The organism is Polycyclovorans algicola TG408 (assembly GCF_000711245.1).
In the GTDB taxonomy this organism is placed as follows: Bacteria; Pseudomonadota; Gammaproteobacteria; order Nevskiales; family Nevskiaceae; genus Polycyclovorans; species Polycyclovorans algicola.
This window is the reverse complement of the sequence record NZ_JOMH01000001.1, coordinates 1,823,088-1,880,758: the sequence shown is the minus strand read 5'-3', so window position 1 is coordinate 1,880,758 and position 57,671 is coordinate 1,823,088. Positions and strand designations below refer to the sequence as shown.

51 protein-coding genes, 1 tRNA gene and 4 riboswitches (2 of these 56 cut by a window edge) are annotated in these 57,671 nt (G+C 64.9%); of the genes, 13 read left to right on the top strand and 39 right to left on the bottom strand.

The genetic code is table 11. From position 1 onward, the window contains the following. The 18 genes from U741_RS0108990 to U741_RS18355 all read right to left on the bottom strand — a co-directional run. Positions 1-2,009 carry the 5' portion of a DUF2339 domain-containing protein gene (locus U741_RS0108990; protein ID WP_052378654.1) on the bottom strand. Its footprint begins 736 nt before the window's first position, so only the first 2,009 of its 2,745 coding nucleotides appear in the window; its start codon is at positions 2,007-2,009; the stop codon falls past the left edge of the window. Between the two features lie 21 nt (positions 2,010-2,030). Further along, positions 2,031-3,164, bottom strand: a complete 1,134-nt coding sequence (locus tag U741_RS0108985; protein ID WP_043110516.1) for a zinc-dependent alcohol dehydrogenase family protein — start codon at positions 3,162-3,164, stop codon at positions 2,031-2,033. After that, positions 3,164-3,604 carry an acyl-CoA thioesterase gene (locus U741_RS0108980; RefSeq protein ID WP_084154762.1) on the bottom strand — a complete coding sequence of 147 codons (441 nt, stop codon included), beginning with the start codon at positions 3,602-3,604 and terminating at the stop codon, positions 3,164-3,166. Before U741_RS0108980 ends, U741_RS0108985 begins: the two co-directional genes overlap by 1 nt. A 2-nt stretch (positions 3,605-3,606) precedes the next feature. After that, a complete protein-coding gene (locus U741_RS0108975) occupies positions 3,607-3,873 on the bottom strand; it encodes an acyl-CoA-binding protein (protein ID WP_029890142.1) in 267 nt (88 codons plus the stop codon). 64 nt (positions 3,874-3,937) lie between these two features. Then, positions 3,938-4,441, bottom strand: a complete 504-nt coding sequence (locus U741_RS0108970; protein ID WP_029890141.1) for a dihydrofolate reductase — start codon at positions 4,439-4,441, stop codon at positions 3,938-3,940. Between the two features lie 682 nt (positions 4,442-5,123). After that, on the bottom strand, positions 5,124-5,918 hold the full coding sequence (locus tag U741_RS0108965) for a thymidylate synthase (protein ID WP_029890140.1): 795 nt from the start codon (positions 5,916-5,918) through the stop codon (positions 5,124-5,126). A 1-nt stretch (position 5,919) separates the two neighbouring features. Further along, positions 5,920-6,726, bottom strand: a complete 807-nt coding sequence (lgt, locus tag U741_RS0108960; RefSeq protein WP_029890139.1) for a prolipoprotein diacylglyceryl transferase — start codon at positions 6,724-6,726, stop codon at positions 5,920-5,922. Positions 6,727-6,769: 43 nt separating this feature from the next. Then, positions 6,770-7,939: a class I SAM-dependent rRNA methyltransferase gene (locus U741_RS0108955; protein WP_029890138.1), complete on the bottom strand. Its 1,170-nt coding sequence runs from the start codon at positions 7,937-7,939 to the stop codon at positions 6,770-6,772. A gap of 125 nt (positions 7,940-8,064) precedes the next feature. Continuing rightward, on the bottom strand, positions 8,065-9,003 hold the full coding sequence (locus tag U741_RS0108950; RefSeq protein ID WP_029890137.1) for a carbohydrate kinase family protein: 939 nt from the start codon (positions 9,001-9,003) through the stop codon (positions 8,065-8,067). A 54-nt stretch (positions 9,004-9,057) separates the two neighbouring features. Further along, positions 9,058-10,515: an aminomethyl-transferring glycine dehydrogenase subunit GcvPB gene (gene gcvPB, locus U741_RS0108945; RefSeq protein ID WP_029890136.1), complete on the bottom strand. Its 1,458-nt coding sequence runs from the start codon at positions 10,513-10,515 to the stop codon at positions 9,058-9,060. A 149-nt stretch (positions 10,516-10,664) separates the two neighbouring features. Next, entirely contained in the window at positions 10,665-11,165 is a 501-nt protein-coding gene (gene tpx / locus U741_RS0108940) for a thiol peroxidase (protein ID WP_029890135.1), read from the bottom strand. An 11-nt stretch (positions 11,166-11,176) separates the two neighbouring features. Next, positions 11,177-12,544: an aminomethyl-transferring glycine dehydrogenase subunit GcvPA gene (gcvPA, locus tag U741_RS0108935; RefSeq protein WP_029890134.1), complete on the bottom strand. Its 1,368-nt coding sequence runs from the start codon at positions 12,542-12,544 to the stop codon at positions 11,177-11,179. 45 nt (positions 12,545-12,589) lie between these two features. Then, entirely contained in the window at positions 12,590-12,979 is a 390-nt protein-coding gene (gene gcvH / locus U741_RS0108930; RefSeq protein ID WP_029890133.1) for a glycine cleavage system protein GcvH, read from the bottom strand. An 82-nt stretch (positions 12,980-13,061) separates the two neighbouring features. Then, a complete protein-coding gene (gcvT, locus tag U741_RS0108925) occupies positions 13,062-14,144 on the bottom strand; it encodes a glycine cleavage system aminomethyltransferase GcvT (protein ID WP_029890132.1) in 1,083 nt (360 codons plus the stop codon). 26 nt (positions 14,145-14,170) lie between these two features. Then, a riboswitch (glycine riboswitch) is annotated at positions 14,171-14,254 on the bottom strand. Between the two features lie 2 nt (positions 14,255-14,256). Continuing rightward, positions 14,257-14,342, bottom strand: a riboswitch (glycine riboswitch). Between the two features lie 112 nt (positions 14,343-14,454). Further along, a riboswitch (glycine riboswitch) is annotated at positions 14,455-14,539 on the bottom strand. 114 nt (positions 14,540-14,653) lie between these two features. After that, positions 14,654-14,738: riboswitch (glycine riboswitch) on the bottom strand. Between the two features lie 23 nt (positions 14,739-14,761). Then, the gene (locus U741_RS0108920; protein WP_200872703.1) at positions 14,762-16,228 is read right to left on the bottom strand and encodes a flavin-containing monooxygenase; all 1,467 of its coding nucleotides are present in this window, start codon (positions 16,226-16,228) and stop codon (positions 14,762-14,764) included. Between the two features lie 107 nt (positions 16,229-16,335). Beyond that, positions 16,336-17,361, bottom strand: a complete 1,026-nt coding sequence (gene plsX, locus U741_RS0108915; protein ID WP_052378652.1) for a phosphate acyltransferase PlsX — start codon at positions 17,359-17,361, stop codon at positions 16,336-16,338. Positions 17,362-17,406: 45 nt separating this feature from the next. After that, complete coding sequence (gene rpmF / locus U741_RS0108910) at positions 17,407-17,604, bottom strand: 50S ribosomal protein L32 (protein WP_029890129.1); 198 nt, start codon at positions 17,602-17,604, stop codon at positions 17,407-17,409. A 51-nt stretch (positions 17,605-17,655) separates the two neighbouring features. Continuing rightward, positions 17,656-18,150: a YceD family protein gene (locus U741_RS18355; protein WP_029890128.1), complete on the bottom strand. Its 495-nt coding sequence runs from the start codon at positions 18,148-18,150 to the stop codon at positions 17,656-17,658. Positions 18,151-18,225: 75 nt separating this feature from the next. Between U741_RS18355 and U741_RS0108900 the strand changes: the two genes are divergently transcribed. After that, entirely contained in the window at positions 18,226-18,807 is a 582-nt protein-coding gene (locus tag U741_RS0108900) for a Maf family protein (protein WP_029890127.1), read from the top strand. On the opposite strand, the gene U741_RS0108895 is transcribed toward U741_RS0108900, so the two are convergent. Then, positions 18,794-19,462 (bottom strand): HAD family hydrolase, encoded by a 669-nt coding sequence (locus tag U741_RS0108895; RefSeq protein WP_029890126.1) that lies wholly within the window; start codon positions 19,460-19,462, stop codon positions 18,794-18,796. The genes U741_RS0108900 and U741_RS0108895 overlap by 14 nt on opposite strands. Positions 19,463-19,613: 151 nt before the next feature. Next, positions 19,614-20,567, bottom strand: coding sequence for an RluA family pseudouridine synthase (locus tag U741_RS0108890; RefSeq protein WP_043110244.1), 954 nt, complete (start codon positions 20,565-20,567; stop codon positions 19,614-19,616). A gap of 320 nt (positions 20,568-20,887) precedes the next feature. Here U741_RS0108890 and U741_RS0108885 point away from each other — a divergent pair, with 320 nt between their 5' ends. From U741_RS0108885 to U741_RS0108865, 5 genes are all read left to right on the top strand, one after another. Next, a complete protein-coding gene (locus U741_RS0108885) occupies positions 20,888-23,998 on the top strand; it encodes an Rne/Rng family ribonuclease (RefSeq protein WP_029890124.1) in 3,111 nt (1,036 codons plus the stop codon). 129 nt (positions 23,999-24,127) lie between these two features. Then, positions 24,128-25,312, top strand: coding sequence for an efflux RND transporter periplasmic adaptor subunit (locus U741_RS0108880; RefSeq protein ID WP_043110243.1), 1,185 nt, complete (start codon positions 24,128-24,130; stop codon positions 25,310-25,312). Continuing rightward, positions 25,312-26,016 carry an ABC transporter ATP-binding protein gene (locus tag U741_RS0108875; protein WP_029890122.1) on the top strand — a complete coding sequence of 235 codons (705 nt, stop codon included), beginning with the start codon at positions 25,312-25,314 and terminating at the stop codon, positions 26,014-26,016. Before U741_RS0108880 ends, U741_RS0108875 begins: the two co-directional genes overlap by 1 nt. After that, complete coding sequence (locus U741_RS0108870) at positions 26,013-27,239, top strand: ABC transporter permease (protein WP_029890121.1); 1,227 nt, start codon at positions 26,013-26,015, stop codon at positions 27,237-27,239. Before U741_RS0108875 ends, U741_RS0108870 begins: the two co-directional genes overlap by 4 nt. A 151-nt stretch (positions 27,240-27,390) precedes the next feature. After that, positions 27,391-28,944: a TerC family protein gene (locus tag U741_RS0108865; RefSeq protein WP_029890120.1), complete on the top strand. Its 1,554-nt coding sequence runs from the start codon at positions 27,391-27,393 to the stop codon at positions 28,942-28,944. Here U741_RS0108865 and kdsB read toward each other — a convergent pair. The 4 genes from kdsB to msbA are packed head-to-tail and all read right to left on the bottom strand — an operon-like array spanning position 28,939 to position 32,629. Then, positions 28,939-29,688 (bottom strand): 3-deoxy-manno-octulosonate cytidylyltransferase, encoded by a 750-nt coding sequence (gene kdsB, locus U741_RS0108860; RefSeq protein ID WP_029890119.1) that lies wholly within the window; start codon positions 29,686-29,688, stop codon positions 28,939-28,941. The two genes, U741_RS0108865 and kdsB, sit on opposite strands and share 6 nt — an antisense overlap. After that, positions 29,685-29,882 (bottom strand): Trm112 family protein, encoded by a 198-nt coding sequence (locus U741_RS0108855; RefSeq protein WP_029890118.1) that lies wholly within the window; start codon positions 29,880-29,882, stop codon positions 29,685-29,687. The genes kdsB and U741_RS0108855 overlap by 4 nt, the downstream gene beginning before the upstream one ends. Next, a complete protein-coding gene (lpxK, locus tag U741_RS0108850; protein WP_043110242.1) occupies positions 29,869-30,861 on the bottom strand; it encodes a tetraacyldisaccharide 4'-kinase in 993 nt (330 codons plus the stop codon). Before lpxK ends, U741_RS0108855 begins: the two co-directional genes overlap by 14 nt. Then, entirely contained in the window at positions 30,845-32,629 is a 1,785-nt protein-coding gene (gene msbA, locus U741_RS0108845) for a lipid A export permease/ATP-binding protein MsbA (RefSeq protein ID WP_052379001.1), read from the bottom strand. The genes lpxK and msbA overlap by 17 nt, the downstream gene beginning before the upstream one ends. Positions 32,630-32,707: 78 nt before the next feature. Between msbA and U741_RS0108840 the strand changes: the two genes are divergently transcribed. The 3 genes from U741_RS0108840 to U741_RS0108830 all read left to right on the top strand — a co-directional run bounded on the left by U741_RS0108840 (position 32,708) and on the right by U741_RS0108830 (position 34,372). Then, on the top strand, positions 32,708-33,049 hold the full coding sequence (locus U741_RS0108840; protein WP_029890115.1) for a histidine triad nucleotide-binding protein: 342 nt from the start codon (positions 32,708-32,710) through the stop codon (positions 33,047-33,049). Positions 33,050-33,057: 8 nt separating this feature from the next. Then, positions 33,058-33,522, top strand: a complete 465-nt coding sequence (locus tag U741_RS0108835) for a C40 family peptidase (RefSeq protein WP_029890114.1) — start codon at positions 33,058-33,060, stop codon at positions 33,520-33,522. 73 nt (positions 33,523-33,595) lie between these two features. Further along, positions 33,596-34,372 carry a glucose 1-dehydrogenase gene (locus U741_RS0108830; RefSeq protein WP_029890113.1) on the top strand — a complete coding sequence of 259 codons (777 nt, stop codon included), beginning with the start codon at positions 33,596-33,598 and terminating at the stop codon, positions 34,370-34,372. Positions 34,373-34,379: 7 nt separating this feature from the next. On the opposite strand, the gene nhaD is transcribed toward U741_RS0108830, so the two are convergent. The 13 genes from nhaD to U741_RS0108765 all read right to left on the bottom strand — a co-directional run bounded on the left by nhaD (position 34,380) and on the right by U741_RS0108765 (position 51,602). After that, a complete protein-coding gene (gene nhaD, locus U741_RS0108825; RefSeq protein ID WP_200872702.1) occupies positions 34,380-35,843 on the bottom strand; it encodes a sodium:proton antiporter NhaD in 1,464 nt (487 codons plus the stop codon). A 737-nt stretch (positions 35,844-36,580) separates the two neighbouring features. Then, complete coding sequence (gene msrA, locus U741_RS0108820) at positions 36,581-37,207, bottom strand: peptide-methionine (S)-S-oxide reductase MsrA (RefSeq protein WP_043110514.1); 627 nt, start codon at positions 37,205-37,207, stop codon at positions 36,581-36,583. Continuing rightward, on the bottom strand, positions 37,204-37,737 hold the full coding sequence (msrB, locus tag U741_RS0108815; protein ID WP_029890110.1) for a peptide-methionine (R)-S-oxide reductase MsrB: 534 nt from the start codon (positions 37,735-37,737) through the stop codon (positions 37,204-37,206). Before msrB ends, msrA begins: the two co-directional genes overlap by 4 nt. A gap of 164 nt (positions 37,738-37,901) precedes the next feature. Continuing rightward, on the bottom strand, positions 37,902-38,198 hold the full coding sequence (locus U741_RS17750; protein WP_152551557.1) for a CsbD family protein: 297 nt from the start codon (positions 38,196-38,198) through the stop codon (positions 37,902-37,904). Positions 38,199-38,323: 125 nt separating this feature from the next. Further along, a complete protein-coding gene (gene uvrB / locus U741_RS0108805; RefSeq protein WP_052378649.1) occupies positions 38,324-40,369 on the bottom strand; it encodes an excinuclease ABC subunit UvrB in 2,046 nt (681 codons plus the stop codon). A 56-nt stretch (positions 40,370-40,425) separates the two neighbouring features. Continuing rightward, entirely contained in the window at positions 40,426-40,842 is a 417-nt protein-coding gene (locus U741_RS0108800; protein ID WP_029890108.1) for a hypothetical protein, read from the bottom strand. 109 nt (positions 40,843-40,951) lie between these two features. Next, positions 40,952-43,141 carry a TonB-dependent receptor family protein gene (locus U741_RS0108795; protein WP_052378648.1) on the bottom strand — a complete coding sequence of 730 codons (2,190 nt, stop codon included), beginning with the start codon at positions 43,139-43,141 and terminating at the stop codon, positions 40,952-40,954. Positions 43,142-43,143: 2 nt separating this feature from the next. Then, on the bottom strand, positions 43,144-43,572 hold the full coding sequence (locus tag U741_RS0108790; protein ID WP_029890106.1) for a thiol-disulfide oxidoreductase DCC family protein: 429 nt from the start codon (positions 43,570-43,572) through the stop codon (positions 43,144-43,146). Beyond that, positions 43,569-44,966 carry an HTTM domain-containing protein gene (locus U741_RS0108785; protein ID WP_029890105.1) on the bottom strand — a complete coding sequence of 466 codons (1,398 nt, stop codon included), beginning with the start codon at positions 44,964-44,966 and terminating at the stop codon, positions 43,569-43,571. The genes U741_RS0108790 and U741_RS0108785 overlap by 4 nt, the downstream gene beginning before the upstream one ends. 17 nt (positions 44,967-44,983) lie before the next feature. Then, complete coding sequence (locus U741_RS0108780; protein WP_029890104.1) at positions 44,984-46,294, bottom strand: imelysin family protein; 1,311 nt, start codon at positions 46,292-46,294, stop codon at positions 44,984-44,986. 166 nt (positions 46,295-46,460) lie between these two features. Continuing rightward, positions 46,461-47,996, bottom strand: a complete 1,536-nt coding sequence (locus U741_RS0108775) for an NHL repeat-containing protein (RefSeq protein ID WP_084154760.1) — start codon at positions 47,994-47,996, stop codon at positions 46,461-46,463. 215 nt (positions 47,997-48,211) lie between these two features. Next, a complete protein-coding gene (locus U741_RS0108770; protein ID WP_029890102.1) occupies positions 48,212-50,431 on the bottom strand; it encodes an LTA synthase family protein in 2,220 nt (739 codons plus the stop codon). A 58-nt stretch (positions 50,432-50,489) separates the two neighbouring features. Further along, positions 50,490-51,602: a glycosyltransferase gene (locus U741_RS0108765; RefSeq protein ID WP_152551556.1), complete on the bottom strand. Its 1,113-nt coding sequence runs from the start codon at positions 51,600-51,602 to the stop codon at positions 50,490-50,492. 45 nt (positions 51,603-51,647) lie between these two features. On the opposite strand from U741_RS0108765, the gene U741_RS0108760 reads away from it, so the two are divergent. Continuing rightward, on the top strand, positions 51,648-52,592 hold the full coding sequence (locus U741_RS0108760) for a sulfotransferase family protein (protein WP_200872701.1): 945 nt from the start codon (positions 51,648-51,650) through the stop codon (positions 52,590-52,592). Here U741_RS0108760 and U741_RS0108755 read toward each other — a convergent pair. Beyond that, positions 52,523-53,830, bottom strand: coding sequence for a hypothetical protein (locus U741_RS0108755; RefSeq protein WP_152551555.1), 1,308 nt, complete (start codon positions 53,828-53,830; stop codon positions 52,523-52,525). The genes U741_RS0108760 and U741_RS0108755 overlap by 70 nt on opposite strands. Positions 53,831-53,950: 120 nt before the next feature. Here U741_RS0108755 and U741_RS0108750 point away from each other — a divergent pair, with 120 nt between their 5' ends. The 3 genes from U741_RS0108750 to U741_RS0108740 all read left to right on the top strand — a co-directional run bounded on the left by U741_RS0108750 (position 53,951) and on the right by U741_RS0108740 (position 56,679). Continuing rightward, positions 53,951-55,288, top strand: coding sequence for a flippase (locus U741_RS0108750; RefSeq protein ID WP_052378646.1), 1,338 nt, complete (start codon positions 53,951-53,953; stop codon positions 55,286-55,288). 73 nt (positions 55,289-55,361) lie between these two features. Continuing rightward, on the top strand, positions 55,362-56,546 hold the full coding sequence (locus tag U741_RS0108745) for a pyridoxal phosphate-dependent aminotransferase (protein ID WP_029890097.1): 1,185 nt from the start codon (positions 55,362-55,364) through the stop codon (positions 56,544-56,546). A 57-nt stretch (positions 56,547-56,603) separates the two neighbouring features. Continuing rightward, positions 56,604-56,679: transfer RNA gene (locus U741_RS0108740), tRNA-Asn, on the top strand. Positions 56,680-57,501: 822 nt separating this feature from the next. Here U741_RS0108740 and U741_RS0108735 read toward each other — a convergent pair. Further along, positions 57,502-57,671, bottom strand: partial view of an REP-associated tyrosine transposase gene (locus U741_RS0108735; protein ID WP_029890096.1) — the end only. Its footprint extends 361 nt past the window's final position; only the last 170 of its 531 coding nucleotides appear in the window; the start codon falls outside the window, past its right edge — the gene reads right to left on this strand; it ends in the stop codon at positions 57,502-57,504.

The following is a 57,671-nucleotide window of genomic DNA, read 5'->3' as shown; positions in this document are numbered from 1 at the left end:
TCAGACGCGGCGACCAGTGCCAGCGACCACAAGCCGACGGCATGCAGCCCGGTGTCCGCACCCGGCAATGGGCGCGCGTGGTCACCATCGCGCCGGTACAGCAGCCAGTAGCTGCCCAGCCACAGCAGCGGCCACCCGAACCACGCGCCGTTCACCAGCGGATGCGTCGCGTTGAGCACGCCGAGGCTGCCGAGCAGCAGCAGCGCCGTGGCCACGAACGGTGCACTGCCAACGGCTTCGGGCCAGCGTGCCCTGCGGCCAAGCAGGTCCAGCAACAGCGCGCTGCCGGCAACAAAGGTCAGGACGACACCGGGATTCAGGTGGAACGGCACCAGACGGTCGATCTCGTTGACGCCGGCGGCGAGCCACCAGAACAAAGCCCAGAACAGGAAGGCCCAGAAAGCGCCTCTCTCATACTTCTGCAAGCGGTCGCGCGCACGCTGCAACCACAGACCGCTGAGGAAGCCGGCCACGGCCAGTCCGGCGCCGCCCAGCCAGGCGCTGTTGAGCAGCGGCATCGCTGTGCCGGTGACGTGCATCGCGGCCAGTGCGTAGTGCGCGGCGGCAGCGAGTTGCAGCAGCGCGCCGAAGGCACGCGCCAGGCGTCGATCCTGACGGATACCCAGCCACAGCAGCCCGGCGCCTTCCACCGCCCACACGGCGGCGGTGGTGCCCGGGTCGAAGGCCAGCGGAATGGCCAGACTGCCGAAAATCACGCCCAGTGCCGCGAAAGCCTCCGCCAGCAGGCGCAGGCCGGGCCGACGGGTGACCATCAGCGCCCACGCCAGCAGCAGGTAAAACAACGCAAAGCCGAAGGCACTCCACGCCAGCGCGTACGCGATGTGCGCCACCAGCGAGCCGTGCAGGGCAAAGACCACCACCGGCAGGCCAAACACCAGCGTGCCGGAGACGTAGCCCCTGAGGTTGGGCGGCTGGCGCAGGGCAAACAGCACCGAAACCGCCACGTACAGCACGAAAAACAGCAACAGGAAGGCGTCGGTGCTGACCCATTGCGCCGTCGTGTAGCCGGTGCCGCGCCACAACGCACTGACGCCGAAGGTGAACACGAAGCCCACCAGGTTGAGCGCGCGCCAGGCGCGGGCCCAGGCCACCGCGAACACGCCCAGGTTGAGCACCGTGTAGTAGGCGAACAGCGCGATGTGATCGCCGGCATCGCTGGCGGCGAGCAGCGGCGCGGCGAAACCGCCGGCAAAGCCGATCACGGCCAGTGCCTGCGCCTTTTGCGTCACGGCCAGGACCGCCGCCGCCAGCGACACCGCCGCCATCAGCGTCAGCGCGATGCCGGGCGGGATCAACTGGTACAGCCGCAGCGTGGCGTACACGGTGAGGTACAACGCCGCCACGCCGCCGCCCTGCAGGGTCAGCGCATACACCCGCTGGCGATCGCGCAGGCGCCAGCCCAGACCCAGCAGCAGCATCGCGCCGGTCGCCACCGCCGCCAGCCGCAGCTCCAGCGGCAGCAGCGCGTGATCGGCGGCGTACTTCACCAGAAAGGCGCCGCCGATGAACAGGATGACGATGCCGACGCGGGCGATGGGGTTGCCGCGCTGGAACCAGGCGCGGACATGGCGCAGCCCGCGCGTGGCGAAATGGTCCGGGCGCGGCGCCGGTGCCGGTGCCGGTGCGGACAGGGGTTGGGGAACGCCGGGGGATGGTGGCGGCTCGGGCGCCTGTTCGGGTGCAGCGGTGGAGGGCGGGTCGGCGGGGGTTGCGACGGCGGCTGCGGGGACATCCGGCCGAGTGCTGCGGCCCAAGAGGGCCAGCATGCGCCGCTCACTCTGGGCCAGGGCGCGGTTAACGGCGCTGAGCAGCGACCAGGCAAAGGCCCCCAGCGCGCCAATCAGCGCGAACGTGCTGACGCCCCCGTGGCCGAGTAACACCCCGACCAAGCCCAGCAGCAGCGCGCCGACGCCTGCACTGAGCAGCGCACCGAAGACCGCTGGTCCAACATTCACGGCCGACGGCGATGCCGGGCTCGGGTTTTCCATGGCGCCCCTTTACCCATCCCTTCAGTTGAACAGCACCACCTGCCGCACCGCCGCACCGCGTGCCAGCCGGTCGAAGCCTTCGTTGAGCTCATCCAGTGCCAGCGTATGGGTCAGCAGTCGGTCGACCGGCAGCCGTCCGGCGCGATACAAGGTCACGTAGCGCGGCAGGTCACGCGAGGGCACGCAGGAGCCCATGTACGACCCTTTCAGCGTGCGCTCTTCGGCGACCAGACTCACCGCCGACAGGCTGAGCATGCGGCTGGGGTGTGGCAGGCCAACGGTAATGGTGGTGCCGCCGCGTCGGGTGGCGTGATAGGCATCGGCCAACACCTGTTCGTGGCCGACGGTTTCGATGGCGATGTCGACCCCACCTGTCACCGCCGATTTGATCTGATCAACAACTTTTGCATCCGGCCCGGCCTGAAAGGTATGGCTGGCACCAAGTTCACGCGCCAGCGCCAGCTTGTCGGGATTGACGTCGATGGCCACCACCGGTTGCGCGCCCGCCGCCACGGTACCGAGCAAGGCCGCCAAGCCGACGCCGCCCAATCCGAAGATGGCGACGCTCTGTCCGGCGCGCAGTCGCGCCGTGTTGACGACGGCGCCGACGCCGGTCATCACCGCGCAGCCGAACAGCGCGGCAATCTCGAAGGGCAGCGCCGGGTCGATCTTCACCGCCGAGTGTTGCGACACCACGGTGCGTTCGGCAAAACCCGACACGCCCAGATGATGGTTGAGCGCATCGCCCTGCCCGGTCGAAAACGGTTGCGTACCGCCCAGCAGTTTCCCCGCAACATTGGCGGCGGCGCCCGGCTCGCAGAGCGCTGCGCGGCCGCTGGCGCAGGGCTCACAGTGTCCGCACACCGGTACGAAGGAAAACACCACGTGATCACCCGGCGCAAAGCGCGTCACGCCCGGCCCGCAGGCTTCGACGATGCCGGCGGCCTCGTGGCCGAGCACCATGGGCATGACGCGCGGCCGCGAGCCGTCGATCACCGACAGGTCGCTGTGGCACAACCCGGCGGCGCGCACGCGAATCAACAGCTCGCCCTCGGCGGGCGGGGCCAGATTCAGCGTCTCGATGACCAACGGCTTGGACTGCGCATAAGGGGCCGGCAAGCCCATCTCGCGCAGCACGGCGGCACGGGTGGTGATCATGGCCGCGGTGGACACAGGGCTTCGAGCACCTGCCGGAGGGCATCGTGCGGCGGACACGGGCGACGGCCCTCACGGTCTACGAACACGTGGATGAAGTGCCCCTCGGCAGCCGGCACATCGCATCCCACCTTGAACAGCCCCAGTTCGTAGCGGGCACTGGTGCGGCCCAGATGACCGACACGCAGCCCGGCCTCGATAGTTTCGGGAAACGAAAACGAGTCGTGGAAGCGGCACTGCGATTCCACGCACAGACCGATGATCTCGCCGCCGTGCAGGTCCAGTCCGCCCGCTGCGATCAGGTGCTGATTGATCACCGTGTCGAAGGCGCTGTAGTACTCGACATTATTAAGATGACCGTAGATGTCGTTGTCCTTCCAGCGGGTTTCGAAGCGCGCGAAATGCACGTAATCGAGGCGCCGCGTCTGGATGCGCGACATCGTTATTTGTGGCTCTTGAGCAAGGCGCCGACCTTGTCGATGTAAGCCTGCTGCGCCTTGTCGGATGAGGTCCCGGACAGCTTGGCCCACGCGTCGTGCTTGGCACGGCCCACCATGTCGAGCATGCCGGGGCGCTTGCCCTGCACATCCCCCTCGGAGGCCTGCTTGAAGTGCGCGTAGAGGAACAACATGTCGTCATTGCCGGGGCGTTTTGTCAGGGTCTTGACGTCGATCTGGGCTTGCACGAAAGCGGGTTTGATGTCGGCCATTTGCGGCTCCTTTCCAATCATTGAAAAAATCGTGATGGCCGGTTTATAGCACGGCCCATCCGCCTCACTGCTCGCCCGGCAACCGACGCACATAGTCCACAAAGTCAAAGGCAAGCGAGTGTTTTTCATCCGCCGCGTGATGGCTGCGCGACACCTCTCGCCACTGCGCCGCGTCCAGCTCGGGGAACCAGGTGTCGCCCTCTGGCGCGCCATCAACCTCGGTGAGATACAACCGCGTCGCATGGGGCAGCAGCGTCGCGTAAAGCGCGCCACCGCCAATCACCCAGACCGCATCACCTTGCGGATTTGCGAGCGCTGCGTCGAGTTGGCCAAAGACATTTGCGCCGTCCGGCTTGAACGCCTCGTCGCGGCTCAGCACCCGGTTGTCACGGCCCGGCAGCGGACGGCCCAGTGACGTCCAGGTTTTGCGGCCCATCAGAATGGTTTGCCCCAGGGTCAGGGCCTTGAAGCGCTTGAGGTCGTCCGGCAGGCGCCACGGCAGATCGCCGGCCACGCCGATGACGCGGTTGCGGCCGAGCGCGGCGATCAAGTGAATCGGGGTTGGCACAGGGGGGCCTCTGGCGGGTATTCGTGGCGGCATTTTAGGGCAGCACGTTGGGGGCTCGGTGTGAAAGGCTGGCGTTATTGGGTTTCACCGACAGCACCGCCGGTTTTGAGGGCTCAGTGGCCGGGACTGCCCCCGGCGGGGCAGTTCCTTTCTTTGAACAGACAAAGAAAGGAACCAAAGAAATCTGCCCACCTGCCGTGCCCCGCTAACGCGGGGTTCCCTGTGCTTCTCGCAACGGAGGGGATTCGCGGAACTCGCTGCGCTCAGACAACCGCGAATCTGATCCCTCCGCTGCTGCGATGCTCGGCACGGCAGAAGGGGAAGGAAAAGCGAAAAGCGCTTACCGCTTTTGACGTTCTCCCCCTTTGTTCCGGCCGAGCATCGCAGCAAGCGGCGAAAAGGCGGGCGCTTGTCTGAGCGCAGCGAGTTTGCGCCCGCCCGCCGATTGCGAGTAGCGCAGGGGACTTTTGGGCAACGCCCAAAAGCCGGAACGTTGGGCGCCCTTTTTTGCTTACTTTTCTGGGCGACAGAAAAGTAAGTGCCCCGCCGGGGGCAGTCCCGGCCTCTGAGCCCTCAAAACCGGCGGTGCCGGTCATGAAACCCAGCCCACCAGCAGGCCCATCAAAACCGGCGGTGCAGGTTTTGAAACCAACACCGGCCCACCAACCTCAGTCCAGCAAGCTCAAACCGCCACCGGCGCCTTGATATGCGGATGCGCCTCGTAGCCCTCGAGCTGAAAGTCTTCCAACCGAAACCCAAACAGGTCGGTGACATCCGGATTGAGGCGCATCGTCGGCAGCCGGAACGGCACGCGCGACACTTGCTCACGCGCCTGGTCCAGATGGTTGGCGTAAAGGTGACAGTCGCCGCCGGTCCAGACAAAGTCTCCGGGTTGCAGCCCGCAGACCTGCGCGATCATCAGGGTCAGCAGCGCGTAGCTGGCGATGTTGAACGGCACGCCGAGAAAGATATCGGCGCTGCGCTGGTAGAGCTGGCAGGACAATTTCCCGTCCGCGACATAGAACTGGAACAGCGCGTGGCAGGGCATCAGCGCCATCTGGTCCAACTCGCCGACGTTCCACGCCGAAACGATCAGGCGGCGCGAATCGGGGGTGTTGCGAATCTGCTCGACCAGTTGCGTGATCTGGTCAATCTGCCGTCCGTCCGGCGTCGGCCAGTTGCGCCACTGCTTGCCGTAGACCGGGCCGAGATTGCCATCCGCATCGGCCCACTCGTCCCAGATTCGCACGCCATGCTCTTTCAGGTAGGCGATGTTGGTGTCGCCGCGCAAGAACCACAGCAACTCGACGATGATCGACTTCAGGTGCAGCTTCTTGGTGGTGACCAGCGGGAAGCCGCAGGCCAGATCAAAGCGCATCTGGTGGCCGAAGATCGAGCGCGTACCGGTGCCGGTGCGGTCGGTCTTGGGCGTGCCCTCATTGAGCACCTTGCGCATCAGCTCAAGGTAGGGCTGCACGTCAGGCGCCTTTTTGACCGAAGACGGCCGGGCGTTGGTAAGCGATCAGCATGATCACCGCGCCGGCCACCACCATCGGCAGGCTTAACTGCATGCCCATCGTGAACCAGTCGCTGCCGTAAAGGTAACCGATGTGGTCGTCGGGCAAGCGCACGGTTTCCACCAGCGAACGGAACACACCGTAGAGCACCAGGAACAGTCCCGAGACCGCCATGCGGGGGCGCGGGTTCTTGGCAAACCACCACAGCACGACGAGCATCACCACGCCTTCCAGCAGAGCTTCGTAGAGCATCGACGGGTGGCGTGGCTCGGGGCCCGCACCCGGAAACACCATGCCCCACGGCAGGGTGGTGGGCGCACCGTAGAGTTCACCGTTGATGAAGTTGCCGATGCGACCGGTGAGCAACCCCACCGGGATCAACGGCGCGGCAAAGTCGGCGATGTCGAACACGTTCAGATGCTTGGCTTTGGCAAACCAGAAATAAGCGACGACAACCCCGATGAGGCCACCGTGGAAGCTCATGCCACCTTCCCAGATGCGCAGCAGCATCAGAGGGTCCGACAGCAGTTGCTCGAACCCGTAGAACAGCGAGTAGCCCAGCCGCCCGCCGATGATCACGCCCATGACGATGTAGAACAGCAGGTCGGTAACCTGGTCGCGCGTCCAGCCGATGTGCGGCTGCTTGGCGCGCTGCGTGCCCAGCCACCAGCCCACATAAAAGCCGACGAGGTACATCAGCCCGTACCAATGCACGCTGATCGGGCCCAGCTGCAGGGCGACGGGATCGAAACCGGGGTGGGTCAACATGGCGTGATGATAGCCGCTGAATCAGGCAGTTTGATGACCATCCTCAGAAGACGCGAACCACCAGCGCCTTCAGGTATCGGGTTTCGGGAATGGCCGGGTGGACCGGATGATCCGGTCCCTGGGCGCCGCTTTCGAGAATCTGCAGGCGCCGGTCAAGCTTGCGCGCCTCACGCAACAACACCCGTTGCAGCTCGGCCGGCTCAAGGTGATGCGAGCAGGAACAGGCGATCAGAATGCCGTCGGCACCCAGCACCTGCATCGCGGCGCGGTTCAGCGCGGCGTAGTGCTCCAGCCCCTTTTCATGATCGCGCTTGCGCTTGATCAGTGCGGGCGGGTCGACCACCACGGTGTCGAAACGCTGGCCATCGGCCTTGAGCGTGCGCAGCAGATCCATGGCCTCGCCCTGGCGGGTTTCGACCGTCAGGTTGTTGGCCTTGCCACTGGCCTGCGCGGCCGCGAGGGCCGCAGCGGAGCTGTCCAGGCACACCGCTTCGGTGGCACCCGCCTCCAAGCCACGCAGCGCCCAACCGCCGGCGTAACTGAACACGTCGAGCAAGCGACCGCCGCGCGCGTAGCCGGCGAAGCGGTCGCGGTTGCTGCGCTGGTCATAGAACCAACCGGTCTTCTGACCACCGGCCAGCGGCACGCTGAAACGCAGGCCGCTTTCGATCACGTCGATCTCGTCCGGCACGTCGCCGATCACCTCATCGACTTGCGGCAGACCTTCGGTCTCGCGCATTGGCAGGTCATTGCTGATGAGGATGCCGCGCGGTTTGAGCACCGTTTTCAGGGCGTCCAGCAGCGCCGGCTTGAGCAATTCCATGCCGGCGGTGGTGATCTGCACAGCCAGGATGTCGTCGAAGCGATCAATCACCAGCCCCGGAAGACCGTCAGCCTCGCCAAACACCAATCGGTAATGCGGCGTCGGATAAAGCCGTGCCCGCAAGGCAAGCGCTGCACTCAGGCGCCGGGCAAACCAGTCGGCGTCGATCTCGGCGTTGATGTCGCCGGTGAGCAGACGCAGACAGATCAGCGTGTGCGGATTGATGTACCCGGTGCCCAACGGTTTGGCACGCGCATCCAGCACCCGGCACAGCGTGCCCGGCACCAGCTTGGCGAAGTTGGGCGGCGTGACGATCTCGTTGGAGTAGACCCAGAGATGGCCAGCCCGCAGGCGTCGGTCTTCACGCGGTTTGAGTTGAACGTTGAGCATGGCGCGGGCTCCGCAAAAACAGGGGTGATCAATCGATCAGGATGGGCCCGGAAGGGCCGCAAGGGGCGCGGAGTATAGGGCTTCGTCGCGCTGCGGCCGCGCCCCTGTTGCGAGGCCCGAGATTCTCAGCCCAGTTTTACGTCGTAGCGGAACTCCTGCTTGAAGCGCGCACGAAAGTTTTCCAGCGTGAAGCGGTGATTCTGCGTGCCGGGACGTTCGATCTTGATGGCGCCCATCAGGCTGGCAATACGACCGGTGGTTTCCCAGTCCAGACCCTTGCTGATGCCGTACAGCAAGCCGCCGCGGTAGGCGTCGCCGCAGCCGGTGGGGTCGGCCAGACTCTCGGCCTTGGCCACCGGAATGCTGTACGTCTTGCCCTTGGCAATGATGTTGGAGCCCTTGCCACCACGGGTGACGATCAGCGCGTCCACCCGTTCAGCGATCTGCTTGAGCGACCAGCCGGTGCGCTTCACCAGCAACTCGGCCTCGTAGTCGTTGACCGCGACGTAACTGGCCTGGGTGATGAAGGTCTTTAACTCGTCGCCGTTAAACATCGGCAGACCCTGGCCGGGGTCGAACAGGAACGGAACGCCCGCCTCGGTGAACTCGCGCGCATGCAGCAGCATGCCGTCGCGGCCGTCCGGTGACACCGACCCAAGCTTGACGCCTTTCGGGGTCAGCTTCTGGGTGTGCGCCAGGTTCATCGCGCCCGGGTGAAAGGCGGTGATCTGGTTGTCGTCGAGGTCGGTGGTGATGTAAGCCTGCGCGGTGTAAGCGCTGTCAATCACCTTGACCAGACTCTGATCAATGCCGTTTTCAGACATCCACGCTGCGTAGGTCTCGAAGTCCTTGCCGACCGTGCCCATCGGCTTGGCGTCGCCGCCCAGCAGATGCAGGTTAAAGGCAATGTTGCCAGCGCAGCCGCCAAACTCGCGGCGCAATTCGGGCACCAGGAACGACACATTGAGAATGTGTACCTTGTCCGGAAGGATGGCATCTTTGAATTGACCTGAGTACACCATGATCGTGTCGTAGGCCAACGAACCGCAGATAACAACTGACATGAGAATCCTGTGAGACGTGATGGGGTGGTGGATGAAACGTGATCGATCAAAAGCTTACGCGGGCTGCCAACGCAGATCGAGTTGTCGCGCGGCGCGCACGTCGTCGAGACGCCGCACCGGCTGGGTGTAGGGCGCTCCCTTGAGCTTGTCGATGTCGGCAATGGCTTCTTCACCAATGGCGGCCATGGCCTCGACAAAGGCGTCCAGCGTGGTCTTGTCTTCGGTCTCGGTGGGCTCGATCAGCAGACACTCGGGCACCAGCAGGGGGAAGTAGATCGTCGGCGCGTGCATCCCGTAGTCGAGCAACCGCTTGGCCACGTCGGTGGCGGTCAGGTTGACCGCCGTCTTCTGGCGCTTGAGCGTGATGATGAATTCATGCGTCGCACGGCGATTGGGGAACGCCAGGTCAAAGCCACGGTTCTTCAGGGCCACCATCAGGTAGTTGGCGTTAAGCGTGGCGAACTCGGCGACCCGGTGCATGCCGTCGCGTCCCAGCAGCCGCGCATAAATGTAGGCGCGCAGCAAGACGCCCGCGTTGCCCATCCACGCCGACAGACGGCCAATGGACTGAGGCAGGTCGCGCTCGTCCAGCCAGCGAAAGCGCTCATCGACCTTGCCCACCACCGGCACCGGCATGAACGGCAGCAGCCGCTTCGAGACGCCGACCGCCCCCGCGCCCGGCCCACCGCCACCATGCGGCGTCGAGAACGTCTTGTGAAGGTTCATGTGGATGACGTCAAAGCCCATGTCACCCGGACGAACCTTGCCCAGAATGGCGTTGAGGTTGGCGCCGTCGTAGTACAGCAGCCCGCCGGCCTGGTGAACGATGTCGGCAATCTCCTTGATGCGCCGCTCGAACACGCCAAAGGTGCTGGGGTTGGTGAGCATGATGCCGGCGGTCTGCGGTCCGACGGCGGCTTTCAGCGCCTCGACATCGACATCCCCGTCATCGTTGGTGGGAATTTCGCGGGCCACATAGCCCAGCATCGTCGCCGTGGCCGGGTTGGTGCCGTGGGCCGCGTCGGGCACCAGAATCTCGGTACGGCCGGTGTCACCGCGGGCCGCGTGATACGCACGAATCATCGCCACACCGGCAAATTCACCTTGCGCGCCCGCCATCGGCGTCAGGCTGACGCCGGCCATGCCGGTGACATCCTTAAGAATCTCCTGCAGGTCATGCATGCATGCCAGGAAACCCTGCGAGTGGGATTCCGGCGCCAGGGGATGCCGCCCGGCAAAGCCCGGCAACAACGCCAGGGTGTTGCAGGCGCGCGGGTTGTACTTCATCGTGCAGCTACCCAAGGGGTAGAAGTGCGTGTCGATCGAGAAGTTAAGCCGTGACAGCCGGGTGTAATGGCGCACCACCTGCAACTCGGACACCTCCGGCAGCAGCGGCTTGTCCTGCCGCAGCAGGGCGGCCGGAATCTCAAGACCCGACACCGCTTCACGCGGCATCTGCGCCGCCGCGGAACGGCCGGGGGAAGACTGCTCGAAAATCAGCGATTGAGACATGCGGACTCTAAAGTTTGGCGAAAAATTTGGGTCAGACCCCACGCGGAAAAACACAGAAAAATCGAACGTCAGGCGCCGGGAGAAACCCCGGGCTTTGCTGAACGCCAATCTTTGCGCCTTCCGCGTGATGCGCTGCCAAGAGGGTCAGCTCAGCCCAACGCCGCCAGTGCAGCGTCGTAGTTGGGCTCGTCGGCGATTTCGGTCACCAGTTCGGTGTGAAGCACTTTGTTGTCGGCATCGAGCACCACCACCGCGCGGGCGGTCAGGCCGGCAAACGGGCTGTTTTCAATCAGCACGCCATAGTCCTTGGCAAAGCCACGACCGCGCATCAGCGAGGCGTTGACCACATTCTTGAGGCCTTCGGCGCCGCAGAAGCGGCCCTGGGCAAACGGCAGGTCGGCCGAGATGCACAGCACCACGGTGTCGGCCAGCGCGCCCACCTTTTCGTTGAACTTGCGCACGCTGGTGGCGCAGGTCGGGGTGTCGACGCTGGGGAAGATGTTCAGCACTTTGCGCTTGCCCGCAAAGTCGTGAAGCGTGACGTCTTTCAGGTCACCGCCGACCAGCCGGAAGCCGGGGGCGTCGCTGCCAACGGCAGGGAGTTCGCCGTGGATCTGGATGGGGTTACCTTTGAGGGTGACAGTTGCCATGAATGATTCTCCTATCGGGTGGAAGCCATGGCCGCGCGCAACGCGTCGGCGTACTGGCCAATGTGTGAAGCGGATTTCGTTTCGGTGACACACAGCAGCAGAGCGTGCCCCAATTCAGGGTAATCGTCTGCCAGATCGAAGCCGCCGAGAATGCCCTGCGCGGCGAGTTGCGTCAGCAGCGGGGCGACCGGGCGGTCGAAAACCAGCACGGCCTCGTGGAAACGGGCGCCGTCGAAGGCAACCCGCACGCCCGGAATCGCCGACAGCTGCTCAACCAGGGCACGCGTGTTGCGATGGCTGGCGGCGGCGACGCGGGCAAGCCCTTCCGGGCCGACCAGGCTCATGAAAATGGTCGCGGCGGTGACCAGCAAACCCTGATTGGTGCAGATATTGGACTTGGCCTTGGCACGGCGGATGTGCTGCTCGCGGGCCTGCAGGGTGAGGGTGAAGCCGGGCTTGCCCTCGAGGTCAACGGTTCGGCCAACGATGCGGCCGGGCATTTCGCGCACCAGGGCCTGTCGAGACGTCAGGAATCCGAAGTACGGCCCGCCAGACGACAGCGGCGCGCCCAGCGGCTGACCTTCGCCGCAAACGATGTCTGCACCCGTTTCACCCCACTGGCCCGGCGGTTTGAGCAACGCCAGTGACGTCGGGTTGACCACCGCCACCACCAAGGCACCGCGCGCATGTGCCCAGTCGGTGAGCGCGTCGACGTCTTCGAGTTGGCCGAAAAAATTGGGCTGCTGAATCACCACGGCGGTGGGCGCGGCGTCAGCGTGCGCGTCCAGCCCCGAAAGGTCGGTGATACCGGTGCGCGAATCAAACGCCAGCGGCACCTGAACGATGGCCTGGGCGCCGGTGGTGGCGAGCACCACGTCGCGGTAACGTGGGTGCACGGTGGTCGGCATCAGCACCTGACCGCTGGCGTTCTTGCGGTTGGCGCGCAAGGCCATCAGCAGCGCTTCGCCCAGCCCACTGGCACCGTCGTACAGCGAGGCGTTACTGACCTCCATGCCGGTCAGCCCGCAAATCATCGTCTGGTATTCGTAAAGCAGTTGCAGCGTGCCTTGACTGGCTTCGGCCTGGTAGGGCGTGTAGGCCGAGTAGAACTCGCCGCGGGTGGTGATCTCCCAGACGGCGGCCGGGATGTGGTGCTCGTAAGCGCCGGCACCGATGAAATTAAGCGCCCCGGCGTCCTGCGCCGCGCGGGCGTGCATGAGCTGGGCGACACCCATCTCGGGCAGCGCCTCGGGCACCAGCGTCAATCCGTGGACGCGCAGGGCGGCGGGAATCTCATCGAAGAGCGCTTCGACAGACGGCGCGCCGATCACGGCAAGCATGTCGCGGACGTCAGTTTCAGTGTGGGGAATGAAGGGCATTGAGCTCGGGCGTCGGGTGTCGGGTGAAAGGGGGTGTCAGTCGACCTACTGGTCGGCCAATACCTTGGCGTAGCCGGCGGCATCGAGCAGGCCCGCCACTTCGTCGACGTTCGCCGGCTGCATTTTCCACAGCCAAGCCTCGCCATAAGGGTCGCTGTTGAGCATTTCCGGCGCATCGGTGAGCGCTGGATTGGCAGCGGTCACGGTGCCGGCCACCGGGGCGTAAACGTCGCTGGCCGCCTTCACGGATTCGACCACGGCGCAACTGTCACCGGCCTTGAGCACTCGCCCGGCTTCTGGCGCTTCAACAAACACCAGATCGCCCAGTGCCGCCTGGGCGTGGTCGGTGATGCCGATGGTCAGGCTGCCGTCGGACTCAACGCGGACCCACTCGTGCGATGCGACATATTTCAAATTTTCGGGGATCTGGCTCATGGTGACGCTCCGGGAATCGGGGAATTTGGGGCTTGCTGTCGGGTTGAAGCCCGACCTACAGGCCGAACACGAAAAATATTCATCACACCAGCGCTTTGCCGTTGCGAACAAATGGCGGCTTGACCACCCGAGCGGGTAACCACTGGCCGCGGATTTCGACCTCGCAGGCGCCTTCGCTGCCGGCGGCCACACGGGCCAGCGCGATTGACTGTTTCAGGCTGGGTGCAAACCCGCCGCTGGTGGTCTCGCCGCGTACACCGTTGGCAAAGCGCACCGGCATGTGGGCGCGCAACACGCCGCGGCCTTCCAGCAGCAGACCGATGAATTGGTCATGCGCAGTGCCTTTGACGCGTTGCAGCGCGGCGCGGCCGATAAAATCGCGGTCGTCCGGCTGCCAGCCAATGGTCCAGCCCAGCCCCGATTCAAGCGGGTGGCGGGTTTCATCCATGTCCTGGCCGTAGAGGTTCATCCCGGCTTCGAGCCGCAGCGTGTCGCGGGCACCCAGACCGCAGGGCGCAACCCCGGCCGCTTCCAGTCCGCGCCACAGGGCCACCAGGTCATCGTGCGGCAGGATCAACTCAAAGCCATCCTCGCCGGTGTAGCCGGTGGCGCCCACGAACACGCGGTCGTCCCACGCGGCATGAAACGGCTTGAGTGCAGCGGCGGGCTCGCGCAAGGCCTGCGGCAGCAGCGGCAATGTCTTGGCACGGGCATTCGGGCCCTGTACGGCAAGGATGCCCAGATCATCACGATGACGAACCGTCACAGCGTGGCCTTCGGCCTGCGCGCGCAGCCAGGCAAGATCCTTGTCGGTGGTGCCGGCGTTGACCACCAGGCGATAAGCCTGATCGCTGGTGCGGTAGACGATCAGGTCGTCAAGGATGCCGGCGTCCTCACGCAGCATCGTCGAATACAGTGCCCGTCCAACGGTGGCCAGCTTGGCGACGTCGTTGGCGAGCAGCTTACGTAGGAGGCCGGTGGCGCCCGGCCCTTCGACGTCGACCGCGCTCATGTGGGCGACATCGAACATGCCCGCGTCGCGACGCACGGCGTGGTGCTCGTCGAGCTGCGAGGCGTACTGGATGGGCATGTCCCAGCCGGCGAAATCGACCAGGCGCGCATCAAGGCGCTGGTGTTCGGCGTGCAGGGCGGTGGTTCTCAGCATGTGGCGGCGTCCTCAAGAAAATGAATCGCCGCCCCTCTGTCCTTGGTACCTGAGCGTTGTCGCGCCTTCGGTGACCCGCCAAATGACGGGTGCTCTCCAGAGTTTTGCTGCCGTACGCCACTACGTTTACCTGAGCGATTCCGGGCGGTTTGCGCCTTCGGTGCACCCATTCAAGGGTGTCTCTCGCAGCGTACTTCACATCATTATTCCAGCTTGCCATGCCATCCATGGCGAAACGTCAGCCAACTTTTATCCACCCCGGCCCGGACGTCCTTGTCCGGGCGTTCGAAGCCGCGCGAAGCGGTGCTTCGCAAGCGCGGCGTCTCACCCTGAGCGATTCCGGGCGGTTTGCGCCTTCGGTGCACCCATTCAAGGGTGTCTCTCGCAGCGTACTTCACATCATTATTCCAGCTTGCCATGCCATCCATGGCGAAACGTCAGCCAACTTTTATCCACCCCGGCCCGGACGTCCTTGTCCGGGCGTTCGAAGCCGCGCGAAGCGGTGCTTCGCAAGCGCGGCGTCTCACCCTGAGCGATTCCGGGCGGTTTGCGCCTTCGGTGCCCCCATTCAAGGGCGTCTCTCGCAGCGTACGTTGCTGATTTCAACGGTGCCGATGTTAACCGACTGGGGGCTGCAGACGATAGTCGTCAAGATTCGGCACCCGGGTCCTGCGCCGAAATTCACGCATCGTGCCCACCCAATTGTTGGTGTTGCGCCCCTCTGCGGTCTTGTACCAACTCTGACAGTCGCCGGCATAGGTGGTCTGCTCACTGCGGGTCTGAATCTCGGCGTTGTAACGCGCCTGCGTCTCGGGCCGCACCTCGATGGACGCGCAGCCCTGCTGCGTCCGCGCCTGCAGCAGTTGCACGATGTATTGCTGTTGGGCTTCGAGCATGAAAAGGATCGAGCCCGAGCCGACATTGGTGTTCGGCCCATAGAGCATGAAGAAATTGGGGAAGCCCGTTACGGACATGCCCAGATAGGCCTCGGCACCCTGCTGCCATCCGCCGCGCAGGTCTTGCCCGTCGCGACCGGTGACCGCCATCGGCGCCAAGAAATCGGTCGCGGCGAAGCCGGTCCCGTAGATCAGTGCATCGACTTCGCGCAGCGCGCCATCCTCGGTGCGCACGCCGGCCTCGGTGACATCGCGGATACCGTCGGTCACCACCTCGACGTTGTCGCGGGTCAGCGCTGGCAGCCAGCGGGAGGTGAGCAAAATGCGCTTGCACCCCACCGGAAAATCCGGCGTCAGCTTGGCGCGTAGCACCGGGTCGGCGACCTGCTGCCGCAGGTTGCGCAGGCACAGGCGACGGACCATCGCCTCGCCGGCACCGCCACTGTTGTAGGCGGTCGCCAGCAGTTCGGCGATATTGAAGATTCGCGCGCGATCCAGCGCTTCCAGCGCAGGGACTGCCTTGAACAGCGTGCGGGCGGCAGGCGAGTACGGCGCGTTCGCGCCGGGTGACATCCACTCCACCGGCAACACCCACCCCGGCGAGCGTTGAAACACGTGGACCTGGGCCGCCTTCGGGGCGATTTCGGGGACAAACTGCACGGCGCTGGCGCCGGTCCCGATCACGGCGATTCGTTTGCCGCCGAGGTCCAGGCCCTCAGGCCATTGCGCGGAATGGAACGCCTGACCCCCGAACCGCTCGGCACCCGGAATTTTCGGTGCCGACGGCCGGTGCAACTGCCCCACGGCGCTGACCACGATGTCGGCTTCGAACGCATCGCCAGCGGCGAACTGCAAGGTCCACACCGAACGCGCGGCGTCGAACCGCGCGGCCGTGAGCGCCTGGCCGAAGCGAATGTGGCGAAGCAAATCGTGGCGCTGGGCGCAGTGCTGCTGGTACGCCAGAATTTCAGGCTGCCGGGCAAACCGGTGCGTCCACGGATAGCCCGTTTCAAACGAGAACGAGTAAAGGTGCGACGGCACGTCGCAGGCCGCGCCGGGGTAAACGTTGTCTCGCCAGACGCCGCCAAGCTGCGCCTTCTTTTCAAACAGTGTGACGTCGTCAAAGCCCGCCTGCTTGAGGTAATGGGCCATGCCCAGACCGCCGAAACCTGCGCCAATGATCGCCACGCGGGTTCGCGTGACAGGACTGTTTCGAGAGGGGGCAGGACGCATCATGAGAGGCTATTAACCGATTGGATAATTGATGATCAGCAAAAGGCGCAGCACACACTGCATCAGGCGTCAGGTGCCGACAGCTTGGCTTCGGCCCAAAGCGCGGTGATGCGCTTGGGCAGGTCGATACGTGCCTCGCGCACCGCCACCTGCAGCGCATTGGCAAAAGCCACCTCATCGGCACTGCCGTGCGACTTGATGACCACGCCGCGCAGCCCCAGCAAGCTGGCACCGTTGTGCATGCGGGGGTCGATACGCTGGACAAATCGCGCCAGGATCGGCTTGACCAGCAGCGCACCGAGCTTGGTGAAGGTGTTGCGCAAAAAAGCTTCTTTCATCAACGCGGTGATCAGTTTGGCCACGCCCTCGCCGGTTTTCAGCGCCACGTTGCCGACAAACCCGTCGGCGACGACGACATCGACGTCCGCGTGAAAAATGCCGTCGCCCTCGACATAGCCGACGTAGTTGATGGGCATCGCCTGCAACTGCTGGGCTGCAGCGCGAATCACGTCGTTGCCCTTGATCTCTTCGGAGCCGATGTTGAGCAGCGCCACTCGCGGCTGCGTGATGCCCTCAAGGGCACTGACCATGGCCGCGCCCATCACCGCGAACTGGACCAGTTGCTCGGCCGTGCATTCGGCATTGGCGCCGAGATCAAGCAGGTGCACGTGTCCTGTCGACCGCATGGAGGGCAGCGCGGTGACGATGGCCGGGCGGTCAATTTTCGGCAGGGTTTTCAGGACGAATTTGGCCGTGGCCATCAGCGCGCCGGTATTGCCGGCCGAGACCATCGCCTGGGCCTGACCTGATTTGACCAGGTCCAGCGCCACCCGCATTGATGAATCCTTCTTCAGTCGCAGGGCCTTGGACGGCAATTCGTCCATGCCCACCACCTCGGAGGCTGCGTGCAGGCTGATGCGCTCACGCAGCGTGGCAGGCACGCGGACCAGCAGCGGCTCGATCACCTCGGGGTTGCCGACCAGCACCATGTGCACGTCGGCGTCGGCCTGCAACGCCAGCGCGACGGCCGGAATGGTGGCGGATACGCCCACATCACCGCCCATCACATCAACTGCGATGCGCAGCATCACGTCGGCGCTACGCAGCGCGCGTCAGGCACGCGACAAACGACATCAAGCGTCTTCGGCGGTGTCCGGCGTCGCGGTGTCAATCACCTTGCGGCCACGGTAATAACCTTCGGCCGTCACGTGATGACGCAGATGGGTTTCACCCGACGTGGGGTCGATCGACAGTGCCGGCGCGGTCAGCGCGTCATGCGAACGACGATGGCCGCGCTTGGAGCGCGTTTTACGATTCTGGGGGACTGCCATGATGAACTCCGCAGGCGATGAACGCCGAAAAAACCCGAATGAATTGCAATTCTACTGCTTACCGAGACGCAGCCCCGCAAACGGCTTGTGCGTGGGCCCGCCCGGTGGGGTGATCAGCGGCTCGGCGGCGATTTTCTTCTCGCATGCCGGGCAGCGTGCAACCACCGGTAAATCCAAAATCACTTCCTGCTCCAGCGCCTCGTCAACGGCCAACTGGTCATCGATCACCCAAACCGGCTCGGCGCTGGCCAATGCGGCCTGCTCGGCCTCGTCGGAGTCGACCAGGGTCCACTGCGTCGAGATGTTCACCTCGCGCACAAACCCCTGCTCGCAGGGCACACATTGCAACTGCAACGCGCCGCGAATCTCACAGCGCACCTGGCGCCGCCGTCCGTCACGGCCAAACACCAGTCGCGCCTCGCAGGGCGTGGTCCAGCCGATGCCATCCGCCGCCAGCCGCGTGAACCGCTCCGCAACCACGGGCCCGGCATATTCCGCCGTCCGTTGGACTGCGCTCGACACACCGATCACAGGGGGCAGCGACATCAGATGACCCCCGTGGGACCCTTAAAAATGGCCGCGCATAATAGGGACCGCCCGCCCCCAAGTCAAAGCAATCGGATGCCGCCTTCGCCCGCCCTGTGTCTCGCCTCGACTTCCGCCTATCGCGCCGAACTACTGGGTCGACTGCGGATCACCTTCAGTACTGCAGCGCCCAATGTCGACGAGGCGCCCATGGCAGGCGAACCGCCGCAAACCCTCGCCGCCCGCCTGGCGCTGGCCAAAGCGACCGCCGTCGCACAAGCCCGACCCGGCGTCTGGGTGTTGGGCTCGGATCAGACCGCCTCGGTCGGCGACCGGCGGCTGGAAAAGCCCGGCACCCTGCCACGTGCCCGCGCTCAATTACGGGCGATGTCGGGTCGGCAAATCCAGTTCCACACCGCTTATGCCCTGTGCCGTGATGATGAACTGCTGCACGGTGCCGACTGCACCACAGTTCATCTGCGGCCCCTGGACGCCGCTGAGATTGATCGTTACCTGACGCTGGAGCCGGCGCTCGACTGTGCCGGCAGTTTCAAATGCGAGGGCCTTGGCGTCACCCTGTTCAAAGCCGTTGAAACGCACGACCCCACGGCACTGATCGGTCTGCCGCTGATCGGCGTCGCTGCACTGCTGCGACAGGCGGGCTTCAACCTGCCGTGAGCCATCCTGGCAGGGCGGCCACGTCCGGCAGGAGTGCGCGCGCTCCAGCCGCAAGCAGGCGTTCCGGCGGGTGCACGCCGCAGGTGACTCCCACCGCATCCATACCCACGGCAGCGGCCATGGCAAGGTCAAACTCGGTGTCACCGACCATCAAGGCCGCCGACGCGGGCACCTCAAAATGCGCCAACAACTCCTCCAGCATGAGTGGATGCGGCTTGTTGGCCGTTTCATCGGCGGTGCGCGTCGCCGCCATCAGCTGCCCCAAGTCGCGGTGATGCACCAGGGATCGCTGCAGGCCCACCCGTGATTTGCCGGTGGCGATGGCCAGCGTGTGGCCAGCCGATGCCAGGGTTTGCAGGGCCGGGAGTGCGCCAGCAAACAGCGGCGGCTCGCCCTCTTCGCCCATCTGCGCGAGCCACTGGCGGCGGTAGCCCTGAATCAGCCGGATCAGCGCCGCCGTGTTGTGATCGGGATAGACCTGCCCCAGACCATCCTCAAAGCTCAGGCCAATCATCTGCCGAAAGTCATCGTCGGCGCGCGGCGGCAGGTCCAGCGCGGCCACAGCACGTTGCATCGAGGAAACGATCTGGGCGGCGGAGTCGCTCAGGGTCCCGTCCCAGTCAAAAATGATCAGACGGTATTTAAGGCCGTCCATGGCGCGACCTCGTCACTCGATTGACCCCCAGCCCGGCCATCCCTGCCCGGGCGCTCGCCGAGCAAAGGTCCACCGGACCTTTGCTTTTTCCGGCTCGCCCGTCCCAGTCAAAAGTGATCAGACGGTATTTATGGCCGTCCATGGCGCACCCTCATCGACGCTTGCGGGTCGCGACCGCCGTGGGCAGGCCATTCACGGCGTCGCGCAACTCGATGGGCAGTGGCGCGGTGATCAGCAGCTTCTCGAAATCGCCCTCCGCCGGCAGTTGCAGCAGGTGCGAGTGCAAGAACATGCGCTTCAAACCGCGTTCGCGGAACGGCTTGTTGACCTCGCGCTCACCATATTTGTCGTCACCGACCACCGGATAGCCCAGCGCCGCAGCATGCACGCGAATCTGGTGGGTGCGGCCAGAGAAAATCTGCACCTCCATCAACGTCGCGTCGCGAAACCACTGGCGGGGCGAGAACCGTGAGTGCGAAGGCTTGCCGTCATCGTCATCATCGGCCACCCGAACCAGGCGCTCGCCCGCTGACACCGCATCACGCAGCAGCGCGGCGTTGACGTCGCGGTCTTCGCCCTTCCAGCGACCGACCAGCAAGGCGAAGTACTTCTTGATGGTGGTGCCATTTTTGAACGCCCGCTGGGCACGCAGCAGCGCCTCGCGATTTTTGGCCAGCAGCAGAACACCGCTGGTGTCACGGTCAAGGCGGTGGACCAGTTCGATCCACGGGTGGGTGCCCCAGGCACGCGCCACTTCGATGACGCCAAAGTCGACACCGCTGCCGGCATGCGAGGCCAGCCCCGCCGGCTTGCTCACCGCAAGGTAATGGGCATCTTCGTGAATGATGGCTTCGCGCAGGCGCCGGGTCATCGAATCGGGCGGCCGTTTGGTCTCGCCAGCCTCGGCCATGCGCACTGGGGGAATCCGCACCTCCTCGCCCACTACCAGCTTGCGCTCGGCCTTGGCGCGCCCGCCATCCACCCGCACCTGACCGGACCGCAGCAGGCGATAGACGTGGGATTTTGGGACGCCGGGCAGTTGCTTCAGCAAGAAATTGTCGATGCGCTGTCCATCTTCATTCGTGCTGACACGAACCTTGCGCACTTCACTACGATTCTGTGTCAAACTCAAACGTCCGGTTAGTGTGCGAAAAAAAGGCCAAGCCCTTGATTTGCAAGTAACCGGCGCCAGGCCAGCGAAGTCGGTTGCTCTTGCGAAGCGCTTAAGGCGCCGCAAGCCTAGCAGAAGCAAACCGTCCCGCCCGGCCAACCATACGGTCTCGCGCACCTCGCGGACCACCGAAAGAATGTCGCTGCGCCGCCGCCTCCCGGGCGATGCCAAAAGGGCTTAACGAAAACAACCTTATGACCCCTAAACACACCCCCTGAGCCGCGGCGGTGCGCCTCCTACCGAGCCGCACCACTATGAAACGCATTTTAATCAATGCCACCCAACGAGAAGAACTCCGGGTCGCCATTGTTGATGGACAGAAACTTCAAGATCTCGACATCGAGACCGCCAGTCGAGAACAGAAAAAAGGGAACATTTACAAAGGCCGAATCACCCGCGTCGAACCATCACTCGAAGCCTGCTTCGTTGAATACGGCGGTGAGCGCCATGGCTTCCTGCCGCTGAAGGAAGTCGCACCCGGCTTTTACAACGGCGACAAATCCAAGCTCCGTGAGGGGCTGGAAGTCATCGTTCAGGTCGAGAAAGAAGAACGCGGCAACAAGGGCGCTGCGCTGACCACCTATGTCAGCCTGGCCGGCCGTTATCTCGTGCTGATGCCCAACAACCCCAAGGCGGGCGGCGTGTCGCGTCGCGCCGAAGGTGACGAGCGCGAAGAGGCCAAGGCGGCCCTCGATGCCCTTAACCTGCCCGACGGCATGGGGCTCATCATCCGGTCCAACGGCATCGGGCGCAGCGTTGAAGAGTTGCAGTGGGACCTCGATCACCGCGTGGCCTACTGGAACGCCATCACCGAGGCGGCCGCCAAGAAAAACGCGCCATTCCTGATCTTCCAGGAAAACAACATTCTGCTGCGCGCGCTGCGCGACTATCTGCGCGCCGATATCAATGAAGTGGTCATTGATAACGAGGAGATCTTCAATGCGGCCAGCGAGCAGATGCAGTTCTCGATGCCGGCCGACCTGAACAAGCTCAAGCTTTATTCAGAAGAGATGCCGCTGTTCTCGCGCTACCAGATCGAAAGCCAGATCGAATCGGCCCACGAACGCGAAGTGCGCCTGCCCTCGGGCGGCTCGATTGTCATCGACCGCACCGAAGCGCTGACGGCGATCGACATCAACTCCGCTCGCGCCACCGGCGGTGGCAACATCGAAGAAACCGCGCTCAACACCAACCTCGAAGCGGCCGAAGAGATCGCCCGCCAGATGCGCCTGCGCGACCTTGGCGGCTTGGTCGTGATCGATTTCATCGACATGAACAGCAGCAAGAACCAGCGCGACGTCGAAAAACGCCTCGAACAATCCACCGAGGCCGACCGCGCGCGCATCCAGTTAGGTCGCATCTCGCGCTTCGGACTGCTGGAACTGTCACGCCAGCGCCTGCGCCCCAGCCTTGGCGAGCATGCCCAGCACGCCTGCCCGCGCTGTGAAGGTCGTGGCCAGATTCGCAGCATTGAATCGACCGGTCTGTCGGTGCTGCGCCTGATCGAAGAAGAAGCGATGAAGGACCGCACCGCGCGGGTCATCGTGCAGCTGCCGGTCGATGCCGGCACCTTCCTGCTCAACGAAAAGCGTGCGGTCATTCGCGAGATCGAAGCGCGCAATCGCGTCCAGATCACGGTGGTGCCCAACGCCACGCTGCAAACGCCCCACTTTGAAATCAAGCGGGTCCGCGGCGACCACCTCAACCTCGAAGACAACGCCTCGATCAGCTACTTTCTGGCACGTAATTTCGACACCACCAAAGACGCCTCCGAGGCACAGGCGCCCGTCCGTCCGGCACCCCGCCCGGCGGTCGCACAAATCGCACCGACCGCCCCGCCGCCGCCGGCCGTTGCAGCCGCTGAAGCCCTGCAGCCGGTGGCCAAGGTTGCCGACACCGCGGTGGCCTCTGCAACGCTTGGCAGCCTGATCATGCAGTTCCTCCGCTGGCTGGGTTTTGGCGCCAAGGCCACACCGGCGCCGGTGGAGGCCGTCGCCCCGAAGCCCGCGCAGCGGAGCGCGCGCGGCAATAGCAACAGCAATAGCAATGACGACGACCGAGGCAATCGCCGGCGTGAGCGCGGTGGCCGTAACAACAACCGGCGCGGTGGCCGAACAGGTGAGAGCCGCCCGGACGATCGTGCTGACACCCGCGGCCGGCATGACCCCCAGCCGGCGCGCACCGCCGCGGCGGCAGAAGCGGCGAGCGCATCATCCGATCGCAACAAGAACAACGACCGTGAAGAAGCCGCGAATCCGGCTGCAAGTGACCGCAGTGAGGGTCGTAGCGGGCGTCGCCGCAGCCGTGGCGGTCGTGGACGCAGCCGGTCGTCAGGCAATGCCCAGGACGGCAACGACAACACCTCAGCAGCGCTGACCACCGGCGCCGCGTCGGTCGCCGTCAGTGCCGACCGACTCGACGCGGCAGATCAACCCGACACGCTGGTGATGAAGCCGGCCGATGGCGGCGCCGAGATGCCCGCGCCCACGCCAGTGCCGCAAGGCCATGCCGAGCCGGCCGCCGCTCAGACCGCGACCACCGTCGACGACAACAACTCCGATGATGACGTGACCGACGACGACGCGGGCGCGCCCAAGGGCCCGAGGAACCGCCGTAACCGTCGGGGTCGCGGCCGGGGTCGTGGCAAGGCTGCAGGCACCGCGACGGACGACGCCAGCAGCGACGAAGGCAGCCCGAATGCGCCGATGTCAGCGGAAGCCGACGACGAAGCGCCAAAAACGACTTCCGCCGCAGCCACCGCCACGACCGAGGACGCCCAATCCCTGACGTCTGAGGCAACGACCCTGGCGCCCGTGGAGGCAACCATGGTCGCCGCTCCGGAAGCGGCAAAGAAAGTCGATGCCGACTTGCCGCCGGCTGCAAACGCCTCAATCGAGCCGACAACGACGCCCGACCCGGCCGTCGTCGACACGCCTCCGACCGAACCGGTGCTCGCCGACAGTGCCGAAACCACTGCCGTCAAAGCGCCGTCTGCAACGCCACTCGAAGAGGCCGCTCAGACCCGCGCGCCTGCACCGACGGCAGCGCATGCCGACGAAGCGGCACTTGAGCCCGACGTGGCGCCGCACGCTGCGGCGCCCCAGCCAGAACCGGATAACGTGTCAGCGGCGACCGCACCCGAGCCAGAAGCGGAAGCGGAAGCGGAAGCGGAAGCGGAGGTTGTGCCGGAAGCCGAAACCTCGCCCGACTCTGTACCGGTGCTCGGTGAAGAGGCCCCGGTCCAGGTCCCGACCCCTCGCGCCACGGCGCCGGCGTCGGACTACATCAAGCGTTTCAGCCCGCCGGCAACCGACTCGGCTGATAGCGCCAAGGAGCAGGCTTCCGCCATACGCAACCCGCCCTGAGGCTGACGGCAAGGCGCCCGTTCAGCGTCGGTGACGACCACGACTGCAACTTTCATGAGGCAGGGCGCTCTATGCCCTGCCTTTTTTTCTATGCCCTGCCTTTTTTATTGACTCGGTCATCGATTGCCCATGAGCAACGTCCCCTCGGTTTGGCCCCGTCGCCTCGGCATCGCCGTCATCCTGTCGGGCGCGGCGTGGCTGGCCTTCAGCGCGCTGCGGGGTGAACCCGATCCCGGACCGCGCTTTACCACCGCAACCCTTGACCGTGGTGATCTGGCCCTGACGGTGGCCGCCACCGGCACGCTGTCGGCGCTGGTGACGGTCGAAATCGGCAGTCAGGTCAGCGGGCGCATCGCGTCGTTGCACGCCGACTACAACAGCGAGGTCAAACAGGGCGATCTGATTGCCCGCATCGACCCGTCGCTGTTCGAGGCCGCGGTGCAGCGCGCACGCGCCAATCTTGCCGTTGCCGAGGCCAATGTCGAGCGGGCCGAGATTCAGCTTGCCGAGGCCGAGCGTCTGGAACGCCGCATCACCGAACTCACGCAACGCAAGCTGGTGTCGCAAAGCGAACTCGACACCGCCAAGGCCCAGGTGGCCACCACCCGCGCCGATCTGCGCTCGTCCAAGGCGAGCGTGCAGCAGACGCGCGCCTCGCTGGTCGAAGCCGAGGCCAATCTGCGGTTCACCAACATCGTCTCGCCGACCGACGGCATCGTCATCTCGCGGGCGGTCAATGTCGGGCAGACCGTGGCGGCTTCATTGCAGGCCCCGGTGCTGTTCACGCTCGCCCAGGACCTGCGCGACATGCAAGTGGTGGCGGCCATTTCCGAAGCCGACATCGGCCAGCTCAAGGAAGGCCAGAGCGTCAGCTTTACGGTGGACGCCTTCCCCGACCAACCCTTCGAGGGCACCCTGCGGCAGATTCGCAACGCGGCCAACGTGCTGCAGAACGTGGTCACCTTCGATGCGGTGATCGACGTCGACAACCCCGAACTCCAGCTACGCCCCGGCATGACGGCCAACGTCAGCATCCTGGTGGCCGAGAAACGAGACGCGGTCCGCATCCCCAACGCTGCGCTGCGGTTCCGCCCACCCGACAGCACCCCGCCGGCCCGCAAGCCCGGTAGCGGCGTGATTTGGACGCTGTCACCCGGTGGCGCGCCCGAGGCCCGTCAAGTCAGCATCGGCCTCAGCGACGGCCAGTACACCGAGTGGCGCGACGACGATGCCGCGCCCGGTCTGAGTGTGCTGATCGGTCGCAGCGACGATGCCGAAGCCGACGGTCCGTCGCGTCGCTTCCGGATGTTCTGATGACCGGCGCCGCGCTGCTGTCACTGCAAGGCGTCACCCGCGTCTACGCCATGGGGGGCACCCCGCTGAGGGCTCTCAACGGCGTGGACCTTGAGGTCAAGACCGGCGAGTGCATCGCGATCATGGGCAGCTCCGGCTCGGGCAAGTCGACGTTGATGAACATCCTCGGCTGTCTCGACCGCCCCACTGAGGGCGCCTACCGGCTGCAAGGCCAGGACGTGGCCGGTCTCAACCGACGCGAGCTTGCCGACATCCGCAATCGCTTCATCGGCTTCGTGTTCCAGAGCTTCAACCTGCTGGCCCGCACCTCGGCACTCGAGAACGTCGAGCTGCCCTTGCTCTACGCCAATGTCAGTGCCCGCGAGCGGCACGCCCGTGCCCGCGCCGCGTTGGAGCGTGTCGGTCTGGGGGAGCGCCTCGACCATCACCCCAGCCAATTGTCGGGCGGCCAGCAACAGCGCGTCGCCATTGCGCGCGCGCTGGTCACCGAGGCACCGCTGTTGCTGGCTGACGAACCGACCGGCAACCTCGACTCGGCCACCAGCAACGACATCATGCGACTGTTGCAGCAGCTCAACGGTGAGGGGATGACCGTGGTGCTGGTCACCCACGAGTCCGACATCGCCGCGCACGCCGACCGCGTCATCAATCTGCGCGACGGCCACATCGAACACGATCGCCAGCAGACGGCGGTGCGCGCATGAATCCGCTGCTGACCGTTCGGATTGCACTGCGCGCCCTGCTGCGCAACCGCCTGCGCGCGTTTCTCACCGCACTGGGCATCATCATTGGCGTCGCCGCGGTCATCGCCATGGTGTCGCTGGGCGAAGGCGCCAAGCAACGGGTGGAAGACACCTTCGCGTCGATGGGTACGCACATGCTGATCGTGACCTCGGGCTCGTCACGTTCCGGCGGCGCGCGCGGCGGCGCGGGCAGCCAACCCACACTCACCTGGCAAGACCTCGACGCCATTGCCGCGCTGCCCACCGTGCGCCACGCCGCGCCGCAGATTCGCACGACGGCCGATGTGATCAGCGAAGCCGCCAACTGGACCACCAACGTCCATGGCATCACGCCCGACTACCTGCCGATCCGCAACTGGGCTGTGGCCTGGGGGCGCGCCATCACCGACGCCGACGTCAACAACAACGCACGCGTTGCCCTGCTGGGGCAAACCGTGGTGACCGAATTGTTCGGCAAGGATGCCGACCCGGTCGGCCAGTTGGTTCGCATTCGCCAGGCGCCGTTCGAGGTGATCGGCGTGCTCGACGCCAAGGGCCAGAGCGGCTGGGGCGGCGACAACGACGACACGGTGTTTGTCCCGGTGAGCGCCTACCTGACCCGCGTCGAGCGCAACCTGTCGACCTTCGTCCCCGGCCAAATCGTGCTCAGCGCGATGTCGGAACAGGACACCGCACGTGCCGAGAGCGCCATCACTGATCTTTTGCGCGACCGCCACCGTATCGCACGCGGCACGCCCGATGACTTCACCATTCGCAACCTCGGTGAAATCGCCACCGCCAGCGCCGACAGCACCCGCACCCTGACCGCGCTGCTGGCATCGATTGCCCTGGTGTCGCTGGCGGTCGGTGGCATCGGCATCATGAACATCATGCTGGTGTCGGTGACCGAGCGGACCCGCGAAATCGGCATCCGCATGGCCGTTGGCGCGCGGCCCAATGACGTGCTCGCGCAGTTTCTCGTCGAATCGCTGGTGCTGGCCGTGGCCGGCGGCCTGCTCGGCGTCGCCTTGGGGGTCGGTGTTGCCGAGTTGCTGGCGCGCAAGCTGGAATGGCTGCTCATCATTCGCGGCGACGTGGTGCTGCTGTCGGTGGGCGTCAGCGGTGCCGTGGGCATCATTTTCGGGCTGTATCCGGCGCTCAAGGCCTCGCGGCTCGACCCCATCCAGGCGCTGCGCTACGAGTAGCGCAGCGGCATTTGAGCCGGCAGAACCTCTGCTAGAGTGCCTTTGGCGCACCCTGCGCTGCCATTCTCACTGTCATGCGATGTAGTGCCTGTGTTGCCCCGTTTGCGCGCCGGTTCTCCGCCTTGCGATTGCTGCCCCAGGTCGCGGCATCATGATTTTTGAATGGATGAACGACCCCGCCGCCTGGGCCGGGCTGGCCACGTTGATTGTGCTGGAGATCGTTCTCGGCATCGACAATCTCGTGTTCATCGCGATTCTGGCCGACAAGCTGCCGGAACATCAGCGCGACAGGGCCCGCGTCATTGGCCTGTCACTGGCGCTGTTCATGCGTCTCGGCCTGCTCGCCTCGGTGGCGTGGATTGTCACCCTGACGGCGCCGCTGTTCAGCCTGTTCGACCATGACTTTTCCGGGCGTGACCTGATTCTGCTGTTCGGCGGCTTCTTCCTCGTCTTCAAGGGGACGATGGAGTTGCACGAGCGCCTCGAAGGACCCAAGCACCACGGCGCCGGCTCGGTGGTGCACGCGGTGTTCTGGCAAGTGCTGGTGCAGATTCTCGTGCTCGACGCGGTGTTCTCGCTCGACAGCGTCATCACCGCCGTCGGCATGGTCGATCACCTGTCAATCATGATGATTGCGGTGATTGTTGCGGTCGGCGTGATGTTGCTGGCCTCCAAACCGCTGACCCGCTTTGTCGGCAAGCACCCGACCGTGGTCGTGCTGTGTCTCGGCTTCTTGCTGATGATCGGCCTGTCGCTGATTGCCGAAGGCTTCGGCCTGCACATGCCCAAAGGCTATCTCTACGCCGCCATCGGCTTCTCGATATTGGTGGAAGGCTTCAACCAAATGCTCCGCAGCAAGAGCCGCCGCGTCGCCACCACCGGCGACCTGCGCGATCGCGCCGCCGATGCCGTGCTGGCGTTGCTGGGCGGCAAGCGCGAGGTAATGGACCTCGGCCACGCCGCCGAGGCGCTGGCCGAGCGCAGCGCCAGTGGCAAGCTGTTCGCCCCGGCCGAAGCCGACATGATCCAGGGCGTGCTCACCCTGGCCGAGCGTCCGGCGCGATCCGTCATGACCCCGCGCACCGAAATCGACTGGCTGGACCTGGATGATGATGCCGAAACCCTGCGCCAGCACATTCTGGAACTGGGCTGCTCACGCTTCCCCATCGCGCGCGGCAGCCTCGACCAGTTCATCGGCGTGGCCATGGCCAAGGACCTGCTGCACGACCTGATCGAGGCCGGCGAAATCAACCTGGAACGCTCGCTGCGCCAGCCGCTGCTCGTCAACGAACGCATGAACGTGCTGCGCCTGATGGAGCAACTGCGGCAGGCGCCGGTGCAGATGGCGATGGTGCTCGACGAGTACGGCGCGGTCGAGGGTTTGATCACGCCCATCGACATCCTTGAGGCCATTGCCGGAGAGTTTTCAGGCCCTGACGATGGCCCGCTGCCGGTCATCGAACAACCCGACGGTGGCTGGGTCGCCAGCGGCTGGATCGACATCCGTCGCCTGTCGCACCGCATCGGTTACGACCTGGTGGATGACGCCGATCGCTACTCGACCCTGGCGGGTTTTTTGCTCTGGCAACTCGGCACCATGCCCACAGTGGGCGCACGCGTGACCCAGGGCACGCTGCAATTCGAGATCACCTCGCTGGACGGCCGCAGCATCGATCAGGTGCGTATCACCCAGGTCGGCTCATGACAGCCGGTTGATGACCGCCTCAAGGTCGGCCTGGGTGTCGACGCCGTGCGGCGGCGGGGTCTCCAGCAAGCCGACGTGGATGCGCAACCCGTGGGTCAGCGCGCGCAGTTGCTCCAGCGCCTCGCAGGCTTCGAGCGGTGCAGGCGGCAAGGCGCTGAAGGCTTTCAAGGCAGCGACACGATAGGCGTACAGCCCGATGTGGCGCAGCGCCGACGGCGCGCCGGGTGGCTGACCGCCGCCGTCGCGCCAGTACGGAATGGCGGCGCGTGAGAAGTACAGCGCATGGCCGCGCGCGTCGCGCACCACCTTGACGACGTTAGGGTTGGCAAAGTCGTCCGCCGCCGTGAGCGGATGGGCAAAGGTGGCGATATCGGCCGTGCGGTCAGCGGCCAGCAGCGCCGCCGCCGCGTCCAGCAAGGCGGGCGGCATCAGCGGCTCGTCGCCCTGAAGGTTGACGATCAGCACGTCATCGGCCCAGCCGCGCTGCACGGCCACATCGGCCAACCGGTCGGTGCCGGATTGATGCGCAGCACGGGTCATCACCACCGTCGCGCCAAAGCCCTGCGCGGCGCTCGCCACGCGCGCATCGTCGGTGGCGATGAGGATTTCGTCGGCGCCACTGGCGCAGGCAGCGCGCCAGACGTGCTCGATCATCGGCTTGCCCAGGATCGGCAGCAGCACCTTGCCGGGCAGACGCGCGCTGTTCAGCCGCGCCGGGATGACCACCTTGAACGCAACACTCACCGCAACTGTTCCAGCTCGGCATCGCTGAGCGGGCGCGCGGCCTCTTCGAGCATCATCGGTACCCCGTCGCGCACCGGGTACGCCAACCGCGAGGCGCGGCACCACAGCTCGCTGACATCAGGCTTCCAGACCAGCGGCGCCTTGGTCACCGGGCAGACCAACAGGGCGAGAATACGGGGGTCAGGTGCGGTCATGGGACACAATTCCTTCAAGTAATGAAAGCAGTTCGGGCGCGTGCAGATCAATCGCCACCGGCACGACCAGTGCGGCGTCGGGTGCCAGGCCACGGGCCTTCACGGCGTCTTTTTCGGTCATCAGAATGGGCGCATCGGTCAACGCGGCAAAGTCGGCCGCGGTATAGGCGTGATGGTCGGCAAAACCCTGCGGCTGCACCTGCAAGCCCGCCGCCGTCAGCAGGTCGAAAAAGCGCTGCGGGTGGCCAATGCCCGCCACCGCGTGCACCCGCTGCCCGGCCAAAGACGCGAGGCTGCCTGCATCTTGGCCATCACCAAGGCGTTGCAGCGGCGCGACCTGCAAGCCGAAGCGCGCCCACGGCACCAGCTTCGCGCTGCAAGGCGGTGTCCAGGTTCCGCCGTTGACCAAAATGAAGTCCACCGCCGCCAGCCGCGCGGGCGGCTCGCGCAGCGGTCCGGCGGGCAGGCAGGCGCCGTTGCCCAGGCCGCGCACGCCATCGACCACGCAGATCTCCAGGGTCCGGCCCAGGCGGTAATGCTGAAGGCCATCGTCGGCGACGATCACGTCGACATCGGTCTGCGCCCGCAGCAGGCGCGCCGCCGCAACCCGGTCACGGCCAATCACCACCGGCACGCCACTGCGGGCGGCGATGAGACAGGGCTCGTCCCCCACTTCGTCGGGGCGGTGCTGCGGCAAGACCTGCACCGGGGTTTGACCCAGCCGCCCGCCGTAACCACGGCTGACCACGCCGGGGCGCATTCCCATGGCGGCGAGTTGTTGCACCAGCCAGATCACCACCGGCGTCTTGCCGGTGCCGCCGACGCTGATGTTGCCGACGATGATCACCGGCACGCCCACCGTTTGCGGCTGGATCGCGCGCCGTCGACGCGCCGCGACGGCGCTGTACAGCGCGGCCAGCGGGGTCAGCAGCGGCGACGGCGCTTCGCCATACCAGCACCGCTCAAGCCGCGTCGACATCGTCGGTCTTGAACTGCATCTGGTGCAGCGCTGCATACACGCCGTTCCTGGCGAGCAATTCGGGATGGGTGCCGACTTCCACGACCCGCCCGTCCTGCATCACCACAATGCGATCAGCGCTCTGGATGGTCGACAAACGATGGGCAATCACCAAGGTTGTGCGTCCGGTGACCAAGCGGTCCAGCGCGGCCTGCACCAGCCGCTCGGACTCGGTGTCCAGCGCCGAGGTGGCTTCGTCAAGAATCAGCAGCGGCGCGTCCTTGAGCAGCGCCCGGGCAATGGCCAGCCGCTGCCGCTGGCCGCCCGAAAGTTGCAGGCCGTTCGGACCGATGAGGGTGTCCAGCCCCTGCGGCAGGGCGGCGATGAAGTCCCAGGCATTGGCATCGCGCGCGGCCTGTTCGATGGCGGCGGCGTCGGGGCGTGGCTGCTGGCCATAGGCAATGTTGTCGGCGACGCTGGCGTTGAAAAGCCGCACATGCTGATCAACCAGCGCAATCTGGCTGCGCAGCGCATTGACGGTGTAATCGCGCAGGTCGTGGCCGTCGAGGGTGATGCGCCCGTCGCTGGGATCGTAGAAGCGCGGCATCAATGCCAACAGCGTCGACTTGCCGCTGCCCGAGCGGCCGACAAAGGCCACCGTTTCGCCGGGCTGGATGTGCAGACTCACGCCATGCAGCACCGGCTCAAGCTCGGGTCGGTAGCGAAATTTCACGTCGTCGAACACCACCTCACCCCGGGCACGGTCAAGGGTGCGTGTGCCGCCCTGCGGCTCCTGGGCGACGTTGAGCGTGCGAAACAGTTCGGTGCCCGCGGCAATGCCGCGCTGCAGGCGCTCATTGAGGTTGCCCATGCTTTTGATCGGCTGCAGCAGCGACATCATCGCCAGCATGAACGCGGCGAAGGTGCCCGCGGTCATGGTCTCGATCATGCCTGGCGTGGTGGCGAAATAAATGATGGCCGCCACCGCCCAGGATGCGACGAACTGGATCGTCGCCGAGCTGCCCGCCTGGGTGGCCGACACCTTCATCATCAACTGCCGGTTGCGGTTGTTGAGCGCCTCGAATTCCTGACTTTCATGGGCTTGCGCGTTGGCCAGCTTGATCAGACGCTGACCCGACACCGACTCTTCAGCCGCATCGGTGACATCGCTGACGCTCTGCTGCACGTGACCGCTGATCTTGCGAAAACGCTTACTCACGTAGCGCACCACCAGGGCGATGAACGGCATCACCGCAAACGCGAACAGCGTCAACTGCCAGTTGAGCCACAGCATCACCGCCAGCAGCGCAACCACGGTCAAGCCCTGCTTGAGCACCGTGGTCAAAACCCCGGTGACCGCGTCGGCCACCTGTTCGACGTGGTAGGTCAGTCGCGAGATCACCTGACCCGGCGTGGTGACGTCAAAGTAGCTCACCGGCAGCCGCAGCAGATGGCCATAAAGCTGGCCGCGCAAGGCCATGATGATGCGGCGCGCCACCCACGCCATGCCATAAGTGGAGGCAAATGCCGAGATGCCGCGAACAAAAAACAGCGCGATGATCATCACCGGCATCCAGCGGATAAAGGCTTCGTCCTTGGCGACAAAGGCCTCGTCCAGCAGGGGCTTGACCAAGGCCGCAAAGCTGGCGTCCACCACCGCGAAGACGGCGGTGAACAACACCGCCACGATCAGCACCCGCCAGTGCACCAGCGAGTAGCCCAGCAGGCGTCGATAGACCGACCAGGGGCGCAGGTCGTCGGCAGCGGGAGAGAGCAGTTTGCGGGCCATCAGCAGGTCGGTTTCATCGGGCGGCAATGGTAGCATCGGCCCCAAATCAGACCCCGAGCCCGACCGCTCCGAGACCTCATGGCCAAGACCCTTTTCCAGAAAATTATCGACCGCGAACTGCCGGCCACCATCGTCTTCGAAGACGAGCATTGCCTCGCGTTTCGCGACATCAACCCCGGTGCGCCGGTGCATATCCTGGTGATTCCCCGCAAGCCCATCCCCCGACTCTGCGACGCCACGGTCGAGGATCAGGCGCTGCTCGGCCACCTGATGTTGACGGCCAACAAAATCGCCGAGGCCGAGGGTTTTGGTGGGGCCTTTCGTGTGGTGGTCAACAACGGCGCCGAGGCCGGGCAGTCGGTGTTTCACCTGCACCTGCACATCCTGGCGGGGCGACCGCTCAAGTGGCCACCCGGCTAAGCGGGTCGGTGAAAGTCTGTTGCGTCCTGCTTTTAGCGGCCTTCCTGGCCGGCTGCGCCTGGACCGGTGGCGCCGGCCGCTCGCCGCCCGACAGTCCGGCCACCCACGCGCTGCGCCAGCAGATCTTGGTCGAAACGCTGGGCCAGATCGGCCGGCCGTATCGCTACGGTGGCGGTGACGGCGCCGGCTTCGACTGCAGTGGTCTGGCCCTGCACGTGTACGCCGATGCCGGCATTCAACTGCCGCGCACGGCCGCCCAGCAGATGAAGGTGGGCCGGTCGATCCGCGTTGGCGATGCACGCCCGGGCGACCTGCAGTTCTTCCGCATCAACGGCGGTCATCACGTGGTGGTCGACATCGGCGATGGCCGCGGTGTGCACGCACCTGCGCCGGGCCGCACCGTGGAGATCGCCCGCATCGACAGTGACTGGTGGCAGAAGCGGCGACTCAAAACGGTGCGCGTCCTACCCTAGTGAGGGGGCTTCAATTCTCCGACGCTGGGGCACTATCGCCGTGCACTCACGACAACATGCACGGAGAAACAAGATGGCGTCTAACGGACGTGTGGCAGGCAAGGTGGCGCTGATCACCGGCGGCGGTAAAGGCCTCGGCGAAGCAACGGCCCATTTACTGGCGCGTGAAGGCGCCAAGATCGCCGTCAGCGATTTGGACACCAAGGCCGGCAAGGCCGTGGCCGCCGCCATCAACAAGGCCGGCGGTGAGGCCATCTTCATCCAGCAAGATGTGACTGACGAAACCCGCTGGCCCAAGGTGATCGCCCAAGTCAAGAAAAAGCTGGGCGGCCTGCATGTGCTGGTCAACAGTGCCGGCATCGCCATTTTCGGGTCTGCCGAAGACACGCCGCTGGACGACTGGCGCAATGTGCTGTCGGTGAACCTCGATGCCGTTTATCTGGGAACCCAGCACGGCATCAAGGCGATGAAGGACGGGGTGGGCTCGATCATCAATATTTCGTCGGCCATGGGCCTGGTCGCCGATGCAAATCTTGCGGCCTACAACGCCAGCAAAGGCGGCGTGCGCCTGTTCTCCAAATCGGCGGCGCTGCATTGCGGCCAATCGGGCTACAAGGTGCGGGTCAATTCTGTGCATCCCGGCTACATCTGGACCCCAATGGTGTCGGGCGCCCTCGCCACCATTGGCGATGTTGACGAAGGTCGCAAGACGCTCGATGCCAAACATCCCATCGGCTACGTCGGCGAACCGAACGATGTGGCCTACGGCATTCTCTACCTTGCCAGCGACGAATCGAAATTCGTTACTGGCTCCGAGCTGGTCATCGACGGCGGCTACACCGCACAGTGACTCGGGACTACGGCGATACGCCGTGGCGGAAAATCTCGAAGTACTCGGCGTTGATCCAGAAGTGCAGCGCAATGCCGGCGGCGTAGCCGAGGGCGATGGCCCAGGTCCACTTCAGGTGGCCAAAGAAGGTGTATTGCCCGCGTGCCGCGCCCATCACCGCAACGCCGGCCGCCGAGCCGATGGACAGCAGCGATCCGCCGATGCCGGCGGTCAACGTGACCAGCAGCCACTGGCCGTCGCTCATGTCGGGGAACATCGTCAGCACCGCGAACATCACCGGAATGTTGTCGATCACCGCCGAGATGATGCCGACCAGAATGTTGGCCGGCGTGGCGCCCAGATCGACGTAGAGCAGTTCGGAGCCGATGGCCAGATACCCCAGCGTGCCCAAACCGCCGACGCACATGATGATGCCGTAGAAGAACAGCAGGGTGTCCCACTCCGAACGTGCCACCTGGTTGAAGGTGTTGAGGCGCGGCTGCTGCCCCGGCACGCTTGGGCGCGGCTCATCATTGCCCGTCTCACCAAAAGCGCCCTGGTCCATCATCTGATGGCGCATGGCGCCCTTTCCGATGCGATTCAGCACGTAGCTCATCAGCATCAGTGCGCCCAGTCCGCCCATCATGCCGAGCACCGGCGGCAGGTGCAGAAAGCTGTGCAGCGCCACCGTGGTGGCGATGGTGCCGATGAACATGAAGATGATGAAGTAGCCGCCAAACGCCACCACCGGCCGCTCCTTCAGCGGCTCCGGCGTCGCCTTGGGCAGACTCAGCGACATGATCGTGGCCGGAATCAGCCAACTGACCAGCGACGGCAGGAACAGCACCAGAAACTCATGCGCCGGGAAGATGCCCTTCTGCCAGACCATGAGGGTCGTGATGTCGCCGAACGGGCTCCACGCGCCGCCGGCGTTGGCCGCCACCACAATGTTGATACACGCCACCACCACAAAGGTCGGATAGCCCTTGCCCACCGCCATGGCCACCGAGGCCATGACCAGTGCGGTGGTCATGTTGTCGGCCACCGGTGAAATGAAGTACGCGAGGGTGCCGGTCAACCAGAACAGGGTGCGCAGCGAAAAGCCGCGCGACACCAGCCAGCCGCGCAGCGCGTCGAACACACCGCGCTCGTCCAAGGTGTTGATGTAGGTCATCGCCACCAGCAGGAACAGGAACAGCTCGGCATATTCCAGCAGGCTGTGGCGCACCGTGTTGCTGACCGTCTCGGTATCGCCGGCGCCGGCGTAGGCCACGCCGATAAGAATCCAGATCAGCGCCGCCGCGATCAACACCGGGATGGATTTGCGCAGGTGAATCCACTCTTCCATCACCACCAGGGTGTAGGCGGCGATGAACAGGCCGATGCAGAGAAAGCCGATCCAGTGCTGCGTCAGATCCGGTCCGTTTTCGGGCGCCACGGCGGCCAGCGCAAGGCCTGGAATCAAGGCCGATGCAAACAAAACAAACCCCATCAAAACTCGCGACATGGATCGATACCCAGGTAAAGGGGCGCGGATTCTAGCCCCTCGCTGTGTAAGATGCAGTCTGCGAGCCAAGTGCTTTATCTCAGAACGATTCCAGCCTCTTTATTGCTATTGCGTTTCGTTCGTTTTTGTCGACTCGATCACTTATTGAACTCTTCGCATGTCCACCTCCCAAGCTTCTTCTCGTTCGGCGCGCCGCATGGCTGAAAACCCTGCGCCAGTCGCATTGGGTTCGCTCGGCGCTGTCAAATGTGGACCCGCTACGACCACCTGACCGTCAAGAGCGGCGTCAACCCAGACTGCGGCGAATGCTGAGGCCCCTGCGGCGGGTTAAGACGCCGATGCGACGGTGTTCATGGCCCGCTTCAAGGAAAGATCGCCACGGGTGAAAGCCGTGTCAGCCGACAAATTGCCTCACCCGGGCAACCCTGCGCCGACATCGAACCGGGCCGGACTGCGCTGGGCTTTCGTGGGTTTCGCCAGAGCACCACAACCGCTGCAGCGAAACCAACGCCGAAACCGGTGAGACGCGCCAGTGCAAGGATTGCGCCCTGTTCTTCCTCGGCGCTGCACGCACCGTCACGGATGCACTGACCTACAAGGCCCGCATCAACAACCTGCTCGACGACCGTTTCATCTCACAAAGGTGCACCCTGGTCCAAACCCAGGATTCCTCCAGCTGCCGGGATGACGACCTCAGACCCGACCGCGTCTGGTTTACCGCTTCAGGACGCGCTGCCCTTCAGCGGCGGCGCCTTCTGCCACACCTCGTCGATGCGCTTGTCGCGACCGCAACTGAAGCGGTAGTACTTGTAACGCAGGGCGTTGCGTTCGGCGTAGTCCTGATGGCCGGCTTCGGCCTCGTAGAACGTCGCAGCGGGCAGGATTTCGGTGGCAATCGGCGCCGGCAACCAGCCACTGTCGTCCAGCGCCGCCTTGCTTGCCTTGGCGATCTCGGCCTGTTCGTCGTCGAGGGCAAAGATGGCCGTACGGTATTGCGGACCTCGGTCGCAGAACTGGCCACCCCCGTCGGTGGGATCGACCTCCCGCCAGAACACGTCGAGCAGTTGCGCGTAACTGATCACTGCGGGGTCAAAGCGCACCTCAACCACTTCGATGTGGCCGCTGCGACCGGTCGACACCGCGCTGTAGTTGGCCTTGGATGCCGGACCGCCGGCATAGCCGGAGACCACATCCTTCACGCCCTCGAGTTTCTCCAAGTCATGTTCGATGCACCAGAAACAGCCCCCCGCGAGTACCGCCACACCTTCGGCCTGGGCCCGCCCGGGGGCGCTACCGAGCGCAAGTGCCAAACCCAACAGGCCACTCAGAAAACGCTTTTGCTCGATCATGCCGTCCACTCCGGTAATGCCTCGCCCTCGGGCACAAACTGCAGGGCGACGCCGTTATTGCAGTAGCGCTTGCCGGTGGGCTCGGGGCCGTCATCAAAGACGTGACCCTGATGACCCTTGCAGCGAATGCAGTGGTACTCGGTGCGCGGCAGGATCAACTTGAAGTCGGTTTGCGTGCCCAGCACCTCGTCGCTGATCGGCTGCCAGAAGCTCGGCCAGCCGGTGCCGCTGTCGTATTTGTGGGCCGAGCTGAACAACGGCAGATAGCACGCAGCGCAGATGAACTGCCCGTCACGCGTCTCGCGATCCAGCGGGCTGGTGCCGGGGCGTTCGGTGTCGTGCTCAAACAGCACGTCGTAGGCCGCCTTTGACAGCCTCGACTGCCAGCCTTCGGCGTCAAGGTCGTAGGGGGCCTGGGCGCCCTTGGCGACTGGCGTCCCGTCTCGCGCCCAAACCAATGGCAAACCGAAGCCGGCCATCGCCAAACCGCCCAACGCCCCAACACCGACGATCAGATTGCGACGCTGCATAACGTGTGCTCCCAAGAATTGAATGCGTTCATAGACCCATACGGTGGTGCCTGCGTTCCGGATGGGCCATGTCCAGCCGTCCGCGAATACTGTTCCCGCGTCCCGCCGCGCGGGCGCACAAAAAAGCCACGGCGGAACCGTGGCTTTTTCGAACCGCCTTGACGCTACTTTTTGCGGGCTTCTTCAAACGTCTCTTTCACAGCGTCGACCCCGGCTTTGACGTGGTCTTTCACGTCTTCAATCTTTTCCTTGATCTCGCCTTTCAGACGATCACCCTTGCCTTCGGCCTGCTGCATCCGGCCTTTGGCTTCCATCTCTTCATCACCGATGAAGCTACCGACCTTTGCACGGACGGAACCTGCCGTTTCCTTGGCGTGGCCCTTGGCCTGATCGGCCTTGCCGCTGTGGGCCACATCATCAGCCGCTTTCTTCGCCTGATCCTGGGTGTTGTTGGATGACATACCTACCTCCTTGGCTAGGACAAAAGAGAAGGGCCGGCGGCCCTCCGAGCGCTCAGATGAACACTCATGCAACCATTGTCCGGACGCCGCATGACACCTTGCTGAAGCGCGCCATCAGAGAGGGGTCAGGCGGCATGAACAATCGCCTGTTCACGCAGCTTGCGCAGCTCGTCACGCAGCTTGGCGGCCTTCTCGAATTCGAGGTTCAACGCCGCCTGCTTCATCTCTTTTTCCAGCTTGCTGATCTTCTTGGCCATCAGCTCGGGCGGAATCAGCACGTCGTAACGCGCCTTGGCCTCGGCGGCTTTCAGCGCCACGGCGGTGTCTTCATAGCCCAGCCGCATCACATCTTGCACGCGCTTAATGATGCCCTTGGGCGTGATGCCGTGTTCGAGATTGAAGGCCACCTGCTTTTCGCGGCGCCGGTTGGTTTCATCAATGGCACGCTGCATCGAGCCGGTGATGCGGTCGGCGTAAAGAATCGCCCGGCCGGTGAGGTGACGGGCGGCGCGGCCAATGGTCTGGATCAATGACCGCTCGGAGCGCAGAAAACCTTCCTTGTCGGCATCGAGAATCGCCACCAGCGACACTTCGGGAATGTCCAGACCCTCGCGCAGCAGGTTGATGCCCACCAGCACGTCAAACACGCCGAGGCGCAGGTCGCGAACGATCTCGGCGCGCTCCACGGTGTCGACATCGGAGTGCATGTAACGCACGCGCACGCCGTTGTCGTTGAGATAGTCGGTCAGGTCTTCGGCCATGCGCTTGGTGAGCACGGTGATCAGCACCCGCTCCTTGCGGTCGGCGCGCAGCTTGATCTCACCGAGCACGTCATCAACCTGCGAACCGGCAGGGCGTATTTCGATTTCGGGATCGACCAGCCCGGTGGGGCGCACCACCTGCTCGGCCACCGCGCCCTGCGCGTGCTCGATTTCATAAGGTCCCGGCGTGGCCGACACGTGAATCGTCTGCGGACAGATCTTCTCGAACTCTTCGAACTTCAGCGGCCGGTTGTCCAGCGCCGACGGCAGGCGAAAGCCGAACTCCACCAGCGTTTCCTTGCGGCTGCGGTCGCCTTTGTACATGGCGCCAATCTGCGGCACGGTGACGTGACTTTCGTCCAGCACCACCAGTGCATCGGGCGGCAGGTAGTCAAACAAGGTGGGCGGCGGCTGACCCTGGCCACGGCCTGACAGATAGCGCGAGTAGTTCTCGACGCCCTTGCAGTAGCCGATCTCCTGAATCATCTCCAGATCAAACAGTGTGCGCTGCTCGATGCGCTGCGCCTCGATCAATTTGTCGAGCCGCTTGAAGTGGGCGATGCGCTCCTGCAACTCGCTGCGAATCGACGCGATCATGCCCAGGGTGCGCTCGCGCGGCGTGACGTAGTGCGATTTCGGAAACACCGTGAGCCGCGGCACCTTGCGCTTCACCTCGCCGGTGAGCGGGTCGAAAAAGCTCAGTTGCTCGATCTCGTCGTCGAACAACTCCACCCGCACCGCTTCGTCGTCGGACTCGGCGGGGTGAATGTCGATGATCTCGCCGCGCACCCGGTAGGTGCCGCGTTCCAGCGCCACCTCATTGCGACTGTACTGCATGGCAGTAAGCTGCTTGATCAGGTCGCGCTGCGGCAGGCGTTCGCCCTTGATCAGGTGCAGCACCATCTGGAAATAGGCATCCGGGTCACCGAGGCCATAAATCGCCGACACACTGGCGATGATGATGGCGTCCTTGCGGGTGATCAGCGCCTTGGTCGCCGACAGCCGCATCTGCTCGATGTGCTCGTTGATCGCCGAATCTTTCTCGATGTACGTGTCCGAGGACGGCACATAGGCCTCGGGCTGGTAATAGTCGTAGTAGCTGACGAAATACTCGACGGCGTTGTTCGGAAAGAACTCCTTGAACTCGCCGTACAACTGCCCGGCCAACGTCTTGTTGGGCGCCATGATCAGGGTCGGTCGCTGCACCTGGGCGATGACGTTGGCAATGGTGAAGGTCTTGCCCGAGCCGGTGACGCCCAGCAGCGTCTGGTGCGGCAGGCCGTCGTCCAGCCCTTCGACCAGCTTGGCGATGGCGGTCGGCTGATCGCCTGCCGGCCCCCAATCGGACTGCAGTCGAAACGCCTCGTCGGCGCGGTGATGAAGACGAACGACTTTGGGGAATTCGGACATAGGCACGGCTTGTCAGACGGACTGCTCAGGGTGCCACAGCCGCCGAGTACAGGTGCTCAGAATTCGTCGCGAATCACGGTCACGAAGTTACCGCGCACCTCGACCCGATCACCGCGACGGATGCCACTGGGGCCCGGGATTTCAACGATTTGCGAACCGCCAAAGTCCATGTCGATGGTCAGGCGGTCCAATACCTGACGGCTGTTGGCCACCCCAACTCCGGGTGCGCGGACCACGCCGCCGGTCACGCCGCCTAGCAAACCTCCATCGGCGCTGGGCGCACTCGGGCCGCTTTGCTGCACCACTTGCTGAACGAAGCGGACCTTGCCGCAGACGCCGCATTGCTCGGCCCGCGCATCGTCATCGCGCGGGCCCGGCGACTCCGAACGGCTGGCGCAGCCCCCCACGAGGCCGAGGCAAAGGATCATGACAAGCCCGCTTGCCAGCGGGCGCGACAGGGAAATGTTTGACATGGTCAACTCCGAGCATCAGTGACGATCACGATGGCACACACTACGAAGCGGTCGGCTTAACGGATGAACGCGGCCCGACGTGGCGGGCCCACCGACGCGTCACGGCTGATCAATAGCGGTAGACCACACCCACCTGGAAGACCTGCGACTTGCCCGGCCGCGCACCGTAAGGCCGCCGCGCCACCACATATTCCTCATCCAGCAGATTGTCGATGCGACCGTTGAGTTCCAGCTTCGGCAGGACCTGATAGCGCGCGGCCAGGTCCAGCACCACGAAGTCGTCAGACCCCTCGCTGCTCGAGAACGCCCCGCTGCCGGCACGGTCACGCATGCGCGACAGGTAAGAGACCGACAGGTCGGCGCCCCACTTTCCACCGTCGAGCCCCAACATGGCGTTGGCACGGTCGCGCGGCACATACGGCAGCTCAAAGCCCGCCTCGACGTTGCCAAACTGCGGGTCGGACGACACGAACGACTCGCCAAACTCGGCCTCGGTGAAGGTGTAGGTCAAGCGCAGCGGCACCGACAGCCCCGGCCGGACGGCGAAGCTGTGATGCCAGCCCGCTTCAAGTCCGTAGGCCTCGACCGCGCCGGCATTGGTCTGGGTGTCGAGGTCTGACGGCGAGCACCCCGACGACACCGTGCAAATGGCGGTGAGGTTGCTGTAGTCATTGAAAAAGGCGATGGCCTCGAACTGGCCGAACAGGCTCTGCCAACGGGCGCCGGCCTCGTAGTTGACCGACTTTTCGGGATCGTTTTCGGCGGTCACCGAAGGTGCGGCCGGGGCAAAGCCGCGGTGAACGCCGGCCAACAGACGCAGATCGGCGGTCAACTCGTAGCTCACACCCAGGCCGGGCAGCACCACCGTGTAGTCGTTGTCGCGCGCGCCGCCGGCCAGGCGGTCTTCGATCGTTGAGCGGATGGACTCGACCCGCACGCCCGGCACAAAGGTCCAGCGATCAATGATGATTTCGTCGCGCAGCCACAGCGCCAAGGCTTCGGTGTCGGCCATGTTGTCGGTGAGGATGGCGCGCGAGCGCCCGTTGTCGACCAACTGGCCGTTGATCTGCTCGAAGGCGAATTCGTCGTGCAGACGCTCGATCTCGTCGTAGTGAAAGCGCAAACCGACCTGCAACAGGTGGGTCACGCGCTCGCCAAATTCCCAGTTCATCTCGCCCTGCACGCCGCTGGCCACAAAGTCACGGTCGTTGGTGCCGATGCGCAGGTCATCGGGCGACCCGGCCACGCCGTCGGTGTCCTCGCCCTGCAACACGCCGACGAACAACTGGTTGAACGGCGTCTCCGGGTTGGCCAGCACTTCGCGAATGTCGGCGCCGCCAAAGTTGTTGAACTTGCGCCAGGCCCGGGTGAAGTTCTGGGCGTAGCCGGTCAGCTTCAGCGAGCCGCCCAGCAACGGCTGGCTCCAGCCGATGCGGCCACCGCTCCATTCCCAGTCCATGCGGTCCAGCGCACTGGCGCGGTAGCGACGGGTGGCGTTGTCACGAAAATCGGCCTCGGTGAGGCCCAGATAGGTTTCGTTGGACACCTCGTCGGCATAGCCCACGCGCACTTCCAGGGTGCCGACGCCCAGGTTCCAAGCGCCTTTGGCGAGCAGCTCGTTCTTCTCGAAGCCGGTGTCACCACCGCCGTCGAGTTGCTTGAAGCCGTCGCTGCCGAGGTGGACGAATTCGCCCATCAGCCCGGTGTCGCCCCAGCGCGAGCCGCCGCGCAGGTGCAGACGGCGGAAGGCGTCACTGCCGCCTGCCGCATCGATCATCGCCTCGGTCTTGTCGGGAATCGGCGCCGACACCAGGTTCACCGCGCCGCCGATGGTCTGCGGACCGTGCTGAATCGACGCCGGCCCCTTGAACACCTCGACGCCCACCATGCGCGTGGTCAGCGGAAAAAAGTAGGCCGCCGGCGCTGAATACGGCGCCGGGCCGATGAGAATGCCGTCTTCCATCAACGTCACTTTCTGGCTGCGGTCGGCGCTGGCACCGCGCAGGCCGATGTTGGGGCGCAGGCCCTCACCGTCTTCTTCGCGCACGTACACCCCGGGCACGAAATTGAGCACCCGGTTGATGTCGTCGTAGCGGTATTCCTCCAAGGTCTCCTGATCAATGCGATGCGCTGAACCGGCAACCCGGTCCGGGTCGCTGCGCACGCCGAACACGGTGATCTCGGTCATCGGCTCGCGGTCGGCAGGTGGCGGCGACGCCTCGGGGGTGGCGTCTTGGGCGAATACCGGCGAGACGGCAAAACCAAGCAGCGCGGCGGCAAAGGCAAATCGTGGGGTCATGATCAGGAGACGGAAGAAGGAAGGGTCAGGACACGGCTGTGCCACGCCGGGTCGGCAATCACACAGGAGGTCGCGCGCCCCCACCAGCGGTAGCGGCGCGCGCCAACAAAGTCGTAGACCGCGTCGCGGAGGACACGCGGCACCAGCACAAACACGCGCAGCAGCGGCCACGGCCAGCGCAGCTCGGGCAACAGATGCAAGACGGCCGCGGTTTTGCGGTACAGCCGGCCGTGGTCGATCACCAGCACGCTGCCGAGATCGCCGGGGGGCACCTCAAAGCGGGCTAGCAGCGGTTGCGCGGCGTCTGACTGCAACGCGGCAAATTGATAGCGCGGTCGCCGTTCGTGGCGCAGCAACCAGCGCACACAGCCGTTGCAGAAGGCGCAGTCACCGTCAAACAGCAGTACGGCAGCGTCGGGGGTTTCGCTCACGGCGTCACCGCCAGGCGCAGCGGCCGGTGCAATGGCGGTGGACCCTCCGGTGCCGGCAAGATCCACTCCGCGCGGGCCAGGCCATCTTCGACATGGGCGAGATCGACGGCAGGGTCGATCATCCGCTGGGCGGCGCGGCCGTTCAGTGACACTTGTGAGTCGGCGTACACCTGCACCGGGCCCAGACCGCGCGCGTCAAAGTCATCGCGAATGTGGTGGGCCAATTGCAGGATCAGGTCGGGCTGGCCGGCCATCTCGCGGTATTGCTGTTCGGTGAGGTAATCACGCGGAAACACCAGCCGCGTGCGCCCATCCGCAGTGACCACACGGTATTCCAGAACACCCGACTTCTCGCGCAGCATCACCCGCCACGAAAAGCGCATGCCCTGCTCGTGCCAGATCACCGTGCCGGGATACCACCACTGCCGCAGCGGCAACACGAACTGGATCATCGAAAACACCAGCACCATCAGGGCGAAGGTCGTCGCCAGAGGCGACCAGCGCGGCGCCCCGGCCGCGCCGACGTTGGCCACGGCGGCCGGTGCTGGCGACGGCAAACGCAGGCGCGCGAGCAAGGTACGTGGCCAGTCGGCGTCGAAGAACACCAGCACCGCAAACACCATGATGAACGGGAACAGGCCGATGTTGAAAAACAGATGCGTGAACCAGTGGAACACCAGAATCACTGCGAACGCCAACAGCCGCGTGCGCCGCCACAGCATGAAACCGATGATGGTCACATCGAACATGAACGCGAACCACGAGAACGCGTAATGCACCCAAGAAAATTCGAGCAATGGCCCAAGCAGCGGCAGACCGCTGTGCGGCGGCAGCCAGATGTTCAGCGGCTGGGCATGCAGCAACCAGTCCGGCTCGAACTTGGCCCAGCCCGCGTAGAAGTACAGCAGGCCCACCTGGAAGCGCAGCCAGTACGTCTGCCACGCCGGCAGCGTCATCGCGCGCAACTTCGGTCGCAGCCATGCATCGACCGACCACGCACGGTGCGGCGACAGAAAACACAGAATCAAGGTCAGCAGGCTGATGAAATAATAGTGATTCAGGTAGGTGGTGACATCCATCAGCTCGGCGTAGGTGAACAGGCACCAGAAGGCGATGATGGCGACGCGGTAGAGCGCGCCGATGGCGACCATGAAGGCGGTGAACGCGATACCGGCATAAAGCAGATACAAGCCGGTTTCACCCGGCACCTGCACCCAGCCGAACCCCCAATACTTGAAGTGGAACGTCGGCTCGACATACAGCCGCTCGATCCAGCCGTTGCGCATGAAGCGCAGCGCGCCGACACACATCAGCGCGCCGATGAGCATGCGAAACACCGCCAGCGCCGCGATGTCACGCGGCGCGGTCAGGGTCCGCAGCAGCCGTTCTCCCACCGATTCAGGCTCCGGGTTCAGTCGTTGTCACCCGCCGCCGCCTGGGGCACGGCCAGGTTCAGCGCCGAGACGATGGGCCCACGGAAGGTGTCCATCGCCGTTTTGGACACACCCAGCAACGCGCACGGCGCAAGGCCGCTGGAACTGGAAAACGCGTTCATGCACTCGGTGCTGTCATCAATGCCTTCGACCGCAGCGTCGAAGCCACCGTCGTCTTCGATCGCGGCCAGCGCCGCCAGCAGGTCATCCAGCTCGGCGACGATCTGGGCAGCGAGTTCTTCGCGACCGATGCCTTCCAGCAAGTCGTTCATGCCGAGGCCGTCGTTGACCCCGGTAAACACGTCACGAAACGCCTGGTAGTTGGCGATCAGGTTCTCCCCCGAGCGTCGCGACAGCCGTGACTCGAGGAACTCCGGGCACGCCACCTCGTCCGTGCACTCCAGCCCTGCCGCCGGCAAGCCGCTGGGATAAGCAATCTTCCGGTCCTTGCTGCTCTTCTCGGCGTAGAACAGCGCGATCGACACCGCGTTGAGGCCAGCCTGCGGCGACATGTAGACGTTGCTGCCATCACCGGCGGTGCGCCACTGTTCGATGAAATTGCCCGCGTCCGGCTCCCAACGATCACGCAAGGCGCTGGCCACCACCGCCACCCGCTGGGCAAGGCGCACCACGTGTGCGGCGCGCGCTGCGGTGTCGGGCTGCGCATCACATGCGGCAGGCGGCACGTCGGTAAAGAGCAAATGCTCCAGCGCGCCCAGCCCAACCCGGTTAATGGGTGTGGCGGCATTGACCTCGGTGCCGGCATCTGCGGCCGCTTCCAGCGCACAGGCATTCAGCGTCACCGGCCATGAATAGATGAGGTCACGAAAATCCTGCCCCCCGGCGACCATGTCCGGATTGGTTGAGCGACCTGCGGGGCCTACCTGCAGCACTTCGTTGCGCTGCCATGAGGTCATGGCTGCGTCCCAGGCCGCTTGGGTCGCCTGCCGCAGTGCAACGTCAGCCGGCGCGTCGGCATAAGCCTCGGCAGCGGTGACCAGACTTGCCGCCTGCGCATCGAAATCACGCAGCGCCGGCAGGATGATGTCGTCACCAATGTCGGCCAGCACCGCGCGGCGCGCCGCGTCGCCGACCAAGCCGCCGGGGTCGGGCGTGGGGCTGGGACTGACACTGGGATTGGGGGTCGGACTCGGATCGGGGTTACCGCCGCCACCACCACCTCCCCCACCACCACACGCCGCCAGCATCGAGACACTGGCCAACAGACCGACGCCCACGGTGCGCTGCACGGTGTGCCGGAGAATTGAAGAGAGGTCGATTCGTTCCATGGGTTCGCTCGTCATTAAAGTGAGGTGGCCCCTCGAGGTCGAGAGAGGCCCGTCATGCCCTCAAACAGAATCGTCGGCCGGGCAATAGCCCGGCCGACGACTCATTCGCATTCGCATACGCCATGCATTCGCTGGCGGACGCAATTCTAATGCCCCGCCTGACGATTCAGTCAGACGCGGCAACTTTGAGTACCACCAGCCGCGCGCCATTGGCGTTGCTGTTGGTGGTCATCGCCACACGCTTGCCGTCGGCCGAGAGGGCGACGCCGAAGAACTGGCTGTCGATGGTGTCGCTGGGCAGTTCGATCACGCCGTCGCCAAACACGCTGGCGTCCGGTGCGCCGCCAGCCGTCACGACGAAGGCCGCGGGCACACCGCCAAAGCGGCCAATGTGCACGGTGCGGTCATCCGGCAAGGTCACCAGGTGGCGGCCGCGATCTTCATTGGACGGGAAGCCCTTGCCTTCGCTCTGGATGGCGAGGCTGCCGTTGCTGCCCCAGCCGGTGTCGACGTCGGTGGCGGTGCCGCCATCGGCACGGAACGACACGACGTCTTGCGCCAGCGAGGTCTCGAAACCCAGCGTCGACGGCGTGTCGGCGCCGGTAGCATTGCCGTAACCGGTGGTCACGTAAGCACCCGTGCTCTGACGGGCCGCGGCGTAGGCTTCCGCCTGCCCCCCATCGACGAGCAGCGGGTTGAACACCGCGATACCCGGCTGCGCCGGCACCACGTCAGACGCCGAACTGAAGCCGCCGAAGCTGCTGTCGGGTGCGCCGCTGGCATCGAGCTTGATGAGGATGACGTGGTTGCCCAGGCCCTCGCCAAGGTTGGTGTAGCCGGCCGACATGATCGAACCATCGGCTTCAACCGTGCCGCGACGGGCGTTGTCACCCAGCGTGCCGGTCGCATTGAAGGTCGACGATTCGCCGCCGTTGAAGGTCGGGTCCACTTCGGCGCCGGTGGCGGTGATGTTCATCCGCGTGACGAAGCGGTCGTTGTCGGTGCGGCTGGCATCGTTGGGACCGGCCGAGCCGAGGCCGAAGACCACCACGCGGTCACTGCCCACGCTCTTGTCGGTCTGGACGTCCCATGCGGTGTCGGTCGGCAGGGCTGCCGGCGCGCCGGGGAAGTCGGCGTTGTCGGCGTTGGCCCAGCCGAACGGCACTTCGACCTTGCCGTCGGCGTCGCCCCAGCCGGCAGCCTGGGTGCCGTCGGCAGTGACGCGCAGCAGGTAGACCGAGCGGCCCCCGTCATCGTCCACGGCATTGACGGCGGCAATCACGTCGCCGCTCTGCAGCTCGGTGACGCCCAGCGACTGTTCGTCGCCACTACCCACGGCGGCGGTGGTTTCGATTTCGACGAAGCCGTCAATGCCAAAGCTGGTGTCGGGCGAGCCATCGGCATTGAAGCGGGCAATCACGGTCTGACGCGTCGCGTCACTGGTGCCAACAAAGCCCGAGGCGTAGATTTTGCCGGCGTTCGGCGCCACGGTGGCGTAGGTCAGGCCGCGCAGGTCGTTGGCTGACGTGGTGACGCGGTCTGCCGCGACTGACACCGCGCTGCCGCTGTCGCCGCCCGGACCGGCAGGACCTTCTGGACCCGCAGGGCCGGGCGCGCCGTCATTGCCGTCGTCGCAGGCGGTGATCGCCATCGACATGCTTGCAACCAACGCAATCATTCCAAGTTTGGGTAATGCCTTCATCAGAGAACTCCCTTCGTATTGCCGGCGCTGCGCGCCTGAGTAGAAATCGTCGTCACATGACCTATCCGTGACGGGCGCTGAATCTAACAAGCAATCGATCGGTTTTGCAAATGATTCTTATTGAAGAATCATTCCATGCACGTCGGCAGCCCGACCCGGCACCGCCAATCCGACGCGGCGGCCGCACTGCGCGAGCCGGGCCCGGGGGTCATCGCCTACTCGGGCGGGATGACCTCGGGGCGCACCACGCCCTCGGCGGGCAGCGGACTGGTCGTGGGTTTGCGGCGGACGTCCAGCGAGCGAATCGCCAGTTCGTCATCGTCGTTGACCGGCTCCCAATGCAGGTTCACGTCGATGCTGGCGGCGCGTACCGGCGGCGGCATCACCAGGGTCGTGGTCAAGGGGTAGACGCCCTGTACACGAATCGCCCTTTCGGCCAGCAGATCGCCGTTGCCCCGGTCGCGCATGACCACCCACAAGTCGCCTTCATAGTCGGCGCTGCGGCCGCCGGGCAGCGCCTGCGCTTCAACCGTGACCTCCAGCAGCTCGGCCTCGGCCACCGACAGGTTCTGCCGCCCGTGGTAGGCGCGCCGCCGGGTGATGGTCCCCGGCGCCACACGGTAACGGTCATCGCTGGCCACCCCGGCATCGCGAATCAGCGACGCCTCGCTGACGATGCGGTTACGCGCTGCAAGGTCGAGTCGCGGTGCGATCTCGCTGGCTTGCAGGGTGCCGAACATGCGCGTCGGATCGAACGCCCATTGCTGGCAGCGCAAAAGCGTTTCATCGCAGGCCAGCAGCTCGCCGTGGTCATACAAAAAGTACGACTGGGCGCTGTACGTGTCGCCAAACAACAGGCCGCGCGGCCGTCGTCGGGGGTTGTTCAACATGCTGCTGCCGATCATGTTGCCGGCCTCGTCGAGGCCCAACAGGTCGAGCACGGTGACCGCCACGTCCATGTGCGCGACCAGGGTTTCGGCGGGCGCAAGCGCCGGCCAGCGGCCCTGCGACGGCATGCGCAGGGCCATCACGCCAAAGTTGCTGCGCATGGGTTTTTCTGACTCGCCTTCTTCGGCATGACCGCCGGCTTCGTCGGAGGTGATGACCACGAACGTGTTGTCGAGCACGCCCTGCGCCTGCAGCGTGTCGAGCAGCCCGCCGAGGGCATCGGTCAGTTGCTCGAATGCATGGGTGCGGCGGGTCAGCAGCGCTTCACCCACCAGGTCTTCGTCTTCGGGCGTGAACGGATGGTGCGTGGCGACATTGAGCACCGTCGCAAACCACGGCGTGTCACCGGCGTCGAGCTCGGCGAGCTGTTCGGCGACGGCGTCGAAAAAGGGTGCGTCATCGGGGCCCCACCCTTCGGAAGGCACGCCGGTGACCTCCAAGGCTTCGCGGCCGATCACCGCCTGGTAGCCGGCAAGCGGCATGAACACGTCCTTGTTCATGAATGCCAGCGACGCCGCCTGGATGTACGCCGTGCGGTATCCGGCATTCTGCAGGGTGCGCGGCAGGCACTCGACCGGCTCGCCGGCCGAGGCGATCAGCGTCATTTTTGGCACGCTGGTGGTGATGCGCGGGTAGTCGCCACAGATGATCGAGTAACTGCCCCGATTGGTCTGCCGCTGCATGGCCACCGTGTTGGGGAAGAGCTGAAAGCCGTGATCTTGCAAGTGCCGGTCAAGCTCCGGCAGCGCCAGATCGGCGTGCACGCCGTGATGCTCGGCCACTGACGGCAGGTAGGCGCCGGACAGGCCTTCGACCATGACCAGCAAGATGTTGGGGCGCCCGCTGTGCGCCTGACCGGGCTGGTCGCGCAGAAAGAACACCGGGTCGGTGTCGGCGTCGTCGACCACCAGCATGGTTTCTTCGTCGCGTGCCGTGGCGCGCCAGAAAGCGCCGGGCACCTGCACACCCGTGGCCATTAGCGGGTTGTTGATCAGATAGGTCGGGCTGGGGGTCGCCGCGTAGTAGCCGAGCAACATCCCCAACAACACCATCGCGGCCGGAACCGGCGGCAGCCCGCGACGCAGGGTCTTGGACTCGGCGCGGTCCGTCAGGGCAAACAACCACGCCGTGGCGGTCAGCAGGTAGAGCGGGAAATAGCCAAAAAAATGCCACGACAGCGTCGATGACAAAAACTCGCTGTCCATCGCCTGCAGGATGTGCGCCAGACGGAAGAAGCTGCCGTGAATCTCGGCGTGCATGCCGGCGGCGTGATAAATCAACGCAATCAACGGCGCATAAAACGCGATCAGCCACGGTGTCGGCAAAAGCAGTCGCCGCGCCAGCACCAGCGCCAGTGCGGTCACGCCGTCCGCCAGCACCATCATGCCGGGCAGATACAGCGGCACCGCGCCCTGCATCAGCAGCAGGCCACGCATCACCAGTAAACCGACAAAGGCCAGCGCCCAAAGCTTCAGCGTGCCGGTCATGGCTTCAGGGTCCGCAGGGGGTGTTGGCACGGTTCACCCGACAAATTTGCCCGCCACATCATGATTGCAACCGGCCTGCGCGCGCCGCATCGGCATACACCGCCGCACATTCGGCGCCCATTTTTTCCAGCGAGAAACACGCCACCGCGGCGGCGTGGGCGCGCGCGCTTTCCGCGGCCCGGCGATCCGCCTCGCGGTAGCTGAGCAGCGCGTCGGTCAGGGCCTCCACGTCGCCGACCGGAATCACCGTGCCGCACCCGTGCTCGCGGACCAGTGGCGCCAAGCCGACGCCTTCGGTGACGATCACCGGCACACCCACCCGCAGCGCCTCGGCGACAACGAAGCCAAAATTTTCGGAGCGCGACGGCAGCGGCAACACATCGGCCTGTAGCAGCAGGCGATCGCGCTCGGCGGGCTCGATGTAACCCAACAGTTCGACCTGGTCGGCGAGTCCCAGGCGCTTGATATCGCCCTGCACCCGCCGAAGCTCGTGGGCGTGCCCGTGGCCGGCCACCTGCAGGTGGAGGACCATGCCTTGCGCTGTCGCGTTGGCGACCGCCTGCAACAGCTCACGCAGACCTTTGTGCGGATGCAGCCGACCAACGAAGAACAGCCGCAACGGCTGCCCGGCCTGCGCCGCATCCCGGCGCGGCGCGGCGGCGGGCACGGCCAGGCCGGGGACGATCTGGTGAATCCGCGCCTGCGGCACGCGCTGTTCAACGATGGCCGCCTCGGCCGGCGCAGTGACCAGGATCGCCGCAGCATCGCGGAGAATGGCGTTGCCGATCAGGGCCAGGTAGACGCGCTTGGACAGTTGGCGCTCGCGCATCATCTCGGCGTGCAGGTGGCCATGCATCGTCAGCACATAGGGGCGCCCGACCCGCCGCGCAGCCCAGACCCCGAGCAGCACGTGCCAGCCGAAAATGCCATGCACATGCAGCACGTCGGTGTCGACCAGCTTGCGCTGCACGCGGCGGAAGAAACTCACCGGCGTCTTCAGTGCCAGCACCCGGGCGCTTTGGTTGCGCGGAAAAACACTTTCCATCGACAGACTGACCGGGTGTTCGGCCAGTCCGGCACGCAGGCTGTCGATGTAGCTGATGAAGCCGCCGGCACTCAAATCGGGCGTTCGCACCACATGCATGACCTTGAGCTTGTGGGTCGTTTGCACTAAACCGGTCCCTCGTCCGCGCTGCTGCCGCCCGTTACTGAATTCATGATGGCCATCTCAAACAGACCCACGTTTTTCATTGTTGGTGCCCCTAAATGTGGCACGACCGCGCTCGCGCAGTGGCTGGGCGAGCACCCCGAGGTGTTCGTCAGCCCGCGCAAGGAGCCGCATTTCTTCAATGTCGACAGCATGCCGGCCACCCGGTCGCTGACCGACTACGAAGCCTTGTTTGTCGGCGCTGGCCCTCAGCACCGCGCCATCGGCGAGGCCTCGACGCACTACCTGTTCGCACCCGAGGCGGTGCCGGGCATTCTCGACTACAACCCCGACGCCAAGTTTATCGTCTGCCTGCGCAACCCCCTGCAGATGGCGCCGTCGCTGCACGGTGAAAGCGTCGCCCAGGGGTGGGAAAACGAAACCGATTTCGAGCGTGCCTGGGCCCTGCAACCCGCGCGCAAGCGCGGCCAATCGCTGCCGCGCACGGTGCGCGGTGACCCTGACCGGCTGCAGTACGGGGCCTACTGCCGCCTTGGCGAACAACTCGCGCGGCTCTACGACCGGGTACCGAAACATCGTGTTCTGCCGTTGTTGCTCGACGACCTGCGCGAAGACCCGCGACAGCGCTACCGCGAGGTCCTGACCTTTCTCGGCGTGACCGACGACGGGCGCAGTGACTTTCCGGTGGTCAACGCCGCGCGGCCCACCCGTTGGCCGATGCTGTCGCGCTGGATGCGTCACAGCAGCCAGTTGCGCAGTGCGCTGGGCATCCACGGCGATTGGGGCATCGTCGCCGCGCTGCGCCGGCTCAACAGTCACGATGCGCCGCGGCCACCGGTCTCGCCACAGATGCAGCAGACGCTGCGGGCTTACTTTGCCGACGACGTGACGCGACTCGGCGCACTGCTGGATCGCGACCTGTCTCACTGGCTGGCCTTGGGCGCCACCAACGGCACGATGGGGATGTCGCGGCGGGTCACGCCCGGCGGCTGAAACATCAGCATGCGGTCTTCGATGTCGCCCCAGCGCTCGCGGTAAGGCAGCGCGCCGCCCTCGAAGACCGACATCAGCAATTGCCCGTCGAAGCTCACGCCCTCGGCGCCCGGCGGGGCAAAAATCTGCATCTCACGCGTCGCCCGCAACAGAGCCCACACCGGCAACTTGCTGCCGTCCGGCAGGGTCACGCGCGTCACTTTGTCGGGCGGACGCAGCGGATCGTCCGGCAGCCGATGAAAGCTGAGCGCGCTTGGCCGGTCGCCCCACGAGGTGCTGAGCACGATGCGCCGCTCGTCGATAAACGTCATGCCCTGCACGATGTTGCGATGGTGCAAACCGGCATCGGGCCGATAAACCTCGAAGTCGCGCGCTGACCAGCGGACCGTGTACTGGTCGGTGTTAACCGGCCGCAGCGTCTCGTCATCGATGCGGTAGGCGGCGGTCCACCCGGTGGTGCCGCCGCCCAGCGAGCGGTAATGCGGCGGCAAAGGCGCGCCGCGCTGGGCACGCTGAAAGTTGCCAATCCAAAGCGCGTTGCCGCGCGCGGTAATGAAGTCACCACTGCTGTCGACGCCGATCCGTCGTTCGTTTTCGGGCTGCAGGGTGATCACGTCGCGCCAGGCGGTCAGCAGCTTGTCGAGGTCGAAGCGCAGCAGCTCGAAGTTGTCGGGCAGCCAAACCCGCTCGTGCAGGATCGCCACCCCGCCGGCATGGCGGCGCATCGGCTCGCCGTCGCGCTCTTCAAGCATTGCCAGTCGCAGCGCCTTGCCGTTGTCGAGGTCCACGAGATACAGCGCCGACTGCTTCTGGCCGCACTGCGAGATCAATGCGCGACGCAGCGGTGCCCGCTCGAAGCGCTGGCAAAAATATCCGGAGATCACCGCGCGGTGCGTGTCGCCCGGCAGATAGTCGACACCTTGCGGCACAAAGTTGGCGTGCAGGCCCGGCACCACGTGGCCATCGACCTTCAAACCGGCAAGGGCCGGGTAGCGCAGGCGGTAGGCGGCTTCGTCAAGGTTGCTGAAGCTGTGGCTTTCAAGGCGCTCGCGCATTTCGCCCGAGAAGACGTCCATCGACCGGGTGCCGACCACCAGCACAAACCCAACCGCGAGCACGGGCACGGCGGCGGCCCACCAACGGCGCCGAGTCGGCAGGCGGCGTGACAGGCCGCGATAGACTCTCCCACCGTGACCGCCACCCCAACGCATCACCAAGGCTTTCAGGGGTAACGTCATGCGCCAGTGATGCCTCGGGATCTGCCGGGCTTGCGCTGCGCTTCAACCCAGCCGGCGACGGGCATTTGCAGTGACAAAAACATGACACGAGGCTAACAAAGCCCCGATGACTGAAACCTGATGAGCCTTCGATCACCGCTGAGTAAAACCGAGGCCCTGCGCGCCTTGCTGTTCCGCAACGGCATGGCCAGCTTTGTCTTGCGCGCGCTCAATGCGGTGGCGGCGTCAAGCCTGACCATCTTGATGGCGCGATACCTCGGGCCCTCGGGTTACGGCATCTACACCTATGCGCTGGCGCTGGTGATTCTGTTGAATGTGCCCACCCAGGGCGGCCTGCCGATTCTGCTGGTGCGTGAGACCGCTGCCGCGCTGGCGCAGTCGCGCGTCGACCTTGTCTACCGGCTGTGGCGCTGGGCAACGACCTTCACCGTAGGTTTGGCGCTGTCCGTGGCGTTGATCACGCTGCCGATTGCGTGGGGGTTTCGCGCCCACTTTGAGCCGGTGGCCTTCAACAGCTTCGTGCTGGCGCTGCTGCTGGTGCCGCTGATCATCCTCGGCAATCTCGCCGGCGCGGCACTGCGCGGTGTGCACCGCGTGCTGCTGGGCCAGTTGCCGGAGTATGTGTTGCGACCTGCGCTGCTGCTGCTGGCGATCCTGGCCTACCTGTGGCTGGGGCGCGACGACATGCGCGCCGACGTCGCCGTCGGTCTGCACACGCTGGCGGCGGCCGTGGCGCTGCTGATCAGCGTGCCCATGCTGTGGCGGGCGCGCCCGACAACCTCGACCGCGCGCGCGCCGGAGGGCGAACGACCGCCCGAGTGGCTGCGCAGCATGATGCCGCTGACGCTGCTCTCGGCGATGCAGGTGATCCTCCAGTACACCGATCTGGTGATGCTTGGCTTCTTCCTCGACAGCGAAACCGTGGGTCTCTACCGGGTGGCGGCGCAGGCGTCGTTGTGTGTGGGCTTCGGGCTGCTGGCGGTGAACCTGATCGTGGCCCCGCAGTTTGCCCGCGATTACGCACGAGGCGACCGCGCCCGTCTGCAGCAGGTGACCACGCTGAGCGCACGATTGGTGCTGCTGCTGACGCTGCCGATCATGCTGCTGTTTCTGTTCGTTGCCGAACCCATCGTCACCCTGGTGTTCGGTGACGCCTACGGCGGCAGCGGCACGGCGCTGCGCATTCTCGCCATCGGCCAGTTGTTGAACGCCGCATTCGGGTCGGTGGTGTTTCTGCTCAACATGACCGGCCACGAGCGCGACACCGTGAAAGGCCTGTCCATCGGCGTGGTGGTGAATGCCCTGCTCAACCTGGCGTTAATCCCCACCTTCGGCATCAATGGCGCGGCTGTAGCCACCGCCATCACCCTGCTGATCTGGAACGTGCTGCTGTGGCAGGCGGTGCGTCGGCGGCTGGGGATCGACAGCACCGCGCTGGGTTTGCGGGTCGCCGCTTGAATTGCGCGGACCGGCGCATGGTCATCCTTTATGATGCGCGCGGTTCATTATTCCCCGCTCATAGGTCGCCCCGATGGAACTGACGCTGGCCCGCCGTGTAATGCGTATCAAACCCTCCCCGACGCTGGCCGTCACCGCCAAGGCGGGCGAACTCAAAGCCCAGGGCAAGGACGTGCTCAGCCTGGGCGCCGGCGAACCCGACTTCGACACGCCTGAGCACATCAAGGAAGCCGCACGCCAGGCCATCAACAAGGGCCAAACCAAGTACACCCCGGTCGGCGGCACCCCGGCGATGAAGCAGGCCATCATCGACAAGATGGCGCGCGACAACGGCCTGACCTACACCCCCAAACAGGTGCTGGCATCGGTGGGCGGTAAACAGGCTTGCTACAACCTGTGCCAGGCGTTGCTCAATGGGGGCGACGAGGTGCTGATTCCGGCGCCGTTCTGGGTCAGCTACCCCGACATGGTGCTGCTCGCCGACGGCACCCCGGTGATCATGCCGACCACCGTCGACACCCGCTTCAAGATCACCCCCGAACAGTTGGCAGCCGCCATCACGCCGCGGACCCGGATGATCTGGCTCAACTCGCCGTCCAACCCATCCGGCATGGCCTACACCAAGGCCGAGCTGGCCGCCCTGGGCGCCGTGCTGCGCGAACACCCCGGCATCGTCATCGCCAGCGACGACATGTACGAAAAGATTCTCTGGAGCGGCGAGTCGTACAGCAACATCATCAATGCCTGCCCCGACCTCTACGACCGCACCGTGATCATCCACGCCGTGTCGAAAACCTACTCGATGACCGGCTGGCGACTCGGCTGGGCTTGCGGCCCGGTGAAGCTGATCACCGCCATGTCCGACATCCAGAGCCAGAGCACCTCCAACCCCACCTCCATCGCCCAGGCCGCGGCGGTTGAAGCCCTGAACGGCGATCAAAGCTGCGTCACCGAAATGGTCGCCGCGTTCAAGCGACGCCACGACGCGCTGGTGGCCGACCTCAACACCGTCCCCGGTGTGAACTGCCCCAGCGGCGACGGCACCTTTTACGTGTTCCCCAACGTCGAAGGCCTGATGGCCAAACTGGGTTGCGAGACCGACCTGGCGCTTTCCGACAAGCTGCTCAACGAAGCCCTGCTGGCCGTCGTGCCCGGCTCTGCCTTTGGCACGCCCGGACACCTGCGCCTGTCGTTCGCCACCAGCGACGCGGTTCTCAAGCAAAGCGTGGAGCGCCTGCGCAAGATTGCAGGCGGCTGATCGACAAAAAGCGTTGCATCACGGAGTCGCGTTGACTACACTTCGCGCCCCAACTGTTCCGTGATAGCTCAGTCGGTAGAGCAGCTGACTGTTAATCAGCGGGTCGTAGGTTCGAGCCCTACTCACGGAGCCACTTACTCAGAAAAGCCCAGCCCAGTGCTGGGTTTTTTGTGCGCCGCTGACGCGCCGCGCGGGTCTCGAGAGCGCCCCCCGTAGGCTGGGTTGCAGCGAAGCGAAAACCCAGCATCTCCTCGATCAACCCTCACCGCTGGGTTTCGCAGGCTCTACCCAGCCTACAACCGTACGTCAACACCCCGGCTGGTTTCGAGAACGCCCCCGTAGGCTGGGTTGCAGCGAAGCGAAAACCCAGCATCTCCTCGATCAACCCTCACCGCTGGGTTTCGCAGGCTCTACCCAGCCTACAACCGCACGTCAACACCCCGGCTGGTTTCGAGAACGCCCCCGTAGGCTGGGTTGCAGCGAAGCGAAAACCCAGCATCTCCTCGATCAACCCTCACCGCTGGGTTTCGCAGGCTCTACCCAGCCTACAACCGCACGTCAACACCCCGGCTGGTTTCGAGAACGCCCCCGTAGGCTGGGTTGCAGCGAAGCGAAAACCCAGCATCTCCTCGATCACCCTCAACGCTGGGTTTCGCAGGCTCTATCCAGCCTACGGCAACACATCAACACCCCGGCTGGTTTCGAGAGCGCCCCCCGTAGGCTGGGTTGCAGCGAAGCGAAAACCCAGCATCTCCTCGATCAACCCTCACCGCTGGGTTTCGCAGGCTCTACCCAGCCTACAACCGCACGTCAACACCCCGGCTGGTTTCGAGAACGCCCCCGTAGGCTGGGTTGCAGCGAAGCGAAAACCCAGCATCTCCTCGATCACCCTCAACGCTGGGTTTCGCAGGCTCTACCCAGCCTACGAATGCGCGAAACAGGCCAATCGAGTGGATCATTCTCGATCCATCGCGAGGATATCGGCGCCGACCGCCCAATTGGGGATGCATAACCCCTCGCGAATGTGGCGGTGAATGCTCGAATACGGCCAATCCACGGCCCGGGTCGCATGGCCATGCTTGACGGGGTTGTAATGAATGTAATCAACGTGCGCACGCCAATCGC

Bases quoted from the DNA above. Each gene is read 5' to 3' on its own strand.
- U741_RS0108795 (WP_052378648.1), bottom strand. From the start codon at position 43,141: ATGACCCCACGATTTGCCTTTGCCGCCGCGCTGCTTGGTTTTGCCGTC.
- U741_RS0108870 (WP_029890121.1), top strand. From the start codon at position 26,013: ATGAATCCGCTGCTGACCGTTCGGATTGCACTGCGCGCCCTGCTGCGC.
- U741_RS0108880 (WP_043110243.1), top strand. From the start codon at position 24,128: ATGAGCAACGTCCCCTCGGTTTGGCCCCGTCGCCTCGGCATCGCCGTC.
- U741_RS18355 (WP_029890128.1), bottom strand. From the start codon at position 18,150: ATGTCGCTGCCCCCTGTGATCGGTGTGTCGAGCGCAGTCCAACGGACG.
- rpmF (WP_029890129.1), bottom strand. From the start codon at position 17,604: ATGGCAGTCCCCCAGAATCGTAAAACGCGCTCCAAGCGCGGCCATCGT.
- U741_RS0108750 (WP_052378646.1), top strand. From the start codon at position 53,951: ATGAGCCTTCGATCACCGCTGAGTAAAACCGAGGCCCTGCGCGCCTTG.
- msrA (WP_043110514.1), bottom strand. From the start codon at position 37,207: ATGATCGAGCAAAAGCGTTTTCTGAGTGGCCTGTTGGGTTTGGCACTT.
- U741_RS0108855 (WP_029890118.1), bottom strand. From the start codon at position 29,882: ATGACCGCACCTGACCCCCGTATTCTCGCCCTGTTGGTCTGCCCGGTG.
- gcvPB (WP_029890136.1), bottom strand. From the start codon at position 10,515: ATGTCTCAATCGCTGATTTTCGAGCAGTCTTCCCCCGGCCGTTCCGCG.
- U741_RS0108760 (WP_200872701.1), top strand. From the start codon at position 51,648: ATGATGGCCATCTCAAACAGACCCACGTTTTTCATTGTTGGTGCCCCT.
- gcvPA (WP_029890134.1), bottom strand. From the start codon at position 12,544: ATGCCCTTCATTCCCCACACTGAAACTGACGTCCGCGACATGCTTGCC.
- U741_RS0108840 (WP_029890115.1), top strand. From the start codon at position 32,708: ATGGCCAAGACCCTTTTCCAGAAAATTATCGACCGCGAACTGCCGGCC.
- U741_RS0108950 (WP_029890137.1), bottom strand. From the start codon at position 9,003: ATGTCAGTTGTTATCTGCGGTTCGTTGGCCTACGACACGATCATGGTG.
- U741_RS0108975 (WP_029890142.1), bottom strand. From the start codon at position 3,873: ATGGCCGACATCAAACCCGCTTTCGTGCAAGCCCAGATCGACGTCAAG.
- U741_RS0108745 (WP_029890097.1), top strand. From the start codon at position 55,362: ATGGAACTGACGCTGGCCCGCCGTGTAATGCGTATCAAACCCTCCCCG.
- U741_RS0108895 (WP_029890126.1), bottom strand. From the start codon at position 19,462: ATGGACGGCCTTAAATACCGTCTGATCATTTTTGACTGGGACGGGACC.
- msrB (WP_029890110.1), bottom strand. From the start codon at position 37,737: ATGCAGCGTCGCAATCTGATCGTCGGTGTTGGGGCGTTGGGCGGTTTG.
- gcvH (WP_029890133.1), bottom strand. From the start codon at position 12,979: ATGAGCCAGATCCCCGAAAATTTGAAATATGTCGCATCGCACGAGTGG.
- nhaD (WP_200872702.1), bottom strand. From the start codon at position 35,843: ATGGGGTTTGTTTTGTTTGCATCGGCCTTGATTCCAGGCCTTGCGCTG.
- msbA (WP_052379001.1), bottom strand. From the start codon at position 32,629: ATGGCCCGCAAACTGCTCTCTCCCGCTGCCGACGACCTGCGCCCCTGG.
- U741_RS0108955 (WP_029890138.1), bottom strand. From the start codon at position 7,939: ATGCTCAACGTTCAACTCAAACCGCGTGAAGACCGACGCCTGCGGGCT.
- U741_RS0108830 (WP_029890113.1), top strand. From the start codon at position 33,596: ATGGCGTCTAACGGACGTGTGGCAGGCAAGGTGGCGCTGATCACCGGC.
- U741_RS0108755 (WP_152551555.1), bottom strand. From the start codon at position 53,830: ATGACGTTACCCCTGAAAGCCTTGGTGATGCGTTGGGGTGGCGGTCAC.
- U741_RS0108980 (WP_084154762.1), bottom strand. From the start codon at position 3,604: ATGTCGCGCATCCAGACGCGGCGCCTCGATTACGTGCATTTCGCGCGC.
- plsX (WP_052378652.1), bottom strand. From the start codon at position 17,361: ATGCTGCGCATCGCAGTTGATGTGATGGGCGGTGATGTGGGCGTATCC.
- tpx (WP_029890135.1), bottom strand. From the start codon at position 11,165: ATGGCAACTGTCACCCTCAAAGGTAACCCCATCCAGATCCACGGCGAA.
- U741_RS0108865 (WP_029890120.1), top strand. From the start codon at position 27,391: ATGATTTTTGAATGGATGAACGACCCCGCCGCCTGGGCCGGGCTGGCC.
- uvrB (WP_052378649.1), bottom strand. From the start codon at position 40,369: ATGTCCGAATTCCCCAAAGTCGTTCGTCTTCATCACCGCGCCGACGAG.
- U741_RS0108770 (WP_029890102.1), bottom strand. From the start codon at position 50,431: ATGACCGGCACGCTGAAGCTTTGGGCGCTGGCCTTTGTCGGTTTACTG.
- lgt (WP_029890139.1), bottom strand. From the start codon at position 6,726: ATGTTGACCCACCCCGGTTTCGATCCCGTCGCCCTGCAGCTGGGCCCG.
- U741_RS0108780 (WP_029890104.1), bottom strand. From the start codon at position 46,294: ATGGAACGAATCGACCTCTCTTCAATTCTCCGGCACACCGTGCAGCGC.
- U741_RS17750 (WP_152551557.1), bottom strand. From the start codon at position 38,198: ATGTCATCCAACAACACCCAGGATCAGGCGAAGAAAGCGGCTGATGAT.
- U741_RS0108900 (WP_029890127.1), top strand. From the start codon at position 18,226: ATGCCGCCTTCGCCCGCCCTGTGTCTCGCCTCGACTTCCGCCTATCGC.
- U741_RS0108875 (WP_029890122.1), top strand. From the start codon at position 25,312: ATGACCGGCGCCGCGCTGCTGTCACTGCAAGGCGTCACCCGCGTCTAC.
- U741_RS0108775 (WP_084154760.1), bottom strand. From the start codon at position 47,996: ATGAAGGCATTACCCAAACTTGGAATGATTGCGTTGGTTGCAAGCATG.
- U741_RS0108800 (WP_029890108.1), bottom strand. From the start codon at position 40,842: ATGTCAAACATTTCCCTGTCGCGCCCGCTGGCAAGCGGGCTTGTCATG.
- U741_RS0108885 (WP_029890124.1), top strand. From the start codon at position 20,888: ATGAAACGCATTTTAATCAATGCCACCCAACGAGAAGAACTCCGGGTC.
- lpxK (WP_043110242.1), bottom strand. From the start codon at position 30,861: ATGTCGACGCGGCTTGAGCGGTGCTGGTATGGCGAAGCGCCGTCGCCG.
- gcvT (WP_029890132.1), bottom strand. From the start codon at position 14,144: ATGCTGAGAACCACCGCCCTGCACGCCGAACACCAGCGCCTTGATGCG.